The 55,999-nt window shown below is 64.0% G+C and carries 55 protein-coding genes and 3 tRNA genes (1 of these 58 cut by a window edge); 17 read left to right on the top strand and 41 right to left on the bottom strand.

What is annotated here, in order from left to right:
* Positions 1-977, bottom strand: the 5' portion of a protein-coding gene (gene leuA / locus ACYVB7_RS12135) for a 2-isopropylmalate synthase (RefSeq protein ID WP_460507935.1). 709 nt of this gene lie to the left of the window's left edge; only the first 977 of its 1,686 coding nucleotides appear in the window; it begins with the start codon at positions 975-977; its stop codon lies beyond the left edge, outside the window.
* Positions 978-1,274: 297 nt separating this feature from the next.
* Between leuA and ACYVB7_RS12130 the strand changes: the two genes are divergently transcribed.
* A complete protein-coding gene (locus ACYVB7_RS12130; protein WP_460507932.1) occupies positions 1,275-1,943 on the top strand; it encodes a hypothetical protein in 669 nt (222 codons plus the stop codon).
* Positions 1,944-1,945: 2 nt separating this feature from the next.
* Positions 1,946-2,572, top strand: coding sequence for an AAA family ATPase (locus tag ACYVB7_RS12125; protein WP_460507930.1), 627 nt, complete (start codon positions 1,946-1,948; stop codon positions 2,570-2,572).
* 36 nt (positions 2,573-2,608) lie between these two features.
* On the opposite strand, the gene ACYVB7_RS12120 is transcribed toward ACYVB7_RS12125, so the two are convergent.
* A complete protein-coding gene (locus ACYVB7_RS12120; protein WP_460507927.1) occupies positions 2,609-3,928 on the bottom strand; it encodes a magnesium transporter CorA family protein in 1,320 nt (439 codons plus the stop codon).
* A gap of 71 nt (positions 3,929-3,999) precedes the next feature.
* On the opposite strand from ACYVB7_RS12120, the gene yghU reads away from it, so the two are divergent.
* Both yghU and ACYVB7_RS12110 read left to right on the top strand, forming a co-directional pair.
* Positions 4,000-4,803 (top strand): thiol:disulfide oxidoreductase, encoded by an 804-nt coding sequence (gene yghU / locus ACYVB7_RS12115; RefSeq protein ID WP_460507925.1) that lies wholly within the window; start codon positions 4,000-4,002, stop codon positions 4,801-4,803.
* A complete protein-coding gene (locus ACYVB7_RS12110; protein WP_460507923.1) occupies positions 4,800-5,441 on the top strand; it encodes a glutathione S-transferase family protein in 642 nt (213 codons plus the stop codon). Before yghU ends, ACYVB7_RS12110 begins: the two co-directional genes overlap by 4 nt.
* Before the next feature lie 5 nt (positions 5,442-5,446).
* Here ACYVB7_RS12110 and ACYVB7_RS12105 read toward each other — a convergent pair whose 3' ends face one another.
* A complete protein-coding gene (locus ACYVB7_RS12105) occupies positions 5,447-5,938 on the bottom strand; it encodes a hypothetical protein (RefSeq protein WP_460507921.1) in 492 nt (163 codons plus the stop codon).
* 196 nt (positions 5,939-6,134) lie between these two features.
* Between ACYVB7_RS12105 and ACYVB7_RS12100 the strand changes: the two genes are divergently transcribed.
* The 4 genes from ACYVB7_RS12100 (at position 6,135) to ACYVB7_RS12085 (ending at position 8,078) form a co-directional block, all read left to right on the top strand.
* Positions 6,135-7,064: a DMT family transporter gene (locus tag ACYVB7_RS12100; RefSeq protein ID WP_460507919.1), complete on the top strand. Its 930-nt coding sequence runs from the start codon at positions 6,135-6,137 to the stop codon at positions 7,062-7,064.
* Between the two features lie 109 nt (positions 7,065-7,173).
* Positions 7,174-7,347 (top strand): hypothetical protein, encoded by a 174-nt coding sequence (locus ACYVB7_RS12095; protein WP_460507917.1) that lies wholly within the window; start codon positions 7,174-7,176, stop codon positions 7,345-7,347.
* A gap of 258 nt (positions 7,348-7,605) precedes the next feature.
* Complete coding sequence (locus ACYVB7_RS12090) at positions 7,606-7,788, top strand: hypothetical protein (protein WP_460507915.1); 183 nt, start codon at positions 7,606-7,608, stop codon at positions 7,786-7,788.
* 41 nt (positions 7,789-7,829) lie between these two features.
* Positions 7,830-8,078: an RNA recognition motif domain-containing protein gene (locus tag ACYVB7_RS12085; RefSeq protein WP_460507913.1), complete on the top strand. Its 249-nt coding sequence runs from the start codon at positions 7,830-7,832 to the stop codon at positions 8,076-8,078.
* Between the two features lie 30 nt (positions 8,079-8,108).
* Here the strand turns inward: ACYVB7_RS12085 and ACYVB7_RS12080 are convergent, their stop codons facing one another.
* Positions 8,109-9,332, bottom strand: coding sequence for a urate hydroxylase PuuD (locus ACYVB7_RS12080; RefSeq protein ID WP_460507911.1), 1,224 nt, complete (start codon positions 9,330-9,332; stop codon positions 8,109-8,111).
* A 126-nt stretch (positions 9,333-9,458) separates the two neighbouring features.
* Positions 9,459-10,265, bottom strand: a complete 807-nt coding sequence (xdhC, locus tag ACYVB7_RS12075) for a xanthine dehydrogenase accessory protein XdhC (RefSeq protein WP_460507908.1) — start codon at positions 10,263-10,265, stop codon at positions 9,459-9,461.
* Positions 10,266-10,387: 122 nt separating this feature from the next.
* Here xdhC and ACYVB7_RS12070 point away from each other — a divergent pair, with 122 nt between their 5' ends.
* Positions 10,388-11,023 carry a hypothetical protein gene (locus ACYVB7_RS12070; protein WP_460507906.1) on the top strand — a complete coding sequence of 212 codons (636 nt, stop codon included), beginning with the start codon at positions 10,388-10,390 and terminating at the stop codon, positions 11,021-11,023.
* 8 nt (positions 11,024-11,031) lie between these two features.
* Here the strand turns inward: ACYVB7_RS12070 and ACYVB7_RS12065 are convergent.
* From ACYVB7_RS12065 to ACYVB7_RS12040, 6 genes are all read right to left on the bottom strand, one after another.
* Positions 11,032-11,108: transfer RNA gene (locus ACYVB7_RS12065), tRNA-Arg, on the bottom strand.
* 66 nt (positions 11,109-11,174) lie between these two features.
* A tRNA-Pro gene (locus tag ACYVB7_RS12060) sits at positions 11,175-11,251 on the bottom strand.
* Positions 11,252-11,289: 38 nt separating this feature from the next.
* The gene (gene glmM, locus ACYVB7_RS12055) at positions 11,290-12,651 is read right to left on the bottom strand and encodes a phosphoglucosamine mutase (protein ID WP_460507904.1); all 1,362 of its coding nucleotides are present in this window, start codon (positions 12,649-12,651) and stop codon (positions 11,290-11,292) included.
* A complete protein-coding gene (gene folP, locus ACYVB7_RS12050; protein WP_460507901.1) occupies positions 12,648-13,541 on the bottom strand; it encodes a dihydropteroate synthase in 894 nt (297 codons plus the stop codon). Before folP ends, glmM begins: the two co-directional genes overlap by 4 nt.
* A gap of 85 nt (positions 13,542-13,626) precedes the next feature.
* Complete coding sequence (ftsH, locus tag ACYVB7_RS12045) at positions 13,627-15,549, bottom strand: ATP-dependent metallopeptidase FtsH/Yme1/Tma family protein (RefSeq protein WP_460507898.1); 1,923 nt, start codon at positions 15,547-15,549, stop codon at positions 13,627-13,629.
* A gap of 124 nt (positions 15,550-15,673) precedes the next feature.
* A complete protein-coding gene (locus tag ACYVB7_RS12040; RefSeq protein WP_460507895.1) occupies positions 15,674-16,345 on the bottom strand; it encodes an RlmE family RNA methyltransferase in 672 nt (223 codons plus the stop codon).
* Positions 16,346-16,400: 55 nt separating this feature from the next.
* On the opposite strand from ACYVB7_RS12040, the gene ACYVB7_RS12035 reads away from it, so the two are divergent.
* The 3 genes from ACYVB7_RS12035 to ACYVB7_RS12025 are packed head-to-tail and all read left to right on the top strand — an operon-like array spanning position 16,401 to position 19,702.
* Entirely contained in the window at positions 16,401-16,874 is a 474-nt protein-coding gene (locus ACYVB7_RS12035) for a YhbY family RNA-binding protein (protein ID WP_460507893.1), read from the top strand.
* Between the two features lie 49 nt (positions 16,875-16,923).
* On the top strand, positions 16,924-18,993 hold the full coding sequence (locus ACYVB7_RS12030; protein WP_460507890.1) for a M3 family metallopeptidase: 2,070 nt from the start codon (positions 16,924-16,926) through the stop codon (positions 18,991-18,993).
* 28 nt (positions 18,994-19,021) lie between these two features.
* The gene (locus ACYVB7_RS12025) at positions 19,022-19,702 is read left to right on the top strand and encodes a DUF4124 domain-containing protein (RefSeq protein WP_460507887.1); all 681 of its coding nucleotides are present in this window, start codon (positions 19,022-19,024) and stop codon (positions 19,700-19,702) included.
* Between the two features lie 66 nt (positions 19,703-19,768).
* Here the strand turns inward: ACYVB7_RS12025 and rpiA are convergent, their stop codons facing one another.
* The gene (rpiA, locus tag ACYVB7_RS12020) at positions 19,769-20,467 is read right to left on the bottom strand and encodes a ribose-5-phosphate isomerase RpiA (protein ID WP_460507884.1); all 699 of its coding nucleotides are present in this window, start codon (positions 20,465-20,467) and stop codon (positions 19,769-19,771) included.
* Positions 20,468-20,513: 46 nt separating this feature from the next.
* On the opposite strand from rpiA, the gene ACYVB7_RS12015 reads away from it, so the two are divergent.
* Positions 20,514-21,590 (top strand): dihydroorotate dehydrogenase, encoded by a 1,077-nt coding sequence (locus ACYVB7_RS12015; protein ID WP_460507881.1) that lies wholly within the window; start codon positions 20,514-20,516, stop codon positions 21,588-21,590.
* Positions 21,591-21,665: 75 nt separating this feature from the next.
* Here the strand turns inward: ACYVB7_RS12015 and ACYVB7_RS12010 are convergent, their stop codons facing one another.
* From ACYVB7_RS12010 to uvrB, 14 genes are all read right to left on the bottom strand, one after another.
* Positions 21,666-22,802 carry an NAD(P)/FAD-dependent oxidoreductase gene (locus ACYVB7_RS12010; RefSeq protein WP_460507878.1) on the bottom strand — a complete coding sequence of 379 codons (1,137 nt, stop codon included), beginning with the start codon at positions 22,800-22,802 and terminating at the stop codon, positions 21,666-21,668.
* Between the two features lie 318 nt (positions 22,803-23,120).
* On the bottom strand, positions 23,121-23,417 hold the full coding sequence (locus ACYVB7_RS12005) for a helix-turn-helix domain-containing protein (RefSeq protein WP_460507875.1): 297 nt from the start codon (positions 23,415-23,417) through the stop codon (positions 23,121-23,123).
* Between the two features lie 11 nt (positions 23,418-23,428).
* Entirely contained in the window at positions 23,429-23,893 is a 465-nt protein-coding gene (locus tag ACYVB7_RS12000) for an MEKHLA domain-containing protein (protein WP_460507872.1), read from the bottom strand.
* A 46-nt stretch (positions 23,894-23,939) separates the two neighbouring features.
* Positions 23,940-24,014, bottom strand: a tRNA-Val gene (locus ACYVB7_RS11995).
* 64 nt (positions 24,015-24,078) lie between these two features.
* Positions 24,079-24,810 carry a DNA polymerase III subunit epsilon gene (gene dnaQ, locus ACYVB7_RS11990; protein WP_460507870.1) on the bottom strand — a complete coding sequence of 244 codons (732 nt, stop codon included), beginning with the start codon at positions 24,808-24,810 and terminating at the stop codon, positions 24,079-24,081.
* A gap of 2 nt (positions 24,811-24,812) precedes the next feature.
* Complete coding sequence (gene fdx, locus ACYVB7_RS11985) at positions 24,813-25,151, bottom strand: 2Fe-2S iron-sulfur cluster-binding family protein (RefSeq protein WP_460507867.1); 339 nt, start codon at positions 25,149-25,151, stop codon at positions 24,813-24,815.
* A gap of 13 nt (positions 25,152-25,164) precedes the next feature.
* Complete coding sequence (hscA, locus tag ACYVB7_RS11980; RefSeq protein ID WP_460507864.1) at positions 25,165-27,063, bottom strand: molecular chaperone HscA; 1,899 nt, start codon at positions 27,061-27,063, stop codon at positions 25,165-25,167.
* Positions 27,064-27,083: 20 nt separating this feature from the next.
* A complete protein-coding gene (hscB, locus tag ACYVB7_RS11975; RefSeq protein ID WP_460508345.1) occupies positions 27,084-27,650 on the bottom strand; it encodes a Fe-S protein assembly co-chaperone HscB in 567 nt (188 codons plus the stop codon).
* A 75-nt stretch (positions 27,651-27,725) separates the two neighbouring features.
* Entirely contained in the window at positions 27,726-28,049 is a 324-nt protein-coding gene (iscA, locus tag ACYVB7_RS11970; protein ID WP_460507862.1) for a HesB/IscA family protein, read from the bottom strand.
* A 37-nt stretch (positions 28,050-28,086) separates the two neighbouring features.
* The gene (gene iscU, locus ACYVB7_RS11965) at positions 28,087-28,476 is read right to left on the bottom strand and encodes an iron-sulfur cluster assembly scaffold protein (RefSeq protein WP_460507859.1); all 390 of its coding nucleotides are present in this window, start codon (positions 28,474-28,476) and stop codon (positions 28,087-28,089) included.
* 32 nt (positions 28,477-28,508) lie between these two features.
* A complete protein-coding gene (locus tag ACYVB7_RS11960) occupies positions 28,509-29,726 on the bottom strand; it encodes an IscS subfamily cysteine desulfurase (RefSeq protein ID WP_460507856.1) in 1,218 nt (405 codons plus the stop codon).
* Between the two features lie 152 nt (positions 29,727-29,878).
* Positions 29,879-30,415: a Fe-S cluster assembly transcription factor gene (iscR, locus tag ACYVB7_RS11955; RefSeq protein WP_460507854.1), complete on the bottom strand. Its 537-nt coding sequence runs from the start codon at positions 30,413-30,415 to the stop codon at positions 29,879-29,881.
* 81 nt (positions 30,416-30,496) lie between these two features.
* On the bottom strand, positions 30,497-30,979 hold the full coding sequence (locus ACYVB7_RS11950; protein ID WP_460507851.1) for a low molecular weight protein-tyrosine-phosphatase: 483 nt from the start codon (positions 30,977-30,979) through the stop codon (positions 30,497-30,499).
* Positions 30,980-31,031: 52 nt separating this feature from the next.
* Entirely contained in the window at positions 31,032-33,146 is a 2,115-nt protein-coding gene (gene uvrB / locus ACYVB7_RS11945) for an excinuclease ABC subunit UvrB (RefSeq protein ID WP_460507848.1), read from the bottom strand.
* A 104-nt stretch (positions 33,147-33,250) separates the two neighbouring features.
* On the opposite strand from uvrB, the gene ACYVB7_RS11940 reads away from it, so the two are divergent.
* The 3 genes from ACYVB7_RS11940 to ACYVB7_RS11930 all read left to right on the top strand — a co-directional run bounded on the left by ACYVB7_RS11940 (position 33,251) and on the right by ACYVB7_RS11930 (position 37,006).
* A complete protein-coding gene (locus ACYVB7_RS11940) occupies positions 33,251-34,459 on the top strand; it encodes an amino acid aminotransferase (RefSeq protein ID WP_460507845.1) in 1,209 nt (402 codons plus the stop codon).
* 173 nt (positions 34,460-34,632) lie between these two features.
* Positions 34,633-36,327 carry a polyhydroxyalkanoate depolymerase gene (locus ACYVB7_RS11935; protein WP_460507842.1) on the top strand — a complete coding sequence of 565 codons (1,695 nt, stop codon included), beginning with the start codon at positions 34,633-34,635 and terminating at the stop codon, positions 36,325-36,327.
* A gap of 25 nt (positions 36,328-36,352) precedes the next feature.
* Positions 36,353-37,006: an electron transport complex subunit RsxB gene (locus tag ACYVB7_RS11930; RefSeq protein WP_460507839.1), complete on the top strand. Its 654-nt coding sequence runs from the start codon at positions 36,353-36,355 to the stop codon at positions 37,004-37,006.
* 40 nt (positions 37,007-37,046) lie between these two features.
* On the opposite strand, the gene ACYVB7_RS11925 is transcribed toward ACYVB7_RS11930, so the two are convergent.
* The 12 genes from ACYVB7_RS11925 to scpA form a co-directional block, all read right to left on the bottom strand.
* Complete coding sequence (locus ACYVB7_RS11925; RefSeq protein ID WP_460507836.1) at positions 37,047-38,093, bottom strand: GGDEF domain-containing protein; 1,047 nt, start codon at positions 38,091-38,093, stop codon at positions 37,047-37,049.
* A gap of 60 nt (positions 38,094-38,153) precedes the next feature.
* The gene (locus ACYVB7_RS11920; protein ID WP_460507833.1) at positions 38,154-40,130 is read right to left on the bottom strand and encodes a methyl-accepting chemotaxis protein; all 1,977 of its coding nucleotides are present in this window, start codon (positions 40,128-40,130) and stop codon (positions 38,154-38,156) included.
* Positions 40,131-40,411: 281 nt separating this feature from the next.
* Positions 40,412-41,647 carry a cytochrome P450 gene (locus ACYVB7_RS11915; RefSeq protein ID WP_460507831.1) on the bottom strand — a complete coding sequence of 412 codons (1,236 nt, stop codon included), beginning with the start codon at positions 41,645-41,647 and terminating at the stop codon, positions 40,412-40,414.
* Positions 41,648-41,656: 9 nt separating this feature from the next.
* The gene (gene bioD / locus ACYVB7_RS11910; protein WP_460507828.1) at positions 41,657-42,373 is read right to left on the bottom strand and encodes an ATP-dependent dethiobiotin synthetase BioD; all 717 of its coding nucleotides are present in this window, start codon (positions 42,371-42,373) and stop codon (positions 41,657-41,659) included.
* Complete coding sequence (bioF, locus tag ACYVB7_RS11905) at positions 42,370-43,572, bottom strand: 8-amino-7-oxononanoate synthase (protein WP_460507825.1); 1,203 nt, start codon at positions 43,570-43,572, stop codon at positions 42,370-42,372. The genes bioD and bioF overlap by 4 nt, the downstream gene beginning before the upstream one ends.
* Positions 43,538-44,905 (bottom strand): aspartate aminotransferase family protein, encoded by a 1,368-nt coding sequence (bioA, locus tag ACYVB7_RS11900; RefSeq protein WP_460507822.1) that lies wholly within the window; start codon positions 44,903-44,905, stop codon positions 43,538-43,540. The genes bioF and bioA overlap by 35 nt, the downstream gene beginning before the upstream one ends.
* 1 nt (position 44,906) lies before the next feature.
* Positions 44,907-45,368 carry a VOC family protein gene (locus ACYVB7_RS11895; RefSeq protein ID WP_460507819.1) on the bottom strand — a complete coding sequence of 154 codons (462 nt, stop codon included), beginning with the start codon at positions 45,366-45,368 and terminating at the stop codon, positions 44,907-44,909.
* Positions 45,369-45,384: 16 nt separating this feature from the next.
* Positions 45,385-45,681 carry a DUF167 domain-containing protein gene (locus tag ACYVB7_RS11890; RefSeq protein WP_460507816.1) on the bottom strand — a complete coding sequence of 99 codons (297 nt, stop codon included), beginning with the start codon at positions 45,679-45,681 and terminating at the stop codon, positions 45,385-45,387.
* A 10-nt stretch (positions 45,682-45,691) separates the two neighbouring features.
* The gene (locus ACYVB7_RS11885; RefSeq protein WP_460507813.1) at positions 45,692-47,770 is read right to left on the bottom strand and encodes an acetyl-CoA carboxylase biotin carboxylase subunit; all 2,079 of its coding nucleotides are present in this window, start codon (positions 47,768-47,770) and stop codon (positions 45,692-45,694) included.
* A 310-nt stretch (positions 47,771-48,080) separates the two neighbouring features.
* Positions 48,081-49,613: an acyl-CoA carboxylase subunit beta gene (locus ACYVB7_RS11880; RefSeq protein WP_460507810.1), complete on the bottom strand. Its 1,533-nt coding sequence runs from the start codon at positions 49,611-49,613 to the stop codon at positions 48,081-48,083.
* A 13-nt stretch (positions 49,614-49,626) separates the two neighbouring features.
* On the bottom strand, positions 49,627-50,595 hold the full coding sequence (meaB, locus tag ACYVB7_RS11875; protein ID WP_460508343.1) for a methylmalonyl Co-A mutase-associated GTPase MeaB: 969 nt from the start codon (positions 50,593-50,595) through the stop codon (positions 49,627-49,629).
* A gap of 77 nt (positions 50,596-50,672) precedes the next feature.
* The gene (gene scpA, locus ACYVB7_RS11870) at positions 50,673-52,823 is read right to left on the bottom strand and encodes a methylmalonyl-CoA mutase (protein WP_460507807.1); all 2,151 of its coding nucleotides are present in this window, start codon (positions 52,821-52,823) and stop codon (positions 50,673-50,675) included.
* A 103-nt stretch (positions 52,824-52,926) separates the two neighbouring features.
* On the opposite strand from scpA, the gene ACYVB7_RS11865 reads away from it, so the two are divergent.
* Positions 52,927-53,562, top strand: a complete 636-nt coding sequence (locus ACYVB7_RS11865; protein WP_460507804.1) for a GntR family transcriptional regulator — start codon at positions 52,927-52,929, stop codon at positions 53,560-53,562.
* 177 nt (positions 53,563-53,739) lie between these two features.
* Here ACYVB7_RS11865 and ACYVB7_RS11860 read toward each other — a convergent pair whose 3' ends face one another.
* From ACYVB7_RS11860 to ACYVB7_RS11850, 3 genes are all read right to left on the bottom strand, one after another.
* Positions 53,740-54,285, bottom strand: coding sequence for a hypothetical protein (locus ACYVB7_RS11860; RefSeq protein ID WP_460507801.1), 546 nt, complete (start codon positions 54,283-54,285; stop codon positions 53,740-53,742).
* A gap of 319 nt (positions 54,286-54,604) precedes the next feature.
* Positions 54,605-55,069: a hypothetical protein gene (locus ACYVB7_RS11855; protein ID WP_460507798.1), complete on the bottom strand. Its 465-nt coding sequence runs from the start codon at positions 55,067-55,069 to the stop codon at positions 54,605-54,607.
* Positions 55,066-55,818, bottom strand: a complete 753-nt coding sequence (locus ACYVB7_RS11850; RefSeq protein ID WP_460507795.1) for a hypothetical protein — start codon at positions 55,816-55,818, stop codon at positions 55,066-55,068. The genes ACYVB7_RS11855 and ACYVB7_RS11850 overlap by 4 nt, the downstream gene beginning before the upstream one ends.
* Positions 55,819-55,999: the final 181 nt, after the last annotated feature.

The raw sequence follows: 55,999 nt of genomic DNA, 5'->3' as shown, positions 1-55,999 counted from the left end.
TGGCGCGGGTGCAGGGGGATGGCGGTGCAGGCCTCGGCCACGCGGGCCACGGCGTTGATGTCGGAAAAGTCCAGCCCCGGGTGAATGCCCTGGGTGTAGAGGTTGAGGGCCAGGGTGACGATGTCCACATTGCCGCTGCGCTCGCCGTTGCCGAACAGGCAGCCTTCCACGCGGTCGGCCCCGGCCATTTGGGCCAGCTCGGCGGCGGCCACGCCGGTGCCCCGGTCGTTGTGCGGGTGCACGGACAGCACGATGTGTTCGCGCGGCACCAGGTGGCGATGCATCCACTCGATCTGGTCGGCAAACACGTTGGGCGTGGCGTTTTCGACGGTGGTGGGCAGGTTGATGATGACGGGCCGCCCCGGGCCCACGCCCCAGGCGGTCAGCGCGGTCTGGCAGGCCTGGAGCGACACCACCAGCTCGGTCATGCTGAAGGTTTCGGGCGAGTATTGCAGCGTCCATTGGGTGTCGGGCTGCTGGTCGGTGAGGCGCTTGAGGTAAGCCACGTGGTGGGCAATCAGGTGCATGACCTGCGGCACGTCCATGCCGAACACCACGCGCCGCCACACGGGCGCGGTGGCGTTGTACAGGTGCACGATGGCGCGGGGGGCACCGCGCAGCGCCTCGACGGTGCGGGCAATGAGGTCTTCGCGCGACTGGGTCATGACCATGAGCGTCACGTCGTCGGGCACCAGGTTCTCGTCGATGAGGCGGCGCACAAAGTCGAAGTCGGTTTGCGAGGCGGCGGGAAAACCCACCTCGATTTCCTTGAACCCGATTTGCACCAGCAACTGGAACAGGCGCATCTTGCGCTCGCCGTTCATGGGCTCGAACAGGGCTTGGTTGCCGTCGCGCAGGTCGGTGGACAGCCAGCGCGGGGCACGGTTGATCACCTTGCCGGGCCAGGTGCGGTCGGCCATGGCCGCGGGGTCAAAGAGGGAAAAAGGACGGTATTTGGAAGACGGTTGAGCAAGCATGGGGGCTCCACGAATCGGGGCAACAAGCGGGGAAAAACAAGCGCAACACCCCCTGCAGCCCTTCGCGCATGAGGCGAAGGCTGGTTCGTGGGCCGGGGTCAGGGAGGTGTTGGGTGTGCGCTGAGGCAATCAGGCACAAATGGCGAACGCAGGCAGACCCCGGCCAAGCACTAGGCTTAGCGACAGGGACAGGGCTTGCAGGCGTTGCATGGGCGAAGACTATACACGCCACCGGTGGCAGGCGCATAATTCGCCAAATACCGTACAAATGGTTTGTACGTTTTGTGGAGATGCCCCATGCCCCTGATTGACAACCCGCAGCCCCCTGCAACAGCTTCTGCGGCTGCCCCTGCAGCCAACGCATCCGCAGCACCAGCCACCACCCCGGCAGCCCCCAAGGCCCGCAAGCCCGCTGCACGCAAAGCCGCCCCCAAAGCCCTGGCCCCAGCCTCGGCTCCTGCCCCGGTGACCAAGGCCGCCCCGTCTGCCAAAGCTACGACAAAAGCAGTCGCGAAAACAGCCACCAAGGCAGCACCAAAGGCCCCCGCCAAAGCTGCGCCCAAAGCATCCCCCAAGGCGGTCTCCACGACCGTGGCCAAACCTGCCGCCAAGGTGGCGCCCAAAGCGGCAGCCAAGCCGGTGGCCAAGCCCGCCGCCAAACCACTGGCAAAGCCTGTGGTCAAGTCCGTGAAGGTGCCCAAGCCGCCCAAGGCCCCCAAACCCGTCAAGGTGGAAGACACCAAGCCCGCCAAGGTGAAGCTGGTGCGCGACACCTTCACCTTCCCCTCCACCGACTACGAGCAACTGGCCGCCCTGAAAAAGCGCGCCTTGGCGCTGGGCCAGGAGGTGAAAAAGGGTGAATTGGTGCGGGCCGGTCTGGCCCTGCTGTCGGCCTTGGGCGATGCGGCACTGAAGGCCAGCCTGGGCAAGGTGGAGCGCCTGAAAACGGGTCGCCCCAAGAAGTGACGATGAAGGCCATTGCCGTCGTCAACCCCAAAGGGGGTGCGGGCAAGTCCACCCTGGCCACCAACCTGGCGGGCCACCTGGCCCGGCAGGGGGCGGGGGTGATGCTGGGCGATGTGGATCGCCAGCAGTCCAGCCGCCACTGGCTGGCCGCCCGCGACGAAGGTCTGCCCCGCATTGAAACCTGGGAGATTGGCCCGGACGACATTGCCCGCCCGCCCAAGGGCCTGTGGCGGGCGGTGCTGGACACCCCCGCGGGCCTGAGCGGCAAGGCGCTGGAGAAGGTGGTGAAGGCCTCGTCCAAGCTGGTGGTGCCGGTGCTGCCCTCGCCTTTCGACCTGTGGGCCACCCAGGCTTTTCTGGACGAAGTGCTGGCCATCAAACGCGTGGCCAACGGCAAGGCCGATGTGGCCATTGTGGGCATGCGAGTGCAGCCCCACACCCGGGCGGCAGACGAGTTGCGGGCGTTTTTTGCCCGCCAAGGCATCCCCGCGGTGGCCACCCTCCGCGCCACCCAGCTCTACCCGCGGCTGGCCCTGCTGGGGCAATCCATTTTTGATGTGAACGAATCCCTGGCCCGGCGGGAGCTGGAAGACTGGCAACCCCTGCTGGACTGGCTGGCGCGGGATTGAGGGCGGCGCGGCAACTTGCCGCACCCTCCCCCCACGCTACGCGCCCATCTGGCGCTGCGCTTGGGCCACGCGGCGCTTTTCAAAGTAGGTGAGCGACAGGTAGGTCATCACCCCGATCAGGGCCGAGCCCACCGCAAACGCGCCATAGGCCACGGGCCACGGAATGCCCTGGGTCATCATCGAAAACTCCGACATGCCACCCATGCCCGCCAGGATGTTGACGGGCATGAACACCACGCTCAGCACGGTGAGCTGGCTCACGCGCTTGTTCTGGTTGATGTTGATGGCACCGATGGTGGCGTCCATCAGGAAGTTGATCTTGTCGAACAGGAACGAGGTGTGGCTGTTGAGCGACTCGATGTTGCGCAAAATTTGCCGCGCGTCCTCCAGCTGGGTGGGCGACAGCAGCCTGCCGCGGATGAGGAAGTTGAGCGCCCGCTGCGTGTCCAAAATGTTGCTGCGGATGCGACCATTCACATCCTCTTCATCACCAATCTGGGCCAGGATGTGGGCGGCCTGCTGGTCGCTGATGGCGCCGTTGAGCACGGTGCGGCCAATCTTGCCCAGCGTGGCGTAGATGTTTTCCAGGGTGTCGGCAGAGCCTTCCACGTCGGCACCGTACAGGTCTAGCAACACGTCCACCGCATCGTTCACGTAGTTGGGCTGGCTTTTGGCCAACCGCTTTTGCAGGCGGAACACGGGCAGTTCTTCGCTGCGCACGCTGAACAGAATGCCCTGGTGCAGGATGAAGGCCACGGCCACGCTGGGCGAGTCGCCGGTGCGGTCGCGCAGGAAGTTGGAGTGCAGGTGGATTTCGTCCTGCTCCTCGATGTGGAAGCGGGCACTCACCTCCAGCTCGGTGGCGTCCAGCGGGGCAGACAAGGTCACCTGGAAATGCTCGCCAATGAGGGCCATTTCGGCCTTGGAGGCATTGACCAAATCCACCCAAATGGGGCTGACGCCGTCCAGGTCCTGGCGGCAGGCCACGGTCACGGGTTGGAGGCGGCCATCCTCCAGCACATACACCCCCACCTTGGTGGCCGAGATGTCGGGCACGCGCCCGGGGGCCAGGGTTTCGCGCCGCTCGGGCGGGAGTTCCCACAACACGTCGTTGGTGAGCTCGGGCGACAGTTTGTGCCACAGGGCAAGGGCCGCGTCGTCGGGCAGCTCGTCCAGCACCTGGGCAATTTCAATGGCGCTGAGGCCTTTGAGGGCGTTTTGCAGTTCCACGTCGTGCTGTTTGTGCAGGAGGAACTCCACCACATCCTGGCGGGAGGCGTGCTGGTTTTTCACCATTTGATCGACCAGTTTTTGCTTGGTCAGCAGGTCCAGGAGTTTGTCGGCAAGCAGGGGCATGGGGCCATTGTCATCAGGGATGTGTCACTGTCTTGACACGGGCTTGTGCCTGGCTGCTTACACTGGTTTGCATGACACAGCCCACCGACTACACCCCGCCCCGCGTCTGGACCTGGCAGCCCGCCGACCCCGCCACCGGCGGTCGGTTTGCCAACATCAACCGCCCCATTGCCGGCCCCACCCACGACAAAGAGCTGCCGGTGGGCAAGCACCCCTTGCAGCTGTACTCGCTGGCCACGCCCAACGGCGTGAAGGTGGGGGTGATGCTGGAGGAGTTGCTGGCCCTGGGCCACCCAGGTGCCGAGTACGACGCCTGGCTGATCCGCATCCACGAGGGTGAGCAGTTCGGCAGCGGGTTTGTGGGCGTCAACCCCAACTCCAAAATCCCGGCCTTGCTGGACCGCAGTGGGCCGGAGCCGGTGCGGGTGTTCGAGTCCGGGGCCATCCTGCTGTACCTGGCCGAAAAGTTCGGGGCGCTGCTGCCCCAGGGCGCTCAGAAGGCCGAATGCCTGTCGTGGCTGTTCTGGCAAATGGGCAGTGCGCCGTACCTGGGTGGGGGGTTTGGCCATTTCTACGCCTACGCCCCCGCCAAGTGGGAGTACCCCATCAACCGCTTTGCCATGGAGGCCAAGCGGCAAATGGACGTGCTCAACCGCCGCCTGGCCGAAAGCCGCTACCTCGCAGGTAACGACTACACCGTGGCCGACATTGCCGTGTGGCCTTGGTACGGGCTGCTGGCCAAAGGTTTGCTGTACGAGGCCGGGGAGTTCTTGTCGGTGCACGAGTACACCCACGTCATCCGCTGGGCGGACGAGATTGCCCAACGCCCCGCCGTGCAGCGGGGCCGTTTGGTCACCAAGGTGCCCGCCGCATGAGCACCCTGACGCTGTACGACTGCGCCACCGCCCCCAGCCCGCGCCGGGCGCGCATTCTGCTGGCGGAGAAAGGCATTCCCCATCAAACGGTGCAGGTGGATTTGCGCAACGGCGAGCAACTGGGCGAGGCGTTTCGAGCCATCAACCCCCAATGCACCGTGCCCGCCCTGGTGCTGGACAACGGGCAGGTGCTGACCGACAACGCGGCCATCATCGCCTACGCCGAGGCGCACCAACCGCATCCGCCACTGCTGGGCACCACCCCGACCGAGAAGGCCCAAGTGGCCAGCTGGCAATGGCGTGCCGAGTTTGAAGGCCTGCTGGCCGTGGCCGAAGCCTTGCGCAACGGCTCCCCGGCCATGGCCAACCGGGCGCTGCCCGGGCCGGTGAACTACCCGCAAATCCCCGAACTGGCACAACGCGGGGTGGCCCGCATCCAGCAGTTTTTTGACACCTTGGACCAGCAGCTGGCCCAGCACCCGTTTGTGGCCGGGTCAAGCTTCAGCGTGGCCGACATCACCGCCGTGGTGGCGGTGGACTTTGCGCGGGTCGTCAAGCAGCGGCCCGATGAGCAGCGCCACCCTCACCTGCTGCGCTGGCGCGCGCTCATGGCGCAGCGGCCTTCCATGGCGCTGTGACAACCTCAGTGCTTGCCGTGTCCGTTGCCACCGCCATTGCCGCCACCGTGGCCATTGCTGCGGCCATGGCCTTTGCCAGGGTTGGCGGAATCGTCGCCAACGTTCGGCGCGGCACCGGTCAACTGGAACTCACCCCGCTTGAGGGCGTGGAACTCGGGTGATCCGGGTTTGATGCCCATCTCCTTGGCCACCACACCCCAGCCCTTGCCCTTGTTGGCTTTGTAGGTCCCCAGCACCCGGTCGTGGGGCTGGTGGGTCATTTGCCCCAACTGGAACACCATGTAGGCGTCCGCCGGGGTGGGCACCGACGACATGACCACCCGCACTTGCGCGTCGGGCACCCCGAACTGCGCACTGATGCGTGCCGAAAAACCATCCCGATCCGCACGGGCTTGCACGTTCAGGTTGGACAGAAACCCGTCCAAGCCCCCTGTGGCCGCCAAGGCCAAGGTGCTGCAACCCAAAAACAAGGCACTGGAGACGATGAATTTTTTCATGGTGAATGGCAAAAGAATGTTCAGAAAATGAACGAAAAATTCGAACGCCGCAATCCTATCGCCGTCGCAACACCCAACACCTGGCCCTTTACAACCCCTTACAACGTGCATCCTCGCGGCAGCATGGGTCAGAGGCTCGCCCGCCTTCACAGGGCGGCATGACAATAGCCCCGCGTTTCACTTCCGTTGACCCACCTTGAACACCCGCCACTCACTGGATGCCCGCGCCTTGGGCCTGATGGTCATGCTCTGCCTGTTGTGGAGCCTGCAGCAAATCACCCTCAAAGCCACCGCGGCCGACTTCTCGCCCATGCTGCACATTGGGGTGCGCTCTGGCTTGTCTGCGGCCCTGGTGGCGTTGTTGATGCTGTGGCGGGGCGAACGGCTGACCGTGGCCCAGGGCGTCTGGCGGCTGGGCATGCTGGCCGGCGCATTGTTTGCCGTGGAATACCTGTTGGTGGCCGAGGCGCTGCGGCTCACGTCTGCGGCCCATGTGGTCGTGTTCCTGTACACCTCCCCTCTGTTTGCGGCGCTGGGCTTGCACTGGAAACTGCCCGCAGAGCGGCTGGCCCCTTTGCAATGGCTGGGTATTGCTCTGGCGTTTGCGGGTGTGGCCGTGGCGTTCTTGCTGCGCACCCCGCACGCGCCCGGCCCGGAACAACACATGCTGCTGGGCGATGCGCTGGCGCTGTTGGGCGGCGCATCGTGGGGGGCCACCACGGTGGTGATCCGCACCACCCGCATCAACAGCCTGCCCGCCACCCAAAGCCTGCTGTACCAGTTGTTGATGGCGTTTGCGCTGCTGGTGCCCGTGGCGCTGTGGACCGGGCAGAACACCTTCCACCCCACCCCCGCGGTGCTGGCCAACCTGGCGTTTCAGGCGGTGATCGTCGCGTTCCTCAGCTTCTTGCTGTGGTTCTGGCTGCTGGGCAAGTACCTGGCCTCGCGGCTGGGTGTGCTGACGTTCATGACCCCCATGTTTGGGGTGGTGCTGGGCGCATGGTTGCTGAGTGAGCCGATTGAGGGCAGCTTCATGGCCGGTGCAGCCTTGGTGCTGAGCGGCGTGGGCTTGGTCAGTGGCCACGGCTGGTTGATGCAAATCATCAAAAAACGCAGCACTATATGACGCCATTAAAGCGCCAGAGGCATTTTTCATTCACAAAAATGGAGGCATGCCTTCAACCCCATGCGCGCTGTTAGCATGGATACACCCTTCCCCCAACCGAAAGCACCCTTTGGCAACACCGAACTACGGCTACGAAAAACGTCAACGCGAACTGGCCAAGAAGCGCAAAGCGGAAGAAAAACTCAAACTCAAAGAAGAGCGCAAGAAGAACCCGGCCCCTGAGTCCGGCACTGAAACCGACCCTGAGGCCAGTGACACCCCTCAAAATGAAAATCAGAAATAAAATTTGATTTTCAAAAAATATAAAGTCATAATACGTCACCAACGGCGGATCGGCACATCGCTCAGTCCGCCGTTTTCACAGGTCCTCCAGCACGCTGCGTGGACCTTGAAGGCGACACCTCTGTCGCCACTGGGCCTTGACCTGTGAGCTGCAGGTCTGGTCTTCATTTTCCCCAGCTCGTTGCAGCCAGCGCCAATTGCGCCACGCTGCATTTGCATTCCATTGATTCAAGAAATTTCCGTCCCCCTGGGCAAGTTTGTGGTTTCGCCCGCCACCCATCAGACCGAGTCCGGCACCTTCCGTGCCTCGGTCACCGTGTCCAGCGGACACGGCATGGCCACCCGACACCGGGTCTACCGTTTTGACACCCTGTTCGCCACACCCGAGGCCGCTCGGATGTACGCGCTCACCCAGGGCACGCTGCAAGTCCAGCCCGCGTGAACCCGCTTTTCATTTCTCCCTCTTTTCAGAAAGACATCACCATGAACAAAAAAATCTACGTTGGCAACCTGCCCTACTCCGTTGACGACCAAGCCCTTCAGCACAACTTTTCCGAGTACGGCACCGTGGCCTCTGCCCGGGTCATGACCGACCGTGAAAGCGGTCGCTCCAAGGGCTTTGGGTTTGTGGAAATGGGCTCGGCCGATCAGGCCGAGGCCGCCATCGCCGGGCTCAATGGCATGTCGGTGGGCGGTCGCTCCATCGTGGTCAACCTGTCGCGCCCCAAGTGACACCCCCGCGGCGGATGCACACGGTGGCAGTCACTGCACCGGTGCACCGCCCTGGTACCAGCGGGCCAACAGGGCCCGTTCGTCATCGGTGATGCCGGTGGCGTTGTTCATGGGCATTTGCCGGGTTACCACTGCTTGCTGGTACACCGCTTGCGCATTGACCTTGAGCGTTTCCGCCCGGTCAAGGCGGATGTTCTTCATCTGCGTGGTCTCGCCATGGCAGGTGTAACACCGCTGGGCAAACACCTCACGCACCTGGGCATAGGTCACCGCCTCTGCCTGGGCTGACCCCGCCCGAGCCGACGGGGCCTGGGGAGCAGGTGCCAAGGCCACCACCGTGGCCAGAATGAGCCCCCCCCCCACCACGGCATAACCCACCGGGTTGCCGTTGCGCCCCAACTTGTGGCCATGGCGCATGACAAAGTACTGCCGAATCAGCGCCCCCGCCAGCATCATCACCACCAAAATGGCCCAGTTCTGCCGGTGCGTGTACAAAAAACTGTAGTGGTTGCTCAGCATCGCAAACAGCACGGGCAACGTGAAGTAGGTGTTGTGCACGCTGCGCTGCTTGCCCCGTTTGCCATGAATGGCCAAAGACGCCGGGTCCACCGCCAGGCCCGAGGTCATGGCGGTCACCACCTTGCGTTGGCCTGGAATGATCCAGAAGAACACGTTCGCACTCATGGCGGTGGCGATCATGGCGCCCACCAGCAAAAACGCGGCGCGGCCTGCAAACAACTGGGTGGCCGCCCACGCCGCCAGCGCGATGACCAGGAACACCAGTCCCCCCACGATGGCGTCGCCCTTGTCCCGGAACCCAAACACCCGGCAAATGGTGTCGTAAATCAGCCAGAACGCCACCAGAAAACCCAAGGCCGCGGCAATGGCCGTGGCAGGTGCCCAGTCGTACACCGATTTGTCAATCAGGTAGGTGCCAGCGTTGAACAGGTACAGCACCGTGAACAGTGCAAACCCCGACAACCAGGTGGAGTAGCTCTCCCAATAAAACCAATGCAGGTGGGTGTGGATTTTCTTGGGCGCCACCATGTACTTCTGAGGGTTGTAAAACCCACCGCCATGCACCGCCCACATGGCCCCGTCCACGCCTTTTTCCAGCAAGTCGGGGGACGTGGGTTTGATCAGGTTGTTGTCCAGAAAGACAAAGTAGAACGACGACCCGATCCAGGCGATGGCAGTGATGACGTGCAGCCACCGCAACAGGAGGTTGGCCCAATCCAGCAGGTAAATGTCCAAAACGGTTCTCCGAACTGTTCACCACCGCGGGCGCTGTGAACAGGCAAGGGGGTCGCGCATCGCCAATGACAACATCAACGGGTGCACCGCTGCGACCAAATTCAAAAGTGTATACAGCTTACCGAATCACAACCCCAGCACTTGCAACAACTGTGCCGCGACCGACGCGGCGATGACCTCCGGCTGTTTGCCCCGGATGCCCGGCAGGCCGATGGGACAACACACACCGTCGCATTCCGCTTCGGAGAAACCCCGTGCTTGCAAACGGTGCCGGAAGCTGGCCCATTTGGTGCGGCTGCCGATCAAGCCCACCCAGGGCAGATCGTTGCGCAAGCGCTGGCGCATCAGGCACTCGGAGACGATGTCCAGGTCCTCCGCATGGCTGAAGCTCATGATCACCACGGCAGACCCCGCGGCCAGCCCATGAACCGCCCGATGCACCGGCTCCGAATGCTCGCACTGCACGGCGGAAGGCACATAGCGCGGGAAAATGCCTTCACGGCTGTCAATCCAAGTCAGTTGCACAGGCAAAGGCACCAGGGCTCGCACCAGCGCCTGTCCAACATGCCCCCCACCAAACAACACCACGGCGGCCAGCGGAGCCGCCAGGCGATCCATCAACGTTGGCGCATCCGCAGCCCCAAGCCGCTCGCACAAAACGTGAACCACCCCGCCGCAACACTGCCCCAAGGAAGGGCCCAATGCACACCGATGCCGGGTTTGCAGCGCCTCGGTCCCGGCCAGCACCGCCCGGGCGTGGGCCAACAGTTGCCACTCCAGCTGGCCACCACCGATGGTGCCCTGCTGGGCATCGGGGAACACCACCATCCATGCGCCAGGCTCCCGCGGTGCGGACCCTTCCACTTGCACCACGGTCACCCAAATTGCGTCTTCCCGCTGCAAGCGGTTTTGCACCGAACTGAGTTCCAACACCACGTCACCTTTGTTTCGGGAACCCGCATTCTGTAACAGGGGGCACCTCACGTGCATGTGGGGCCATCATTCCGCACAAAGTGCATCACAATGGCGCCCAAGATCATTTGGACTTCACAGGCATGCATCTCCAAACGCCCACCCCCAACAGCCCACGCCAATCGCTCTGGATGACCTTGGTCGCCTCTGCAGCGGCTTTCCTGGCCGGTTGCGCCGCGCCGCTGCCGCCACCGCCCGTCGAGCCGACGCCCGAAGTCGCCCCCCCGCCCGTGGTGGAAGCCCCCAAAGAAGTGCCCCCCGATCCGGGCTCGCTGTCGTATGCCAAATCGGCCCGCGAGTACCGCAAAGACGCAGCCTCCCACCTCTATGCAGGCAATGCCGAACGCATCTACAAAGGCCGCATGCCTCCCCTGCTGTACGCGGTGGGTGTGTTGCAAGTGGAGTTGGACCCTCGCGGCATGGTCAGCCGACTGAACTGGATGCGTGCGCCCAACCACGCGCCGGAAGTGATTGCAGAAATCGAGCGCACGGTTCGCAAGGCCCAGCCCTACCCGGTGGCTGTGAACTTGGGGCAAGTCACCTACACCGACACTTGGCTGTGGCACAAGAGTGGCCGCTTCCAGCTGGACACCTTGACGGAAGGTCAGGACGGGGTGGTGCCCAGCACCAAGGTTTCGGCCGCCAACAACAAAGCGGCGACGGCCAAAGTGGGCAAGCCCACCAAGCCCGGCAAACCCCTGCCCGTGGCCACCAACTAAGGGAAAACTGGCCTGCCCGGAGGGAATCGAACCCCCGACCCACGGCTTAGAAGGCCGTTGCTCTATCCAACTGAGCTACGGGCAGAGAAGCTGGTGCCAGGCGAAAAAAAAGCCAACTCATTCGGGTTGGCTTTTTGCCTTCAAAAAGACTTGGTCGGGGCGGCGGGATTCGAACTCGCGACCCTCTGCTCCCAAAGCAGATGCGCTACCAGACTGCGCTACGCCCCGACAAGCCTTACATTGTAACCTGTTCCGCAGGCAAAATTTCAGAAGTCTGAAGCAACGGCATCGGCCAAGCGTTGTGCGCAGCTGACCGCCAAGCCTTCATCACGGGCCTCCACCATCAGGCGCAGCAAGGGTTCGGTTCCGCTGGGTCTCACCAGCACCCGCCCTTCGTCGCCCAGCGAGGCTTTCACCTGCTCCACCTCGCTGGACAGCCGTTGGCTTCGCGTCCAGTCAAAACCCACCGGCAGACGCACGTTGACCATGTGCTGGGGGAACAGGTCCACCCCTGACAGCAACCCGGGCAGCGGTTGACCGATGCGGGCCATGGCCATCAGCACTTGCAAGGCCGACACCAGGCCATCGCCTGTGGTGTGCCGATCCAAGGTGAGCAAGTGGCCTGAACCTTCCCCTCCCAACACCCAGTTTCGCTTTTCCAGTTCTTCCAGCACGTACCGGTCGCCCACTTTGGCTCTGACAAACTCGAAACCCTGCCGACGAAGCGCCATTTCAACAGCCATGTTGGTCATCAGGGTCCCCACCACGCCGCCCAGCTCCGGCCCAGGCTGCATACCCCTAGACACCATGCGATGGCGCCGCTCCTGGGCCAGCACGTACAGCAACTCGTCGCCGTTGTAGACGCGCCCAGTGCCATCGACCAACAGCACACGGTCGGCGTCACCATCCAACGCCACCCCCAGGTCGGCACCGTGGGTCAGCACCGCCTGCACCAGTGCTTCGGGGTGGGTGGCCCCCACCCCTTTGTTGATGTTGAGCCCATCCGGGCTGCAACCAATGGACACGACCTCGGCCCCCAGCTCATGGAACACCTTGGGCGCTATCTGGTAGGCCGCGCCGTGGGCAGCGTCCACCACGATCTTCAGGCCCTTGAGCGTGAGGTCGTTGGGGTAGGTGCTTTTGCAAAACTCGATGTAGCGCCCGGCGGCATCGTCCAAGCGGCGCGCCTTGCCCAAGCGAGCTGAATCCACCCACACCGGCGGCTCTTCAAGCGCCTGTTCCACCGCCAGCTCCCAGGCATCGGGCAGCTTGGCCCCCTGGTCGTTGAAGAACTTGATGCCGTTGTCGGCAAACGGGTTGTGGCTGGCGCTGATGACCACCCCCAGACTGGCCCGCTGGGCCCGTGTGAGGTAGGCCACGGCCGGCGTGGGCACCGGGCCCAGCAGCATCACGTCCACGCCTGCCGAGTTGAAACCGGATTCCAACGCGCTTTCCAACATGTAGCCCGAAATGCGCGTGTCCTTGCCAATGAGCACCGTGGGGTGGCTTTCCGTGCGCTTGAGCACACGCCCCACGGCATGGGCCAGTTTCAACACAAAGTCGGGGGTGATGGGTGCTTGACCCACCGTGCCGCGAATGCCGTCGGTACCGAAAAATTGTCTGCTCATGTTTTGCTTTCTCTCTCCACGCCATGGACGGCCGACCACACGGCCAGCGCCTGGGCGGTCTCCTTCACATCATGCACCCGCACCACGCGGGCGCCCTGCTGCACCGCCAGCACGGCAGCGGTGACACTGGCCACCCGGCGCCCTTCGGCCACCGCGGGGCCGGAGGCTTGCGCCCCACCATCCCCCAGCACCCACCCCAGGGTGCTCTTGCGCGACCACCCGGCCAGCACCGGACAACCCAGCGCCAACAGCCGTTGCTGGTGGGCCAGCAAACTCAGGTTTTGGGGCGGGGTCTTGCCAAAACCGATGCCCGGGTCCACGGAGATCCGATCCAAAACAACCCCTGCCGCTTTCAACGCGGACACTCTTTGCTGCAAAAAATGCAGCACTTCATCCACCACGTCACCCGCCATGGGCTGAAGCTGCATGGTTTGAGGGTCGCGGTGCATGTGCATCAGGCAGACCCCACACGAGGGATGGGCTGCCACCACATCCAAGGCCGTGGGTGATCCGGCCTGCACAGGCGGATGCCGCAGCGCCCAAATGTCGTTGACGATGTCAGCCCCCACATCCAGGGCCGCACGCATCACCTCGGGCTTGTAGGTGTCGATGGACAGGGGCACCCCCAACTTGACCGCCTCGGTCAACACGGGCATCAACCGCGCCAGTTCCTCGTCCAACGGCACGGGCTGCGCACCGGGGCGGGTGGATTCTGCCCCCAGGTCCAAGATGTGCGCGCCGTCGGCCAGCAACTGCTCGCAACGGGCCAGCGCCTGCTGCGCCGATGCCGCCACCCCGCCATCGGAAAACGAATCCGGCGTGAGGTTGACGATGCCCATGACCAGTGGACGGGACAGGTCAAGCTTGAAGCGCGAAGTTTGCCAATGCATGGGTCAACCAGGAACAGGAGCCACCAACGAAAAACCGGAGCTGACAGCTCCGGTTGCGTGTGTGATGAGCGCGTCGGTCGCGATGTCAGGCCGCGTTGGGCGTGGTGGCCGTGTCGGCATGCACCGCAGGAGCGCCCCCGCTGCCGCTGCCACCCGACGAAGGTGTGCGTGGCGTGAAGTCCTTGGGGGGACGGGGAGGTTTGCCGCCCATGATGTCGTCAAGCTGATCGGCGTCGATGGTTTCCCATTCCAGCAGGGCCTTGGCCATGGCATGCATCTTGTCGGAATGTTCTTCGATCAGGTCACGCGCCAGCTTGTACTGCTGGTCGATGATGCGGCGCACCTCCGCATCCACCTTCTGCATGGTCTGTTCGCTCATGTTGGTGGTCTTGGTGACCGAACGCCCCAGGAACACCTCGCCCTCGTTTTCGGCATAGACCATGGGGCCCAGAGCGTCGGTCATGCCGTAGCGCATGACCATGTCGCGGGCGATGGAAGTGGCCCGCTCAAAGTCGTTGCTGGCACCGGTGGTCATCTGGTTCATGAACACTTCTTCGGCAATGCGGCCACCGAACAGCATGCTGATCTGGTTCAGCATGTAGTCTTTGTCGTAGCTGTAGCGGTCTTGCGCGGGCAGGCTCATGGTCACGCCCAGGGCGCGACCACGCGGGATGATGGTGACCTTGTGCACCGGGTCGCACTTGGGCAGCAGCTTGCCGATGAGGGCGTGACCGGCCTCGTGGTAGGCGGTGTTGCGACGCTCTTCCTCGGGCATGACCATGCTCTTGCGCTCGGGACCCATGAAGATCTTGTCCTTGGCCTTCTCGAAGTCCTGCATCTCCACCACGCGGGCGTTGCGGCGGGCGGCCATCAGCGCGGCCTCGTTGCACAGGTTGGCCAAGTCGGCACCACTCATGCCGGGCGTGCCACGGGCGATCACGCTGGCGTTGACATCGGTGCCCAGCGGCACCTTGCGCATGTGAACGTTGAGGATTTGTTCGCGGCCCCGGATGTCGGGCAGCGTGACGTACACCTGACGGTCGAAACGGCCAGGGCGCAGCAAAGCGGCATCGAGGATGTCAGGGCGGTTGGTGGCAGCCACCACGATCACACCCAGGTTGGTCTCGAAACCATCCATTTCGACCAGCATCTGGTTCAGCGTCTGCTCACGTTCGTCGTTGCCGCCGCCCAGACCGGCACCGCGCTGGCGACCGACCGCGTCGATTTCGTCGATGAAGATGATGCAGGGGGCGTTCTTCTTGGCGTTTTCGAACATGTCGCGCACACGGGCAGCACCCACGCCCACGAACATTTCCACAAAATCAGAGCCGGAAATGCTGAAGAACGGCACCTTGGCCTCCCCCGCAATGCCCTTGGCCAGCAGGGTCTTGCCGGTGCCTGGAGGGCCGACCAGCAGCAGGCCACGGGGAATGCGGCCACCCAGCTTCTGGAACTTTTGGGGATCTTTCAGGAAGTCGACCACTTCCTTCACTTCTTCCTTGGCCTCGTCACAACCCGCCACATCGGCAAAGGTGACGCTGTTGTTGTTCTCGTCGAGCATGCGGGCCTTGCTCTTGCCAAAGCTGAAGGCGCCACCCTTGCCGCCGCCTTGCATCTGTCGCATGAAATACACCCACACGCCAATCAGCAGCAGCATCGGACCCCAGCTCACCAGCAGGGTCATGAGCAGAGAACCTTCTTCGCGGGGTTTGACGTCGAACTTGACGTCGTTGGCGATCAGGTCACCCACCAAGCCACGGTCCAAGTAGGTGGCGTTGGTGCGGATGCGGCGATCGTCAATGGTGACGGCCTGAATTTCGGTGCCGCTGGGGCCTTCGGTGATGGTGGCACTTTTGATGCGCTGGGCCTTCACTTCCACCAGAAAGTCGGAATAACCCAGGTAGCCCGCACCCGCAGTGGAGCGCCCGTCGAATTGCTTGAACACGGTGAACAGCACCATGGCCACCACCATCCAGACGGCAATTTTCGAAAACCACTGATTGTTCAAGTCAAACTCCTGACGATTGCGGGGTCCCGCTCAACTGAGGGCCATTTTAGGGCTTTCAAGCCCTCCAGGACTTGACATTCCTCTAAACCCTGATTAGGCCAAGACTATCTTGGCGCTGACTGACTCACAGGCCCTTGAGACCGATGCCCACCAGAAAGGTTTCGGACGATTTGTCGCGTGAAGCCTTGGGTTTGAACGGCTTGACCACCTTGAAGTGCTCGCGAAACAGCTGCACCAACTCGTTGTACCCACTGCCGTGAAACACCTTGGCCACCAACGCCCCCCCGGGCTTGAGGTGCTGGGACGCAAAGTCCACCGCCAATTCGATGAGGTGAGCCACACGCGCCGCGTCCACCGTGCCAATGCCCGAAAGGTTGGGCGCCATGTCGGACACCACCACATCCACCTGCCGCCCGGTGGCCTTGGCCCCCAGGGCCGCTTGCAGGGCCAACAGCGTGGGCTCCTCGCGGAAGTCGCCCTGAATGAACACCACCCCTTCGATGGCTTCCATGGGCAGGATGTCCATGGCCACGATGGTGCCATCCAACTCGCCAGATGCCGCCCCGTGTGGAGCCAGGCGTCGGCGCACGTACTGGCTCCAGGCCCCCGGGGCCGACCCCAGGTCCACCACGCAATGCCCGGGACGGATGAGGCCAAAGGTCTCGTCAATCTCCTTGAGCTTGTAAGCCGCACGGGCGCGGTAGCCGTCTTTTTGGGCCTGCTTGACGTACGGGTCGTTGACGTGGTCATTGAGCCACGCCTTGTTGACCTTCTTGCTCTTGGTGTCGATCTTCATGGGGTGCACATGCCCGGCGCATGCCGGGCCAGGGGGGATGGCCTATCATTCTCCCATGCCCCAGATTCAATTGACCCCCTCCCAGCGCAAGGAACACCGCGCCCTGGCCCACCACCTCACCCCCGTGGTGTTCATCGGCAACGATGGGCTGACCGACGCCGTGGTGCGCGAAACCGACCAGGCCCTCAAGGCCCACAGCCTCATCAAGGTCCGCGTGTTCTCCGACGACCGCGTGGCCCGTGAAGCCATGCTGCAAACGCTGGCCGACCGCCTGGACGCCGCCCCCATCCAGCACATTGGCAAGCTGCTCGTGCTGTGGCGCCCTGCCCCCGAAAAAGAACGCACCGTGGACGAAGAACGGGGCGCAGCCCCGCGTGACGTGAAGGTGCTGAAGTTCAGCAGCCGGGGCGGACAAAAGCCCCAGGTCAAGGTGATGCGCGTGCTGGGCAACCAGCGCCTGACCGCAGGCGGCACGGTCAAGCGGGCCAAGGTCCTGAAGAAAAGCGTCAAGAAGAGCCAACTGGGTTGATGCCCACCCGAATGCCCCCAGATGAGGGGCATTGTTTTTTTGCATGACGATGAACACGAACGCCAACCCCCTGCTCAGCATCACCGACCACCCGGCTTTCGACGCCATTCGGCCCGAACACATCGCCCCAGCCCTCGACCAGCTGTTGAGCCAGGCCGACGAAGCGCTGACCACGGTCACCGCCCCCGGCTTTCCCGCCGACTGGACCGCCATGGCCCGCACGCTTGACGTGGCCACCGAGCGGTTGAGCCGTGCCTGGGGCGCCGTCAACCACCTCAACAGCGTGGCCGACACGCCCGAGCTGCGGGCCGCCTACAACGAGGCGCTGCCCAAGGTCACCGAGTTCTGGACGCGGCTGGGTGCCAGCGAAGCCCTGTACGCCCAGTACAAGGCCATGGACCCTGCCCTCCTCACCCCCGAACAACACCAGGCCCACCAGAACGCCCTGCGCGGTTTTGTGCTGGGCGGTGCTGAGTTGCAAGGCGCGGCCAAGGAACGGTTTGCCCAGATCCAGGAGCGCCAGGCCGAGCTGAGCCAGAAGTTTGGCGAACACGTGCTGGACGCCACCGACGGCTACACCCTGGTGGTGCCCGAGGCCGACCTGGCGGGCGTGCCCGATGACGTGGTGGCCGCCACCCGCCAAGCCGCCCAGGCCGATGGCGTGGAAGGCTGCAAGCTCACCCTCAAGCTGCCCTGCTACCTGCCGGTGATGCAGTTTGCCCACAAGGCCAGCCTGCGCGAAACCCTGTACCGCGCCTACACCACCCGTGCCAGCGACCAAGCCCCCGAAGGCCACCGCCAACACGACAACAGCGCCATCATGCAAGAGCTGCTGGCCCTGAAGGACGAAGAGGCCAAACTGCTGGGCCACCCCCACTTTGCCGCCGTGTCCCTGGTGCCCAAGATGGCCCAGTCGGCCGAGCAGGTGGTGGACTTCCTGCGCGACCTGGCCCGGCGCGCCCGCCCCTACGCCGAGCAGGACCTGGCCGACATGCGGGCCTTTGCCGCCCAGGAGCTGGGCCTGGCCGATCCCCAACCGTGGGACTGGCCCTACATTGGTGAAAAGCTCAAGGAAGCGCGTTACGCCTTCAGCGAGCAGGAGGTCAAGACCTACTTCACCGCGCCCAAGGTGTTGCAGGGTTTGTTCGGCATCGTCGAGACGCTGTTCGAAGTGGCCATCCGGCCCGACACCGCCCCGGTGTGGCACCCCAGCGTGCAGTTCTTCCGCATCGAACGCGGCAGCGAGCTGGTGGGCCAGTTCTACCTGGACCAAAGCGCCCGCACCGGCAAACGCGGCGGAGCCTGGATGGACGACGTGCGCACCCGCTGGCTGCGGCCTGACAACGGCCAGCTGCAAACCCCGGTGGCGCATTTGGTGTGCAACTTTGCCGACGGCGTCAACGGCAAACCCGCCTTGCTGACGCACGACGACGTCATCACCCTGTTCCACGAATTCGGTCATGGCCTGCACCACCTGCTCAGCCAGGTGAACGAGCGCGACGTGTCCGGCATCAGCGGTGTGGAATGGGATGCCGTGGAGCTGCCCAGCCAGTTCATGGAGAACTTCTGCTGGGAGTGGGACGTGCTCAAGCACATGACCGCCCACGTGGACACTGGCGAACCCCTGCCCCGCGCCCTGTACGACAAGATGCTGGCGGCCAAGAACTTCCAGAGCGGCCTGCAGACGCTGCGCCAGGTGGAGTTCTCGCTGTTCGACATGCTGCTGCACATGGGCCAGGCCCCGCAGAAGGACGGCCAGATCGACGTCAACGGCCTGCTGGCCGCCGTGCGGGCCGAGGTGGCCCTGCTCCAACCCCCGGCCTACAACCGCACGGCCCACACCTTCAGCCACATCTTTGCCGGGGGGTATTCGGCAGGCTACTACAGCTACAAATGGGCTGAGGTGCTGTCAGCCGACGCCTACGCGGCCTTCGAGGAAGCGGCCCAGGGCCAGTCCACCGTGCGTGTGGACGCCGGTCGGCGCTTTCGCCAGCACATCCTGGAGGTGGGCGGCAGCCGCCCCGCCATGGCGTCGTTCAAAGCCTTCAGGGGGCGCGAACCCACGCTGGATGCCCTGCTGCGCCACCAAGGCATGCAAGGCGCCCCAGCGGCGTCTTGACCCCGTTGTTCGTTCGGAGACACACACCATGAATGAAGCCCTTGTCCGCCGCGCACTTCCCCTGGCGCTGACCTTGCTGGCCGTGGGAGCCCAGGCCCAGCAGGTGTACCGCATCGTGGGCCCTGACGGCAAAGTGACGTTTTCTGATCAGCCGCCGCCTGCCAGCGCACCCGCCCAAAAGGTCACCACGGTGGGCAGCGCCCGTGGCGGCGATGCCGCCCTGGACGCCAGCACCGCCAACCTGCCCGCCACCCTCAAGACCGTGGTGAGCAAGTACCCGGTCACGCTGTACACCACGGCCTCGTGTGCGCCGTGTGACCAGGGCCGGGCCCTGCTGACGCAGCGCGGCGTACCGTTTGCCGAAAAGACCATCGCCACCAACGAAGACAAGCAGGCGTTTGAAAAGCTGGGCAGCAACGCCACGGTGCCGCTGCTGATGCTGGGCGGGCAAAAGGTCAACGGGTTCGAAACGGCAGAGTGGAACAACTACCTCGACGCCGCGGGTTACCCCAAGGCCTCGACCTTGCCCAACAGCTACCGCAACCCACCGGCCCAGCCCTTGGCGCCCCCCGCTGCGGTGGACCCCAATGCACCCGCTGCTGCACCCGCCGCCACCGCCGGGGCCACGGCCACCCCCAGCGCCCGAGCGCCCCGCCCTGCCCCCCGGCGCAACCCGGCGGAGGACAACCCGGCGGGCATCAAGTTCTGAGCGCTCAGAACTCCTGAATCAATAGCAGCCTACGCTTTCAAAAAAAGCGCTGGCTGCCGATTTTGATCAGTATTTCAGCGTCACCACGCCCTGGGCGGTGCCCATCAGGCACACCTGGGCCTTCTGGTGGGCGAACACCCCCACGGTCACCACGCCGGGCCATTGGTTCACTTCCGACTCGAAGGCCAGCGGATCGGTGATGCGCAGGCCCTTCACGTCCAGGATGTGCTGACCGTTGTCGGTGACCAGGGGCTGGCCGTCCTTCAGACGCAGTGTCGCCACCCCGCCCTTGGCCGCGAACTGGGCGGCAATGCGGTTGGCGGCCATGGGAATCACCTCCACCGGCAGCGGGAACTGGCCCAGCGCGTCCACGCGCTTGCTCTCGTCCACGATGCACACAAACTGCTTGGACTGCGCGGCCACGATTTTTTCGCGCGTGAGTGCGGCACCACCGCCCTTGACCATGTGGCCCTGGCCGTCGATCTCGTCGGCCCCGTCGATGTAGACGGCCAGCTCGGGCACGTCGTTGGAATCGAACACCGGAATGCCCAGCGCCTGCAAGCGCTGGGTGGACGCCACCGAGCTCGACACCGCCCCCTTGATCTGGTCTTTCATGTCGGCCAACGCGTCGATGAACTTGTTGACCGTGGAGCCCGTGCCCACACCCACGATGGTGCCCGGCTGCACATAGGCCAGTGCGGCGCGGCCCACCAGGGCCTTGAGTTCGTCTTGGGTCAGGGGGGCGGAAGGAGCAGCAGAGGACATGTCGGACAATCGGAGGTAAGAGAAAAAACGTCCCGGATTATCGCCAATGCCCCTGATTCCCTACGCCCTCACCCGCCCGGTCCTGTTCCGCATGGACCCCGAGCACGCCCACGAACTCACGCTCAACGCCCTGGCCATGGGCCAGAACACCCCGGCCCAATGGGCCTGGTGCAGCCCGCGGGTGGACGACCCGGTCACCGTGGCCGGGGTGCATTTCCCCAACCGCGTGGGCCTGGCCGCGGGGCTGGACAAGAACGCCCGCTGCATCGACGGGCTGGCCGCCATGGGCTTTGGTTTTGTGGAGGTGGGCACCGTCACCCCCAAGGGCCAACCGGGCAACCCCAAGCCCCGCATGTTCCGCCTGCCGCAGTCGCAAGCGCTCATCAACCGCCTGGGCTTCAACAACGAGGGGCTGGACGCCTTCATCGCCAACGTGCGCCAGGCCCAGTGCCGCCAGCCCGGGCGGCACCACCCCATGCGCCTGGGGCTGAACATCGGCAAGAACGCCGCCACCCCCATCGAGCAGGCCACCGACGACTACCTGACCTGCCTGGACGGCGTGTACCCGCATGCCGACTACGTGACCGTCAACATCTCCAGTCCCAACACCAAGAACCTGCGCGCCCTGCAAAGCGACGAGGCGCTGGACGCCTTGCTGGGCACGCTGACGCAGCGGGCCGAGCAACTGGCCGCACGGCACGGCAAGACCATTCCGCTGTTCGTGAAAATCGCCCCCGACCTGGACGACGCCCAGGTGGCCAGCATTGCCCTCACGCTCAAGCGCTACGGCACCGACGCCAGCGGCCAGCCCAACCAGCGCTGGGGCGTGATCGCCACCAACACCACGCTGGACCGACAGGCCGTGGCGGGTCAGCCCCATGCCGAGGAAGCCGGGGGCCTGTCGGGCCGCCCGGTGTTCGAGAAGAGCAACGCCGTCATCCGCCAGTTGCGGGCGGCGCTGGGCGCGGGCTTCCCCCTCATTGGCGTGGGCGGGGTGATGAGCGGGGACGACGCGCTGGCCAAAATCAAGGCGGGGGCCGACCTGGTGCAGATTTACACCGGCCTGATCTACAGCGGTCCCGGCTTGGTGAAAGAGGCCGCCCAGCGCATCCGCCAGGGTTGAACGGTGCCATTTCTCTAGAAAAATCGGCCTCTTGCGCTTTCAATGAAAGCGCAAGAAGCTACATAAATAATAGCATCAGACCTGCGCCAACGTCAGCACGTGTTCGGCAATGGCCAAGGCGCTGGTCAAGCCCGGTGACTCGATGCCCAGCAGGTTGACCACCCCGGGCACGCCGTGCTGAGCCGGGCCTTCGATGCGGAAGTCGGGCGCGGGTTCACCCGGGCCGTGGATCTTGGGGCGCACCCCACTGTAGCTGGGCTGCAAGGCGCCGTCGGGCAGCTCGGGCCAGTAGCGACGCACCTCGGCGTAAAAACCGTCGGCCCGGCGGGGGTCCACCCGGTAATCGATGGTGGCGGGGTCGGGGGTGTCCAGCCACTCCAGGTCGGGGCCGAACTTGGCTTGCCCACCCAGGTCCAGCGTGAGGTGCACGCCCAGCCAGGCGTCTTGCGGCGCGGGGTAGATGAGGCGGGAAAACGGTGCCTTGCCCGCCAAGCTGTAGTAGCTGCCCTTGGCGTAGCGGGCACGGGGCGCGTGTGGGGTTTCTTGCCCCTCCGGCACGCCCAACAGCCTCCCCGCCAGCTGGCAAGCCCCCAAGCCGGCGGCATTGACCACGGTGCGGGCCAGCACCTCGGTGCAATCCGCCTCGCCCCCGGCCTGCACGCGCAACACCACCCCGTGGGCCGACGCCGGAGCGCCCACCACCGCCGAGTCCAGCGCCACCACGCCCCCGGCGCGTTCCAGGTCGCCTTGCAAGGCCAGCATCAGGCCATGGCTGTCCACGATGCCGGTGGAGGGCGACCACAGGGCCGCCAGGCAGCTCAACGCCGGCTCCATGGCCCGGGCCTGGGCGGCATCGAGCCGCTGCACAGGCACACCGTTCTGGGTGGCCCTGCGGGCCAGAGCGTCCAGGCCCGGCAGTTGGCTGGGGTCGGTGGCCACCACCAGCTTGCCGCAGGCCCGGGCCTCAAAGGCGCGCTCGGCACTGTAGGCGTACAGCAGCTCCTTGCCCCGCACACACAGCCGGGCCTTCAGCGAGCCCGGCGTGTAGTACAGCCCGGCGTGGATGACTTCGCTGTTGCGGGAACTGACGCCCGTGCCCACCGCCTGGGCCAGCTCCAGCAGCACCACCTCCCGCCCGGCCTGCGCCAACGCGCGGGCCACGGCCAGCCCCACCACCCCGGCCCCGATGACAACGGCATCCACTGCGTCCATGGTTCAATGCTCTGACAGTTTGTTGGCTGAACGAGGTCGCAGTGTAGGCCGTCAGCCCCACCGGAGCCCCCCGCCATGGGCCGCTTGCGTCGCCGTCAGCTCCTCGTCGCCTCCCTGGCCCTGCCCACCGGATGCAGCCTGCAGCGGCTGGATGGTCTGAACACGCTGCGGTGGGAAACCCTGTGGGTCGCACCGAAGGTGGGCCGGTGGGTGGCGCGTCGCCACGACACCCCTTGTCGGCCTGGCGGCCCCTGGCATCGGTGTGCACGCGGTTCTCCTCGGCACCGGAAAGACAGATTGCGAAGGGTGCCCGGCGTCTCAGGTCTCCACTTCGCTGGTGCGAGCCCCTTTGGGGGTCAGTTCGAAGTCGGCATGCTGCCCCGTCATCAGCAGGAAAAGCGCAAACACCGCGGCGGGCATGTTGCGCTCGTCGCTGGGGCTTTCAAACGCCTGCCAAGTACGGGATTGCAGCCCCCCACGGCTGCCCGGCTGCAAGGGGTAGCCCATCAACGCCGCGGCCTCGTTCTGGGTCAGCCCGGCGGCCATCCGGGCCGCCTTCAGCTGCTCGGCGCTGGGGGTGGTGAGCGTCAGAGACACAGGGGGAGTCGGTTTCATGCGCCCTCCAGTCAAAGGGGGTGCCAGTCGGCAAAGGTGGCGGCCTGCCCGTGATTCACCCCTTGAGCGTCCAGCAGGTTCCAGACCACGGCGTTCTCGATCATGAAGCGCTGCCCGCTGGCGGAAATGCGCACGCCCCGGTAGTCGTCGATGAAACCCCGCTCGGTGACGGACTGCAACAAGCGTGCGCGCTCCGACTGGGCCAGGGGTTCGGCCGACAGGCGCGAGGGCAGGCGGGTGAAGGCGTCGAACTCCATGTCGAACAACGCCAGAGCGGCCCGGTTGCCATAAAAAAACACGGGGTCAGCCTGCGTGCCATGGGCCACGATGACCTGGGGCGCCGACCACAGGGCCTGCGCCAGGCCACACCCCGGCGCCACCGTCAGCAAGGGCCGACCCAACAGGCGCTGAAAACTGTCGGCCAGCAAGAACAACCGCGAATCGTTGGCCAATGGCCCTGAAACATCGTGTGTCATGGAGTGACCCAAAGCAAAAGGGCTCCCGAAGGAGCCCTTTTTTGTGTGGTGGGTGATACATGGATCGAACATGTGACCCCTGCCGTGTGAAGGCAGTGCTCTACCGCTGAGCTAATCACCCGAAGCCTTGAATTATACACACATTTTTTGGATTTGGAATAGATGTGTTTTCAAACACGCTTTTTTCAGGCGCTGGCAGCCACGGGCTCGTGTTTGCGCCACAGGGTTTTGCCCTTGCTGGCCTTGTCCAGGTCGGCCAGCACCGCGTCGTGGGCAGCCCGCTCGGCGTCATTGGCCTGCAGCACGGTCAGCTGATAGGTGCTGAGGTCGGCGACGGTGAGCGTGAGGCCTGGTGCTTGGTCGTCGTCAGCGGCGGCATGGTCGTCAATGCCCAGGGCGTTCTGCCCGCGGGTCATGTTGATGTAGACGTCAGCCAGCAGCTCGGCGTCCAGCAAGGCGCCGTGCAGCGTGCGGTCGGAGTTGTCCACCTCCAGGCGTGAACACAGGGCGTCCAGGCTGTTGCGCTTGCCCGGGAACAGCTCCTTGGCCATGACCAGGGTGTCGAGCACGCCGCTCACATGCTCGTCCATGCGGCCCAGGTTCAGGCGCTCCAGCTCCTTGTTGAGGAAGCCGATGTCGAACGGGGCGTTGTGGATGATGAGTTCGGCCCCGCGCAGGTAGTCCAGCAGCTCGGTGGCGATGGCGGCGAACTTGGGCTTGTCACGCAAAAACTCGTTGCTGATGCCGTGCACCTTCAACGCCTCGGGGTCGCTATCCCGCTCGGGGTTGATGTACTGGTGCAGGTTGTTGCCCGTCAACTTGCGGTTGATGAGCTCGACACAGCCGATTTCAATGATGCGGTCCCCGTTCTCGGGCGACAGGCCCGTGGTTTCGGTGTCCAGAACGATCTGGCGCATGGTCAGTGATTCTCTTTGGCGTGGTTGATGGTGTAGCGCGGGATCTCGATGGTGATGTCCTGCTGCGCCAGGATGGCCTGGCAGCTCAGGCGCGACTGCGGCTCCAGGCCCCAGGCGCGGTCCAGCAGGTCTTCCTCGGACTCGTCCAGTTCGTTCAGCGTTTCGAAGCCCTTGCGCACGATGACGTGGCAGGTGGTGCAGGCACAGCTCATGTCGCAGGCGTGTTCGATGTTGACCTGGTGGTCCAGCAAGGCTTCGCAGATGGAGGTGCCCGCTGGGGCCTGGATGTCGGTGCCCTGGGGGCAATATTCGGGATGGGGCAGGATGTGGATGGTGGGCATGGAATTGGACCCGTCAAAGGCTGTCGATCTGGGTGCCGGCCAGCGCACGGCTGATGCCACGGTTCATGCGCAGCGCGGCAAAGGCTTCCGTGCCCTTGGCCAGGGCTTGCGTGGCGGCCTCGATGTCGGCGGCTTGGCTGCCTTCTGCCTGCAGCACCTGGCGCAAGGTGTGCATCAGGGCGTCAATGGACTGGCGCTCGTCGTCGGTCAGCAGGTCGCCGTCGGCGCGCAGGGCGCTCAGCGTGGCTTCGAGCATGCGGTCGGCGTCCACGCGGGCTTCCACCAGGGCGCGGGTCTGCATGTCGGCCTGCGCGGTGGCAAAGCTGTCTTCCAGCATGCGGGCAATCTGCTCGTCGCTCAATCCGTAGGAGGGTTTGACGTCGATGCGGGCCTCAACACCGGTGGATTGCTCGCGGGCGGTGACGTTCAGCAGGCCGTCGGCGTCCACCGTGAAGGTGACGCGGATGCGGGCGGCCCCCGCCGCCATGGGCGGAATGCCCCTCAGCTCGAAGCGGGCCAGGCTGCGGCAGTCGACCACCAGGTCGCGCTCGCCCTGCACCACGTGCAGCGACAAGGCGGTCTGCCCGTCCTTGTACGTGGTGAAGTCCTGCGCCAATGCGGTGGGGATGGTGGTGTTGCGCGGCACGATGCGCTCCACCAACCCGCCCATGGTTTCCAGCCCCAAGGACAGGGGAATGACGTCCAGCAGCAGCAGCTCGCCGTCGGGGTTATTGCCGGCCAGTTGGTTGGCCTGGATGGCCGCCCCCAGGGCCACGACTTCGTCGGGGTTGAGGTTGGTGAGCGGCGGTTGGCCAAAAAAGGCCTCCACGGCCCGGCGCACCACAGGCATGCGGGTGGAGCCGCCCACCAGCACCACGCCCTTGACCTCGTCCTTGGCCAGGTGGGCATCGCGCAGGGCTTTGCGCACGGCGCTCAGGGTGCGGTCGGTCAGCGCACGCGTGGCCTGCTCAAAGCCAGAAAGATTGACATCAAAATGCAGTTTACCGCTTTCTGTATCTGCATTGAATGCTATACATTCAGCATCACTCGTGAAACCCGACAAGGTTTCCTTCACCTGCCGGGCCGTGTGCATCAGCTGCGCCCGCTCGGTGGGGCTGAACGCGGCTTCGCGGTCGGTCCAGCCCGCTTGGGCCAACACCCAGGTCAGCAGCGCCCGGTCGTAGTCGTCTCCGCCCAGAGCCGAATCGCCCCCGGTGGCCACCACTTCGAACACGCCTTGCGTGAGGCGCAGGATGGAAATGTCGAAGGTGCCACCGCCCAGGTCGTAGACGGCGTAAATGCCTTCGGACGCGTTGTCCAGCCCGTAGGCGATGGCGGCGGCCGTGGGCTCGTTGATGAGGCGCAGCACGTTCAGCCCGGCCAGTTGGGCCGCGTCCTTGGTGGCCTGGCGCTGGGCGTCGTCAAAGTAGGCGGGCACGGTGATGACGGCACCGAACAGGTCGGCATCGAATGTGTCTTCGGCCCGAAAGCGCAGCGTGGCCAGGATTTCCGCACTCACCTCCACAGGCGACTTTTCGCCCGCCACGGTCTGCACCATGGCCATGCCGGGGCGGTCCAGCACGGTGTAGGGCAGGCGTTCGGCGTGCGCCACATCGGCCTTCTGGCGGCCCATCAGGCGCTTGACCGAGGCGATGGTGTTGGCCGGGTCGACCACCTGTGCGGCCAGTGCGTCGTGGCCAATCTGCCGCCCTGCCCCACCCGCGGCGGGGTCGAGGTAGCGCACCACGCTGGGCAGCAGCACGCGACCCTGGTCGTCGGGCAGGCACTCGGCCACGCCGTGGCGCACGGCAGCCACCAGCGAGTGGGTGGTGCCCAGGTCAATGCCCACGGCCACGCGGCGTTGGTGCGGGTCGGGGGACTGACCGGGTTCGGAAATCTGGAGCAGGGCCATGAAACAACAACTTTGGGAAATCAGGCCGCCGAAGCACCGTCTGCGGCGTCGTCCAGCGCGTCGAGCCGCTGGTTCACGTCCTGCGCAAACCGCTCCACAAACATCAAAGCGCGCACCCCCTGGGCAGCGGCCTGGACGTGTTCAGCCGTGGGATGCTGGGCGGGCGGCACGGGGTCCAGCAGGCGGGCCAGTTCGGCCATGTGCTGGCGTTGGGTTTGGCGAACGTCGTCGGCCAGGGCATCCAGTGCATCGACCGTGCGGGCGTCGTCCAGGGCTTCACGCCATTCCATTTGCTGCATCAGGAAGGATGCGGGCATGGCGGTGTTGCGCTCGGCGTCCACGGTCACCCCAGCCAGTTCGCACAGGTAGGCGGCGCGGCGCACCGGGTGCTTGAGGCGCTGGTAGGCCTCGTTGACTCGAACCGACCACTGCATGGCCACGCGCTGCGCGGCGGCACCGTCGGCGGCAAAACGGTCGGGGTGCACCTCGCGCTGCAAGGCTTTCCAGCGGGCGTCCAGCTGGGCTGGGTCGATGGAAAAGCGCTGCGGCAGGCTCATCAGCGCAAAGTCGGAGGCCGACAGCCCCAGGGCGCTCAAGGGGTTGGAAGACGGGGACGCAGCAGCAGCCGTGCCGTGGGGATGGGGGTTCATGGCGTCAGCGTATCAAACCCGGAAGGATTCGCCGCAGCCGCATCGGTCCCGCTCGTTGGGGTTGCTGAACTTGAAACCTTCGTTCAGGCCTTCGCGCACGAAGTCGAGCTGGGTGCCGTCGAGGTAGGCCATGCTTTTGGGATCAACCAGCACCTTGACGCCGTTGCTCTCGAACACCACGTCTTCCGGGGCCACCTCGTCCGCGTACTCCAGCTTGTAGGCCAAGCCCGAGCAACCCGTGGTCTTGACCCCCAGGCGCACCCCCACGCCCTTGCCGCGGCGGCTGAGGTAGCGGGTGACGTGCCGGGCAGCGGCTTCGGTGAGGGTGACGGACATGACAGAACCAGGGTTACGACAGGAAACGGGGCGACGCTCAGTGCGCGGCGTGTTTTTGACGGTAATCGTCCACCGCCGCCTTGATGGCGTCTTCGGCCAGGATGGAGCAGTGGATTTTCACCGGAGGCAAGGCCAGTTCTTCGGCGATCTGGCTGTTTTTCAGCGCAGAGGCTTCGTCCAGCGTCTTGCCCTTGACCCATTCGGTCACCAGCGAGCTGGAGGCGATGGCCGAGCCACAGCCGTAGGTTTTGAAGCGAGCGTCTTCGATCACCCCCGTGGTGGGGTTGACCTTGATTTGCAGCTTCATCACGTCGCCGCAGGCGGGTGCGCCCACCATGCCGGTGCCCACGGTGTCGTCGCCCTTTTCAAAGCTGCCGACGTTGCGGGGGTTTTCATAGTGGTCAATGACTTTTTCAGAATAGGCCATGGTGTTTCTCCTTCAGACCAGGGGCTGGTCGCTCAATGCGCCGCCCACTGGATGGTGGACAGGTCAACGCCGTCCTTGTACATCTCCCACAGCGGAGAGAGTTCACGCAGCTTGGCGACGTTCTCGCGGATGGTGGCGATGGCGTAATCGATTTCTTCCTCGGTGGTCCAGCGGCCAATGGTCATGCGCAGGCTGCTGTGCGCCAGCTCGTCGCTGCGCCCCAGGGCGCGCAACACATAGCTGGGCTCCAGACTGGCGCTGGTGCAGGCCGAGCCACTGGACACCGCCAGCCCCTTGATGCCCATGATGAGCGACTCGCCTTCCACGTAGTTGAAGCTCATGTTCACGTTGTGGGGCACGCGTTGGGTTTCATGGCCGTTGATGAACACCTCTTCCATGTCCTTCAGGCCCGCCACCAAGCGGTCGTGCAGGGCACGGATGCGCTGGTTCTCGGCGTGCATCTCTTCCTTGGCAATGCGGTAGGCCTCGCCCATGCCCACACACTGGTGGGTGGGCAGCGTGCCCGAGCGCATGCCACGTTCGTGGCCGCCCCCGTGCATTTGCGCCTCGATGCGGATGCGGGGCTTGCGGCGCACAAACAGGGCACCAATGCCCTTGGGGCCGTAGGTCTTGTGGCTGGTGAGGCTCATCAGGTCCACCGGCAGCGTGGCCAGGTCAATGTCCACCCGGCCCGTGGCCTGCGCAGCGTCCACATGGAAGATCACACCCTTTTCGCGGCACAGGGTGCCGATGGCGGCGATGTCCTGGATGACGCCGATTTCGTTGTTGACGAACATGACGCTGGCCAGGATGGTGTCCGGGCGGATGGCGGCCTTGAAGGCCTCCAGGTCCAGCAGGCCATCGGGCTGCACATCGAGGTAGGTGACCTCAAAACCCTGGCGCTCCAGCTCGCGCATGGTGTCCAGCACGGCCTTGTGCTCGGTCTTGACGGTGATGAGGTGTTTGCCCTTGCCCTGGTAGAAGTGGGCTGCCCCTTTCAGGGCCAGGTTGTTGGACTCGGTGGCCCCGCTGGTCCAGACGATTTCACGCGGGTCGGCATTGATGAGGGCCGCCACCTGTTCGCGGGCGTTCTCCACGGCCTTTTCCGCCTCCCAGCCCCAGGCGTGGCTGCGGGACGCGGGGTTGCCGAAGTGCTCGCGCAGCCAGGGAATCATGGCGTCCACCACCCGCGGGTCGCAGGGGTTGGTGGCGCTGTAGTCCATGTAGATGGGGAAGTGCGGGGTGGACATGGTGTGCAACGGATTGGAAAACGTGACGACAGGCAAACAATTCAGAGGCAACGGGCCCGCGCTGGCTCGGCCAGACGCACCCGACGAAGGAAGCCGTCGCCGACTTCCTGGACAGTGGTCTGACCCGGGCAGCGCCGGTGCGGACCGCTCGTTCAGGCCTTGGCCAGTGAAGCGCCCAGGGCAAACACCGAATTGGGGGCGTTGACCTTGAGCGGCTTGACCACCGGCGCACTGGAAATGGCCCGTTTGATCAACGGCGCGTTCTCCACCACCAAGCCCTTGGCCAGCTGATCGTCCACCAGCTTTTGCAGGGTGATGGAATCCAGAAAGTCCACCATTTTGGCATTGAGGGTGGCCCACAACTCGTGGGTCATGCAGCGGTTGCCCTCGCCGTGGCAGTTCTCTTTGCCGGCACACTGGGTGGCATCGATGGGCTCGTCCACCGACACGATGATGTCGGCCACGGTGATTTCGGAGGCCTTGCGTCCCAGGGTGTAGCCACCACCCGGCCCGCGGGTGGACTCCACCAGCTCGTGGCGGCGCAACTTGCCAAACAACTGCTCCAGGTAGGACAGCGAAATCTGTTGCCGCTGGCTGATGGCTGCCAAGGTGACCGGCCCACTGCTTTGACGCAGCGCCAGATCGATCATGGCGGTGACCGCAAAACGGCCTTTGGTGGTGAGGCGCATGGCGTGCTCCTGTGTCCGACGTGGGTAACCTACTTTTTTGATCAAGTATAAATCAAACCCAACTGTTTTGCTCGGACTTGCTCATCCCAAGCCCTGAATCAGCGCATCGCTGGCCGCTTCGGCCATGTCCAGCACCTCTTCAAACCCGGCGTCGCCACCGTGGTAGGGGTCGGGCACCGCGCGGGCGAGGCCCGCATCGACCAGCGACATCAACAAGCACAACTTGTGCCGGTGTTGCGGCGGGCAGCGCTCCAGGGCCAAGGCCAGGTTGTCGTGGTCCATGGCCAGGATGAGGTCGGCTTGCTCAAAATGCCGTGGCGCGAGTTGTTGCGCCCGGTGTTGTGACAGGTCATACCCCCGGCGTGCGGCGTGCCGGGCGCTGCGGGCATCGGCCGGGCCACCCACGTGGTAGCTGTGCGTGCCCGCTGAACTGACCTGCACCCGCTGCGCCAACCCCGCCTGGGCCAGCTTGTGTTTCAGCACGGCTTCTGCCGTGGGGCTGCGGCAGATGTTGCCCATGCACAGCATGACCACGGAGTGCACATTTTTGATGTCAATATTCATGAACAAATTGGTGTCTAGCGCTTTATTAAAAACAACAGTTTGCTTCTGATTTTCAAGCACTTTTCTGCAAACCGCTGAGCGTCACGATGTTGTCGTGCCCCGGGCCGCCAAACGCCTGCTCGCGCAGGATGGCCAGTTGGTCGCGCACACGGGCCGCCTGTTCGAACTCCAGGTTGCGGGCGTGTTCCAGCATGAGTTTTTCCAGCCGCTTGATTTCCTTGGCCACATCTTTCTCGCTGAGGGTTTCAGCCTCCTGACGCTGGCGCTGGGCCTGCGCCAGTTTTTCGGCTTCCTGCCCCGCTTTTTCGCTGTAGACACCGTCGATCAGGTCCTTGATGCGCTTGGCCACCGTGCGCGGTGTGATGCCGTGCTCCAGGTTGTAGGCGATCTGTTTGGCCCGGCGGCGCTCGGTTTCGCCGATGGCGCGCTTCATCGAATCGGTGATGCGGTCGGCGTACAGAATGGCCTTGCCGCTGGCGTTGCGGGCCGCCCGGCCAATGGTCTGGATGAGGCTGCGCTCCGAGCGCAGAAAGCCTTCCTTGTCTGCGTCGAGGATGGCGATCAACGACACCTCGGGCAGGTCGATGCCCTCACGCAGCAGGTTGATGCCCACCAGCACGTCGAACGCCCCCAGGCGCAGGTCGCGCAGGATTTCCACCCGCTCCACCGTGTCCACGTCGCTGTGGATGTAGCGCACCTTGACGCCGTTTTCGGTCAGGTAGTCGGTGAGCTGCTCGGCCATGCGCTTGGTCAGCACGGTGATCAGCGTGCGCTCGTTCTTGTCCACGCGGATGCGGATTTCCTGCAGCACGTCGTCCACCTGGTGGGTGGCTGGGCGCACCTCCACCTCGGGGTCCACCAGGCCGGTGGGGCGCACCAGCTGCTCCACCACCTTGCCGGTGTGGGTTTTTTCGTACTCAGCCGGTGTGGCCGACACGAAGATGGTCTGCCGCATGCGCTGCTCGAACTCGGCCAGTTGCAGGGGCCGGTTGTCCAGCGCGCTGGGCAGGCGAAAGCCGTACTCCACCAGTGTGGTCTTGCGGGCGCGGTCGCCGTTGTACATGCCGCCCAGCTGGCCAATCATCACGTGGCTCTCGTCCAGGAACATGAGGGCGTCGCCCGGCAGGTAGTCGGTGAGCGTGGCGGGCGGCTCGCCCGGTGCGGCCCCGCTCAGGTGGCGGGTGTAGTTCTCAATGCCCTTGCAATGCCCCACTTCGGAGAGCATTTCCACGTCGAATCGGGTGCGTTGCTCCAGCCGCTGGGCTTCCACCAGCTTGCCCATGCCCACCAGTTGCTTGACGCGGTCGGACAACTCCACCTTGATGGTTTCCACCGCCGCCAGCACCTGTTCGCGCGGGGTCACGTAGTGGCTGCTGGGGTAGACGGTGAAGCGCGGGATCTTCTGGCGAATGCGCCCGGTGAGGGGGTCGAACAGCATCAGCGCCTCCACCTCGTCGTCGAACAGCTCGATGCGCACGGCCATTTCGGAGTGTTCCGCGGGAAACACGTCGATGGTGTCGCCCCGCACCCGGAACTTGCCGCGCGAAAAGTCCTGCTCGTTGCGCTGGTACTGCATGCGCACCAGCTGGGCGATGACGTCGCGCTGGCCCATGCGGTCGCCCACACGCAGGGTCATCACCATCTGGTGGTAGCTCTCGGGCTGGCCAATGCCGTAGATGGCCGACACCGTGGCCACAATGACCACGTCACGCCGCTCCATCAGGCTTTTGGTGCAGGACAGGCGCATCTGCTCGATGTGCTCGTTGATGGCGCTGTCCTTCTCGATGAACAGGTCACGCTGCGGCACGTAGGCCTCGGGCTGGTAGTAGTCGTAATAGCTGACGAAGTACTCCACGGCGTTCTTGGGAAAGAACTCGCGGAACTCGCTGTACAGCTGCGCCGCCAGGGTCTTGTTGGGCGCAAAAACAATGGCCGGTTTGCCCATGCGGGCGATGACGTTGGCCATGGTGAAGGTCTTGCCCGAACCGGTCACGCCCAGCAGGGTCTGGAACATCTCGCCGTCGTTCAGGCCCTCCACCAACTCGGCGATGGCCGTGGGCTGGTCTCCCGCAGGCGGATAGGGCTGGAACAGCTCGAACGGCGAACCGTCAAAGCGACAGAACTCGCCCTGAGGGGTTTCCGGTATGACTTCAACATCTATTGGCATGGTGCACAAAGCCGACACGAAGAGGGGCCGGATAAAATTGGGAAAACCAGCAAGGCTAACCCAGCCCCGGATTTCCCGCCACTGACCACTCCCAAAGGATCTTCATGTCTTTGTTCTCCGCCGTCGAAATGGCCCCCCGCGACCCCATCCTGGGTCTGAACGAGCAATTCGCCGCCGACACCAACCCCAACAAGGTCAACCTGGGCGTTGGCGTGTACTTCGACGACAACGGCAAGCTGCCCCTGCTGCAATGCGTCCAGGCCGCTGAAAAGGCCATGATGGAAAAACCCACGGCCCGTGGCTACCTGCCCATCGACGGCATTGCCGCCTATGACGCTGGCGTCAAGGCCCTGGTGTTCGGAGCCGACTCCGACGTGGTGAAAAGCGGCCGCGTGGCCACCGTGCAGGCCATTGGCGGCACCGGCGGCCTGAAGATCGGCGCCGACTTCCTGAAGAAAGTCAGCCCCAGCGCCAAGGTGCTGATTTCCGACCCCAGCTGGGAGAACCACCGCGCCCTGTTCACCAACGCGGGCTTTGTGGTGGAAACCTACCCCTACTTCGACCAAAGCGCCAACGGCGGCCTGGGCGGCATCAACTTCGAAGGCATGCTGGCCACGCTGAACGCGGCTGAAGCCGGCACCATCGTGCTGCTGCACGCCTGCTGCCACAACCCCACCGGCTACGACATCACCCCCGCCCAGTGGGACCAGGTCATTGCCGCCGTGAAAGCCCGCAACCTGACCGCCTTCCTCGACATGGCCTACCAGGGCTTTGGCCATGGCATTGCCGAAGACGGCGCCGTCATTGCCAAGTTCGTGGCCGCGGGCCTGAACATCTTCGTGTCCACCAGCTTCTCCAAGAGCTTCAGCCTCTACGGTGAGCGCGTGGGCGCCCTGAGCGTGGTGGGCAGCAGCAAGGAAGAAACCGACCGCGTGCTGAGCCAGCTGAAAATCGCCATCCGCACCAACTACTCCAACCCGCCCACCCACGGCGGTGCCATCGTGGCCGCGGTGCTGAACAACCCCGAGCTGCGCGCCCAGTGGGAAGGTGAACTGGCCGAAATGCGCGTGCGCATCAAGGCCATGCGCCAAAAGCTGGTCGACGGCCTCAAGGCGGCTGGCGTGACCAAGGACATGAGCTTCATCACCACCCAGATCGGCATGTTCAGCTACTCCGGCCTGAGCAAGGACCAGATGGTTCGCCTGCGCTCCGAGTTTGGTGTGTATGGCACCGACACCGGTCGCATGTGCGTGGCCGCGCTCAACAGCAAAAACATCGACTACGTCTGCCAGGCCATCGCCAAAGTGATGTGACCGAGCCCGCGCTCCCGCGTCAAGCCGACCGTCCCAGCCGACGGTCGGTTTTTTTTTGGGGAGCGCATTCGGCCTGCTTTGTCAGATTTGCCTGACACGACTGACGGCTGGATGACAGACAACGCCCCCTCTCGCCTGTTATATTGCACCGCAGCAATTTTTCGGAGTGCCCCTTGCTTTACCAGATCTACGACACCCAGCGCTCGCTCATGGAGCCTTTCGCCGACCTGGCGCAAACCGCGTCCAAGATCTTCAACAACCCGTTGCTGCCCTTCAGCCACATGCCGCTGGCACAACGGATTTCAGCAGGGTATGACTTGGTCTACCGCCTGGGCAAGGACTACGAAAAGCCCGAGTTCGGCCTGCGCTCGGTGGATGTGGACGGCGTGGAAGTGGCCATCCACGAACGGGTGGAAGTCAACAAGCCGTTCTGTGAGTTGCGCCGCTTCAAGCGCTTCTCGGACGACCCTGACACGCTCGGCAAACTGAAAGGTCAGCCTGCGGTGCTGATCGTTGCCCCTCTGTCCGGACACTACGCCACCCTGCTGCGCGACACGGTCAAGACCATGTTGAAAGACCACAAGGTCTACATCACCGACTGGAAAAACGCCCGCCTGGTCCCTCTGAGCGAAGGCGAGTTCCACCTGCACGACTATGTGAACTACGTCCAGGAGTTCATCCGCCACCTGCAAGCGCGCTATGGCAACTGCCACGTCATGAGTGTGTGCCAGCCCACCGTGCCGGTGCTGGCCGCCATCTCCCTGATGGCCACCCGCGGCGAAACCACGCCCTACTCCATGACCATGATGGGCGGCCCCATCGACGCGCGCAAATCGCCCACCGCGGTCAACAACCTGGCCACCCAGCGCAGCTACGAGTGGTTCGAGAACAACGTCATCTACCGCGTGCCCAGCACCTTCCCCGGTGCCGGTCGCCGCGTGTACCCCGGCTTTTTGCAGCACACCGGGTTTGTGGCCATGAACCCGGACCGCCACCTGGACAGCCATTACGACTACTTCCAGGACCTGATCAAGGGCGACAAGGACAGCGCCGAGGCCCACCGCAAGTTCTATGACGAGTACAACGCCGTGCTGGACATGGACGCCGACTACTACCTGGAAACCATCCAGACCGTTTTCCGCGAGTTCAAGCTGGTCAACGGCACCTGGGACGTGCAAAACCCCAAGGGCAAGCTGGAACGGGTGCGCCCACAGGACATCAAGACCACGGCCCTGCTGAGTGTGGAAGGTGAACTGGACGACATCTCCGGCTCGGGCCAGACCGCGGCAGCACAGGGCCTGTGCGCCGGCATTCCCAAGAACATGCGCCACCACTACGAGGTGAAGGGAGCCGGTCACTACGGCATCTTCAGCGGACGCCGCTGGCGTGAGATGGTGTACCCCGAGGTGAAGCAGTTCATCCTCCAGCACACCCCCGCCCCAACGGTTGAAAAACCGGCCTCGGTCGCCGTTCAGGCCGCACCCGTGCAGCCCACCGCCAAAAAGGCGGCTGTCCCTGCGAAGCCTGTGAAAGCGCCTGCCAAAGCCGCGGTCAAGCTGGCGCCAGCCGCCCCACCCAAGGCAACGGTGGCCAATAAGGCGACACCCGCCACCCAGGCAGCACCCAAGGTGACCCGCAAAGCCGCCCCAGTGGCCGCCAAAGCCCTGGCAGTCGCCCCGACGGAAGTGGCCCCCGTGGTGAAAGCCCCCGAAGTGAAAGCCACACCGGTGAAGGCGCCCCCTGTGAAAGCCGCGGCGGAGAGCGCTCCGGCCGAGGCAGCAGCGCCCTCAGCGGTGCCCACCGCCGTGGTGGCGGGCAACACCGAGGCGGTTGGCGCCCCCGTGGCCACCCCACCCGCTGTGGCCTGAACTTCTGAGCCCACTGTCGGAGCCAATGCTCAGCGAAATCCACGCCGCCCTGCCGCAGACGCAATGCACTCGTTGCGGCTACCCCGATTGCAAGGCCTATGCACAGGCCATCGTGGACGGTGCTGCCGACATCAACCAGTGTCCTCCCGGCGGACAGGAAGGCGTCAAACGCCTGGCAGCCATCACCGGGCGACCGGAACGCCCCCTCAGCCCCGAACACGGGACCGAAGGGGTCCGGTTGCGCATGTGGATCGACGAAGACTGGTGCATTGGCTGCACGCTGTGCATCAAGGCCTGCCCGACCGATGCCATTGTGGGCACCCACAAACGCATGCACACCGTCCTCGAACGGTGGTGCACCGGCTGCGAACTGTGCCTGCCGGTGTGTCCGGTGGACTGCATCCGCACGGAAAGCGCGAGCGGCACCCGTACCGGCTGGGCCGCATGGTCAGAAGACGATGCCCGTTCGGCCCTCGATCGGTATGAGTTTCGCAACACTCGACTCATCAGAGCCGAGCAGGAGCATCAGAAAAGGCTGGAAGCCCGCGCCGTTGAGAAGCTGGGCGACCTGGGCAAACACTCGCATCACACCGACCCGGTGGTGTTGGACAAGAAGCGCCAAATCATCGAAGCCGCCATTGCCCGGGCCAAGGCGCGACAGGCGGGCCAAACGCCCTGAAGCCTCCCGCGGGGCTCCAGGCAGGGGGCTCCCACCGCCGTCAGGCTGAAGCGATGGCGTGTGCCTTGTTGCTGTCCAATGCAATCACGGCACGGCGATACAGCTCGTCGGGAGTCAATGCCGAGTCATGCGCTGCAGTGGCCACGCCAAAGGCCAGTGACAACTGGATTCGATGCCCCCCGCGTGCCCCCAAGGCCACTGGCTGGCTGGAGATGGCCTGGACGTAACGCTCCGCGGCCAGTTGGGCCTGCTCGGTGGAACACGGGTACAGCACCGCCAGAAACTCGTCGCCCGCCATGCGCCCCACCATTTCGCTGCCCCGCGAACTGCCTGACAGGCGTGTGGCCACTTCGCGCAACACCCGATCCCCGACCTCGTCACCCAACGACTCGTTGATTTTCTTGAACTGGCGCACGTCCAGCAGCAGCAACGACAGGGGTTGGCCTTCACGACGGGCCAAGGCCAACGTCTTGTCAAGAAACTGCATCAGCGCCCGTCGGTTGGCCACCTGGGTCAGGGCGTCCTGCGACACGCTGTCCAGCAACCAGCCATGGGCCTGTTCCAACTCGTCATGCAGCTCCGACAGTTTGCGGGTCTGGGACAGCAACGCCATGTGGTCCATGGCCAAGCGGGCCATGGCGGTGAGGATGCGCGCCTCGTGGTCAGACAGTTCACGGGACTGGGGGGCCAGCAACATCAGCGCCCCCACGTTGTGGCCTTCCACGGTGGACAAGGCCACGGCAGCGCAAAACTGCGCCCGAGGCGCGCCGCACACCCAGGGGTGGCGGACCAGATCCGTCGTCTGGCTCGCATCGGACACCACCAGAAAGCCCTGATCAACGATGCGCTCAGCCCCCAAACCTACCGCGACCGCCAAGGCTTCGGCATCCAGACCGACATGCGCCTTGTGCGACGCGCCGTTGGGGCCATAGAGGGACAGCACCACCTGGGGCACGTTGAAAGTCCAGCTGGCCAGTTCCACCAGCTGATCCAAGGTGGCGTCAGGGGGCGCGTCCAGCCAACCCAGCTGTTGAAGGGCCTGCCACCGCTGTTCGGTGGCGTTGTCAGAAGAGGTCTGCACAGTCATGGCGGGGATTCTGGCACACCCCCAAGCCCCTCTGACGACGGACGCCAGCACCCCGCAAGCTCAAGCCACGCGGAAATCGGCAATGACCTCTTGAAGGTGGTCGGCCTGCGCCTTCAGTGCCAGGGCGGCCCCAGAGGTTTCCTCCACCAAGGCCGCGTTTTGCTGGGTGCTGCGATCAAGCTCCTGAATGGAGTGCCCCACCTGCTCCACACCCGCCGCCTGCTCCTTGGCCGACGTGGCAATTTCGTTCAGGAAGGTGTTGACCTGACGGGCGCTGCCCACCACCTCGGCCATGATGGCGCCGGCACTTTGCACCACACGCGTACCACCATCGATCTGGCTGACACTGGCGGAAATGAGGTCCTTGATTTCCTTGGCGGCACTGGCGCTGCGTTGGGCCAGGTTCCGCACCTCGCTGGCCACCACGGCAAACCCTCGGCCTTGCTCGCCCGCCCGTGCCGCCTCCACCGCGGCATTCAAGGCCAGGATGTTGGTCTGGAAGGCGATGCCGTCGATCACACCGATGATGTCGTTGATCTTGGCCGACGAGGCGTGAATGCCCTGCATGGTGCTCACCACCTGCTGGATGGTCTCCCCGGCCCGATCGGCCACCTCGGCATTGCGTCCCGAAGCGTTGGCCGCATCCTGTGCCGTGCCCGCCGTGTGGGCCACGGTGGCCCCGATTTGTTCCATGGCGCTGGCTTGCTGCTCCAGGGCGGACGCGGAGGCCGATGTGCGGTCGGACAAGTCGGACGCCGATGCTGCAATTTCGTTGCTGGCCGTGTGCAACTCACGCGCACCGTGGCGTACCTTGCGAATCAAGCCATGCAAGGCGTCGTAGGTCTGCGCAAGGTCGGTCAGCACCTGGGCGGTTTCGTCCTTGCTCCATGGCGACTGCGGCTTGTGGCGCAAGTCGCCTTGGGCCAACGCCCTCAAGTGCTGGGCCAACTGCTGCAACCCGCCATTGGCCACCCGGAAAAAGCAATAAAACGCGTAGGCCGCCACACACAGGCCCACCACCAGCACCACGGTGGTCAGGTGTTGCTCACCCTTCATGCCCGCCACTCGGATGGCCAACAAACGGTCCAGCTCGTCAAGCAAACGCATGCTCAAGGCCCGCTGGGATGCCAAGGCCTTGTCTGCCGCCGCCGTCAGGGCAGCTTGCGCCTCGGGAGAAAAATCGTTGCCGTTGACCACACGCTTGCGGGCCAAGGCCACAAAGGCCTCGGCATCGGCCACCGCATCCTGGTAGCGCAAGCGATTGGCCAGGTCCGGGTTGTAGGCCACCGATTTGGCCAAGCCTTCTTTCATGTTGCGCACCTGGAACTCGGCAATCGGGGCGGTGTTGTTCAGCAGCAGTTGCTGTTCGGCGGAGGCCTGCCCGGCCTTCATCACCGCCAACCCCACGCTCCACAAACGGGCCGTGGACTCCAGCACATCGGGCACCCGGAAAAACACGGCATCCATCACGTAATAGCTGTCGATGTCGGGGTCCAAGGTGAGGTTGGAACCATCGGTGGCCTGAAGCAACGCCCCCATCGCCGCGTCGATGACCGCTGATTGGGCGTCGTACAGGGCGTCGGGGCCGCTGGCACGGTCAACGGCGGACAGGCTGGTTTGGAGCGCCTCCACAGCCTTGGCGGTGCCCAACTCAGCGCCCAGGCTCTTGTCGGCCTGCACCAGTTGGCTCACGGCCTGCTGAACCTTGCCCTTGGCATCGGCAGCCAGCGCCGCGGCCCCCCCATCCCCCGCGGCCGCGGCCGACGAAGTGCGCCGCCACTGCTGGGCCTGTTCCAGCAGCGCAAACAGCGGGCGGTTGTAGGCGACCCCCTGCTGCTCCTTGGCCGAGAACTCAATGTTGCTGTGCTTGTTTTGGTAGAACGACAGGGCCAACCAGGTCAGGGGCACCAGAAAGGCCAGGCAGATGATGAGGGCCTTGAGCGGGAAGTTCACGCGCCCCATCAACTGCATGCCGGGGGCCCACAGGCCTTGGGGGTTCGAAACCGCGGGTGCGCCGCGCGATGGGTGCTGACTCATGGAAACCTCAAGTGGTGATCGTCTGAACGCGATCGGCACAAGCGTTTTCCCAACCCAACGTCACGGTGTACCGATCTCCACTGAAAGTAATTACAGCGGAATTACAACGATACCGCGGCACCGGGCTTGCGCAATCCCAATTCCCGACTCAATTCACAAACATTCATGAAGATCACAACACCTGCTTCTGGAAATGCACCATTCATGTGCAATCCGCCCTCAGGAATTCCCGAGTACACCACGTTGAACCTCCGGGTTTTCCTCAACCGGGCGTGGCAACCTCAACAGCCCCGTGTCCGCAGCGGCAGCGCGGTCAGGCCCCGATAAAGCGGATTGCGATTGCGCACCGGTGCGCCATCGAGAGCCAGCGTGGGTTGATGCACGGCCAGGGCCCGCAACACGGCACATGTTTCCATGTGGGTGAGCGCCGCCCCCAAACAAATGTGCACACCACTGCCAAACGAGAGCGCCCCTGGGTTGGGGCGCTCAATGCGCAGGGCATCGGGATCGTCATGGCGAGCCGGATCGCGGTTGGCCGAGCCGATGAGGGGCAGGATCAGGTCCCCCCGCTGGATGGACTGCCCGCACAGGGTCATGGCCCGGGTGGCTCGGCGACCGGTCCATTGCACCGGGCTGTCAAAGCGCAACAGTTCTCGCACGGCTTGGCCCGCCAGGTCGGGCTTTTGGCACAGCAGCGGCCATTGCTGAGGGTGTGAGAGCAACGCGGCTAACCCGTTGCCCAGGAGGTTGCGGGTGGTTTCGTACCCCGCGAACAGCAGCAAGGCACATTGGGCCAACAACTCCAGGCTGGATTCGATCTGCCCCTGCGCCTCGGCATGCAGCAAGCGACTCACCACGTCATCGCCCAGATGACGGCGACGCCAGGGCAACAGTTCGCGTTCGAAATAGGCCGTCATGTCCAGCAAACTGCGCTGGGCCTGAAGCACCTGGGCGTGTTCGGGACGGGCGGCACCGATGAACACGGCAATGTCATCACACCAGCGCATGAAGGTGGCGTCGAGCGCGGGGTCCACCTCCATGAGCCGACCGATGACACTTGCGGGCAAGGGTCGAGCCACCTGCGCCATGAAGTCGAACGACCCGCTGAGGGCGCGCACACGCTCGGTCACCGTGGCCTCCAGCCACGCCTGCAACGGGGCCAGGGCCTCGGGGCGAAAGGCAGGCATGAGCACTTGGCGCAAACGCCCATGGTCGGGGGCATCCAGGAACAACATGGCCCGGGCGAACAGGCTCTGAAACGGCCTCAGTTCCGAGCGGCCCTGTTGTGCAGCGGCCATGACCCACCCCCCGGTGCGCTGAGCGGAAAGGGCCGGATCGCGCAGCGCAGCCTCCACATCGGCATGGCGGGTGAGCAACCACGCTCCGCCAAAAAAGTCGTCGCTCCACAGCACAGGAGCGGTGTCCCGCCAAACGCCATAGGCGGGGTACGGGTCGTCGAGAAACAACTCATCCACCCGGGGGGTGAACAATGGCAAGACAGACATGGCAGCGGTCATGGCATCAACTCAGAAACACGGATGCGCCTGGCCAAACAAACGCTGCAGGCCAGCGGCAGAAAAGTGAGGGGCGACGGCGGCGGCATCGGGCCGCTCCAGGTGGGGCACGATGCCCAGGCAAGGGGCGTGAAACCGCCGCTGCAGTTCGTGGGTGAGCGTGTGGATGTTGTCGGGCAAATGCAGCATCGCGGGGTCCAGCGTGTTGCCCACCCAGCCCGCCAGGTGCAGATGGCGGGCCGCAATGGCCTCGGCGGTGAGCAGCGCATGGTTGATGCACCCCAACCGCAACCCGACGACCAGCACCACCGGCAAATTCAAGGCACACATGAGGTGCGAGCTGTCCCAATCCGGCCCCAAGGGCACACACAAACCACCCGCCCCTTCCACCACGATCAGGTCGGCACGCTCGGCGAGTTGCCGAGCGCCTTGCTCCAGCGCATGACGGTCAATGACCCGCCCCTCCGCCTGTGCAGCCAAATGGGGCGCACACGGTTGCCGCAGTTGACAGGGCCCCACCTCCTCGGGTTGCAGGTCGATGCTGCTGGCCGACCACAGGGCGTGAACGTCTTCGTTCACCCACTGGCCGTCGATGCAGTCCATGCCCGCCGCCACCGGCTTGTACCCGGCCACCCGCACGCCCGCTTGGGCAAAACGGTGCAGCAGCCCGGCGCTGACACGGGTTTTGCCCACCTCGGTGTCGGTGCCGGTGACAAAACAGCCTTTCATGCAGCGCCCTTGTCCAGGATGTCGGTCAGCGCGTTCAAGAGGCGATCCACATCGTCTGGCGTGTGGCTGGCGGACAGCGTCAGGCGCAGCCGGGCCGTGCCCACCGGCACGGTGGGCGGGCGAATGGCCGGTACGCGCAGGCCCCGCGCCTGCAGCGCGGCCTCCAAGGCCAAGGCCCGGGCGTTGTCACCCACGATGAGGGGCTGGATGGGGGTGGAGGACAACGGCAGTGTCAGCCCCGAATGGCGCGCCGCCAACACCTCCAGCCCGGTGCGCAACTGGGTCATCAACCCGTTCAGCCGCTCGCGCCGTGTGTTCCCCTCCTCGCCTTCGATCAACACCAAGGCTTGGTGCACGGCATGGGCCAAGGCGGGGGGCATGGCCGTGCTGTAGATGTAGGGGCGGGCGCGCTGCACCAGCCACTCAATGATGGTGGGGTGCGCAGCCACAAAGGCCCCGGCCACCCCGGCGGCCTTGCCCAAGGTGCCCATGCAGATCAGTCGCTCGCTGGAAAGCCCGAAATGCGCCACGCTGCCATGGCCACCCGCACCGAGCACACCAAAACCATGGGCATCGTCAATGACCAGCCAGGCATCGTGCCGCTCGGCCAGCTGCAACAACGCGGGCAGGTTGGCCACGTCCCCGTCCATGCTGAACACGGCGTCGGTGACGATGAGTTTGATGGGCGTGGCACAGGCGCTCAGCTGGCGCTCCAGCGCCTCCAGCTGCCCGTGGGGATAACGCTGCAACTTGGCCCGCGCCAGCAACGCCCCGTCGATGAGGGAGGCGTGATTGAGCTTGTCGGAAAACAGCGTGGCGTGCTCGTCCCCCAGGGTGGTCATCAAGGCCATGTTGGCCATGTAACCGCTGCAAAACAGCAGCGCCCGTGCGCCGGGGATGTGGGGGGCCATCCACTGCGCCAACAGGGACTCCACCGCGGCATGCGCAAGGCTGTGGCCGCTGACCAGGTGTGACGCCCCGCTGCCCACACCCCAGCGCTGCGCGCCTTCGGCCAAGGCATGGATCAGCGCGGGGTGGTTGGCCAGCCCGAGGTAGTCGTTGCTGCAAAAGGCGAGCATGTCGCCTTGGCCTTCCCATTGCTGCCGAGGGCTGCACGGCGACAAGCCCACGCGGCGGCGACGGCGCAGCGCCGCGGATTCGATGTCAAGCAGTTGACGGTTGAGGTGCTCGATCAGCATCAGGGGGAAGTTTCAACGTGTCATGCAGGGTGGCCTGCAAGCGCTCGGACAACCAGCGCGAGAGGTCCCCGTTGAGCACGTAGGGAGGCATGAGGTACACGGTGCGCCCGATGGGGCGAATCAGCAGTTCGTGGCGGCGGCCCGCCAGGTGAAACGCCTCGGCAAAACGGCCTTGGGCCAGCTCCGCCTTGACGTCGAAGGCCCAGATCATGCCACGGCGGCGCGGGTGCTCCACCCCGGGGTATGCCATCAGCGGCGCCAGGGCCTGGTCCAGCAACACCGCCTGCTGCGCGTTGCGTTCCAGCACGCTGTGGGTGTCAAACCGATCCAGCACGGCCAAGGCCGCGCGACACGCCAAGGCATTGCCGGTGTAGGAGTGCGAGTGCAGGAAGCCGCGTGCCACATCGTCCGACAGGAAAGCGCGGTAGATGGCGTCGCGGCACAGCACCAGCGACAGCGGCAAGAACCCACCCGTGATGCCTTTGGACAGGCACACAAAGTCGGGCCAGATGCCCGCCTGCTCGCAGGCAAAAAAGCTGCCCGTGCGGCCACACCCCACGGCGATTTCGTCGGCGATCAGGTGCACGCCGTAACGGTCACACAGCGCACGCACCCGTTGCAGGTACGACACGTGGTGCATGGCCATGCCCGCGGCGCATTGCACCAGCGGCTCCACGATGAGGGCGGCAATGTGCGCGTGGCGCTCGGCCAGCAGCGCTTCCAGGTCGGCGGCGGCGCGTTGGGCCACGGCTGGGGCGTCTTCGCCCACACCGGCTTGGCGGTCGTCGGGCGACGCCACTTGGTGCGCGCGCATCAGCAGCGGGTCGTAGGCGTCACGGAACACGGGGACGTCCGTCACCGCCAAGGCCCCCAGCGTTTCGCCGTGGTAGCCCTGGCGCACGCAGACGAACTCCCGTTTGCTCCCCTGCCCCACGTTGCGCCAGTGGTGAAAACTCATCTTGAGCGCGATTTCCACCGCCGAAGCACCGTCGCTGGCGTAGAAGGCGTGCCCCAGCACGCCCCCCGTGCGGGCCGACAGCCGCTCGGCCAGCTCGATGGCGGGCGCATGGGTGCACCCGGCCAGCATCACATGGGGCAGCGTGTCCAGTTGCTGCTTGAGCGCGGTGGCAATGCCCTCATCGGCATGCCCGAACAGGTTGACCCACCAACTGCTGTTGGCGTCGAAATAGCGCTGCCCTTCCTGGTCGTACAGCCACGGGCCTTGGGCGCGGGCCATGGGCAGGGGCGGCACCACGGCCGCCCGTTGCATCTGGGTGCAGGGGTGCCACACGCTGGCCAGGCTGCGTGCTTGCCAATCGGCGTTGTTCCCCATGTCAGCCCAGTGCCTGGATCACCTCGGGCGGTGCCTGCACCAGCTCGATCAGCACGCCCTCGCCCGCAATGGGGAACTCGTCGTTGGACTTGGGGTGCAGAAAGGTGATGTCGAACCCCGCGGCCCCCTTGCGGATGCCGCCCGGGGCAAAGCGCACGCCGTTGGCGGTGAGCCATTCCACGGCCTTGGGCAGGTCGTCGATCCACAGGCCCACATGGTTGAGCGGCGTGGTGTGCACGGCGGGCTTTTTCTCGGGGTCCAGCGGCTGCATCAGGTCCACCTCCACCTTGAAGGGGCCGGAGCCCATGGCGCAGATGTCTTCATCCACGTTTTCGCGTTCGCTTTTGAAGGTGCCGGTGACCTCCAGGCCCAGCATGTCCACCCACAGTTTTTGCAGGCGCTGCTTGTCGGGGCCACCAATGGCGATTTGCTGGATGCCCAGCACTTTGAAGGGACGGGTCATGGGATTTCCTGAAGGTTCAATCGGTGGGTTGCATCAGCTCGGCCAGCAGGGCCTGGGCGCGGGCCAAGGCCGCGGCGTCGGGGCAATGCAGCACAAAGCCCTTGCGCCGCTGGGTGAGGCCAGAAGTCTGCTCCACCGCGTTCAGCGGCAGGCCGAAGGTGTCGGCCAGAAACCGCTGCAACGCGGCATTGGCCTTGCCATCGACCGGTGGGGCGGAGATGCGGACCTTGAGCGCATCGCCATGCAGGCCCACGGCCTCGGTCTTCTTGGCCCCGGGCACCACATGGATGGTGACGCGCAAGTCGTGACTCACAGGGCCCGCCTCATTGCTCGAACTCGACGATGGGCTGGTCCACGCTCAAGGACTCGCCCTTGCCAGCCAGCACCTTGGCCACCACACCGTCGGCGGCAGCAAACAGCACGTTTTCCATTTTCATGGCTTCGATCACGGCCACTCGTTCGCCCGCCTGCACCTTCTGACCCACTTGAACGGCCACGTCCACCAGCAAGCCGGGCATGGGCGACAGCACGTACTTGCTCATGTCGGGCGGTGCCTTGAAGGGCATGAGCTTGTGTTTTTCGGCCACATGGGGGAACACCACCAGGGCTTCCACCTTGGTGCCGTTGTGCTGCACCACAAAGGCCAAGGGGTTCTTGGCCGTGCCCCGCTCCACCTGGGCGGTGAAGGGCACGCCGTTCACCTGGCCTTGGATGCGCACTTCGTTGAGGCGACTATCGCTCTCAATTTCATAGCTGTTACCGCTTATGTTGATTGCGGCAAAGCCCGAATGTCCTGTGAATTCCATCACGTCGGCGGTCAGGTACTGGTTCTGGCCTTCGGCCCCCAGCAGCACCACGGTGTAACGGCTGCCCAGCTTGACGCCGTAGCCCGGCAACTGCCCGCTCATGTTGGCGGCGCGCTCGCGGCTCTTGCAGCGCACAAAGGCGGCCAGCGCGGCCAGGAAGCCGGGGTCGTCGTGCGGCACGTCCTCGGCCTTGAAGCCTTGGCCGTAGTGCTCGGCAATGAAGCCGGTGTTGAACTGTCCGGTGACGAACTTGGGGTGGGCCAGCAGCGCCGCCTGGAAGGGGATGTTGCTTTGCACGCCGCGGATGACAAAGCCGTTGAGCGCCTCACGCATGCGGCGAATAGCGTCGTTGCGGTCTTTGCCGTGCACGATGAGCTTGGCGATCATCGAGTCGTAGAACATGGGGATTTCGCCGCCGTCCTGCACACCGGTGTCCACCCGCACACCGCCGTAGGCCTCGTCGGCATAGGAGGTGCCTTGCAGCGTTTCCTGCCCCTGGGCCAGGTTGGCCGTAGGCGGCTGGAAGCGCACCAGGCGACCCGTGCTGGGCAGGAAGTTGCGGAACGGGTCTTCAGCGTTGATGCGGCACTCGATGGCCCAGCCATCACGCTTGACCTGCTCTTGCGTGAGCGGCAGCTTTTCGCCCGCGGCCACGCGGATCATCAGCTCCACCAGGTCCAGCCCGGTGATGCACTCGGTGACCGGGTGCTCCACCTGCAGGCGGGTGTTCATTTCCAGGAAGTAGAAGTCCTGGTCCTTGCCCACCACAAACTCCACCGTGCCCGCGCTTTGGTACTTGACGGCCTTGGCCAGGGCCACGGCCTGCTCGCCCATGGCCTTGCGGGTGGCGTCGCTGATGAAGGGGCTGGGCGCCTCTTCAATCACCTTCTGGTGGCGGCGCTGGATGGAGCATTCACGCTCGTTCAGGTAGATCACGTTGCCGTGGCTGTCGCCCACCACCTGGATTTCGATGTGGCGGGGTTCCTGCACGTATTTCTCGATGAACACGCGGTCGTCGCCAAAGCTGTTGCGGGCTTCGTTGCGGCAGGAGGTGAAGCCTTCAAAGGCTTCCTTGTCGTTGAAGGCCACGCGCAGGCCCTTGCCACCGCCGCCGGCGCTGGCCTTGATCATCACCGGGTAGCCAATGCCCTTGGCAATGTCCACCGCGGCTTCAGCCGACTCGATGGCGTCGTTGTAGCCCGGGATGGTGTTGACCTTGGCCTCGTTGGCCAGCTTCTTGGAGGCGATCTTGTCGCCCATGGCCGCAATGCTGTAGTGCTTGGGGCCGATGAAGACGATGCCCTCTTCCTCGCAGCGGCGGGCAAAGTCCTCGTTCTCGCTCAGGAAGCCGTAGCCCGGGTGCAGCGCCTCGGCCCCGGTGGCCTTGCAGGCGGCAATGATCTTGTCGGCCACCAGGTAGCTCTCGCGGCTGGGCGCGGGGCCCAGCAGCACGGCCTCGTCGGCCAGCTTGACGTGGCGGGCTTCCTTGTCGGCTTCGGAGTACACGGCCACCGTCTTGATGCCCATCTTGCGGGCAGTGGCGATGACACGGCAGGCGATTTCGCCGCGGTTGGCAATCAGGATTTTGGTGAACATTTGCAGTCTCCTATTCGGAAATTCGGTTGTGGTGCTCAGGCTGTTGCTGGACCCGCAATGGGCACGGCATATCCGCCTCCGCTCATGTCCCCCGCCCTGCGGGCTCCTCCTTGACTTCGCTGCGGCGGACACACCGCCCCCATGGCTGCGAAGGAAGATTGGTGCTGAACGGTGGCATGCCAAGCCCCCGGGATCGGGTGGGCTGGGCGTTTTGTGCAGGTCAAGGAGGAGCGCGCAGCGCGGGGGACACGGAGCAAAACGCCCGGCCCACCCGATCCAGCGCCCACACAAGCCTGACCCATGGCAACACTCACAGCGGAATGTTCCCGTGCTTGCGCCAGGGGTTCTCGAGCTTTTTGTCCTTCAGCATGACCAGGCTGCGGCAGATGCGCTTGCGCGTTTCGTGCGGCAGGATCACGTCGTCAATGAAGCCCCGCGCACCGGCCACGAACGGGTTGGCAAAGCGGGCCTTGTATTCGGCTTCCTTGGCGGCCAGCTTGGCGGGGTCGCCCTTGTCTTCGCGGAAGATGATTTCCACCGCGCCCTTGGCGCCCATCACCGCAATCTCGGCGTTGGGCCAGGCCAGGTTCACGTCGCCGCGCAGGTGCTTGGAGGCCATCACGTCATACGCGCCGCCGTAGGCCTTGCGGGTGATGACGGTGATTTTGGGCACCGTACACTCGGCATACGCGTACAGCAGCTTGGCCCCGTGCTTGATGATGCCGCCGTACTCCTGGGCGGTGCCGGGCATGAAGCCGGGCACGTCCACAAACGTGACCACAGGGATGTTGAACGCATCACAAAAGCGCACAAAACGTGCGGCCTTGATGCTGCTCTTGATGTCCAGGCAACCGGCCAGCACCAACGGCTGGTTGGCCACGATGCCCACGGTCTGCCCGTCCATGCGGGCAAAGCCGATGAGGATGTTCTTGGCGTAGTCGGGTTGCAGCTCGAAGAAGTCGCCGTCGTCCACGGTTTTGACGATCAGCTCCTTCATGTCGTAGGGCTTGTTGGGGTTGTCGGGCACCAGCGTGTCCAGGCTCAGCTCGGCGCGGTCGATGGGGTCGCCGCTCTGGCGCACGGGGGCCTTTTCGCGGTTGTTGAGCGGCAGGTAGTTGTACATGCGGCGCAGCATCAGCAGCGCCTCCACGTCGTTCTCAAAGGCCATGTCGGCCACACCGCTCTTGGTGTTGTGGGTGACGGCGCCGCCCAGCTCCTCGGCAGTCACTTCCTCGTGCGTCACGGTCTTCACCACCTCGGGGCCGGTCACGAACATGTAGCTGCTGTCCTTCACCATGAAGATGAAGTCGGTCATGGCGGGCGAATACACCGCGCCCCCGGCGCAGGGGCCCATGATCATGCTGATCTGCGGGATCACCCCGCTGGCCATCACGTTGCGCTGGAACACGTCGGCATAACCGCCCAGGCTGGCCACACCTTCCTGAATGCGGGCGCCGCCCGAATCGTTCAGGCCAATGACCGGTGCGCCCACCTTCATGGCCTGGTCCATCACCTTGCAGATCTTCTCGGCGTGCGCTTCGGACAGCGCGCCCCCGAACACGGTGAAGTCCTGGCTGAACACAAACACCAGGCGACCGTTGATCATGCCGTAGCCGGTCACCACGCCGTCGCCGGGAATCTTCTGGTCCTGCATGCCGAAGTCGGTGCAGCGGTGCTCCACGAACATGTCCCACTCTTCGAACGTGCCCTCGTCCAGCAGCACCTCGATGCGCTCACGCGCCGTCAGCTTGCCCTTCTTGTGCTGGGCATCGATGCGTTTTTGCCCGCCACCCAGGCGGGCTGCGGCGCGTTTTTTCTCCAGTTGGTCCAGGATGTCTTGCATGGTTTGGCTCCGGTTAACTATTGATTTGATAGCTGCTTGCGCTTTTGGAATAAGCGCCAAGCAGGTTTCTGGCTGCTGAAGATGCAGCCAGCTTGCCCTGGGCAACGTCTTGGGTGATGCGCGGCAGCTGCGCCTGCACATCGGGGTGGTGGCGGAAGGCGGCCTTCAGCCCGGCGTCGATGCGCTCCCACATCCACGCCAGCGACTGCTGCTGGCGGCGCTGCGCCAGCTGGCCGTTGTCGGTCTGCTGGGCGCGGAAACGGCTCACTTCCGCCCAGAAGCGGTCCACGCCCTCGCCCAGCAAGGCGCTGAGCTGGATGACCGTGGGGCTCCAGGCCGGGTGGTCCGAATGTTCCGGGTGGTGGCCGTGCATGCCCAGCAGCCGCAGGCTGGAGGTGATCTGGGCCCGGGCGCGGGTGGCGGCGGCAGGGTCCAGGTCGGCCTTGTTGATCACCACCAGATCGGCCAGCTCCATCACACCCTTCTTGATGGCTTGCAGGTCGTCCCCGGCGTTGGGCAGTTGCAGCAGGCAGAACATGTCGGTCATGCCCTGCACCGCCGTTTCGCTCTGGCCCACGCCCACGGTTTCCACAATGACCACGTCGTACCCCGCGGCCTCGCACACCAGCATGGCCTCGCGGGTTTTTTCGGCCACGCCGCCCAGCGTGCCACTGCTGGGGCTGGGGCGGATGTAGGCGGCCTCGTGCACGCTCAGGCGCTCCATGCGGGTCTTGTCACCCAGGATGGAGCCGCCCGACACGCTGGACGACGGGTCCACCGCCAGCACCGCCACGCGGTGGCCTTTGCCAATGAGGTACAGGCCCAGCGACTCGATGAACGTGCTTTTGCCCACGCCCGGCACGCCCGACAGGCCCAGCCGGAACGCCCGGCCCGTGTGCGGCAGCAGCGCCGTCAGCAGCGCATCGGCCTGGGCGCGGTGGTCGGCCCGGGTGGACTCCATCAGCGTGATGGCCTTGGCCATGGCACGGCGTTGCACCGGGGCGCTGCCGTGCAGCACCCCGTCCAGCAAAGAAGACACAGCGCTCACGCAGTGCGCCTTCAGGCCACGGCCTTCTTGATCTGCTCCAGCACGTCCTTGGCGCTGGCGGGAATGGGGGTGCCGGGCCCGTAGACGCCCTTCACACCGGCCTCGTACAGCATGTCGTAGTCCTGGCGGGGAATCACACCGCCCACGAACACGATGATGTCGTCCGCGCCCTGGTCTTTCAGCGCCTGGATGATGGCGGGCACCAGCGTCTTGTGGCCGGCGGCCAGCGTGCTCACGCCCACGGCGTGCACGTCGTTCTCAATGGCCTGGCGGGCGCATTCCTCGGGCGTCTGGAACAGCGGGCCCATGTCCACGTCAAAGCCCAGGTCGGCAAAGGCGGTGGCCACCACCTTGGCACCGCGGTCGTGGCCGTCCTGGCCCAGCTTGGCGATCATCACGCGGGGGCGGCGGCCTTGTTCCTCGGCGAACTGGGCGATTTCGCCCTTGAGCTTGTCCCAGCCTTCGGCACTGTCGTAAGCGGCTGCGTACACACCGGTCACCTTTTGAGTATCCGCACGGTGGCGGCCGTAGACTTTTTCCAGCGCATCGCTCACCTCACCCACCGTGGCCCGCAGGCGAATGGCTTGGATGCTCAGGTCCAGCAGGTTGCCCTGGCCGCTTTCGGCGGCGGTGGTCAGCGCACTCAGGGCGGCCTGCACGGCGGCATTGTCGCGCTGGGCCTTGATGGCCTTCAAGCGGGCAATCTGGCTCTCGCGCACCTTGACGTTGTCCACGTCGAGGATGTCAATGGGGTCTTCATTCTTCAGCTTGTACTTGTTGACGCCCACGATCACGTCCTTGCCGCTGTCGATGCGTGCCTGCTTTTCAGCCGCGGCGGCCTCGATCTTCAGCTTGGCCCAGCCGCTGTCCACGGCCTTGGTCATGCCGCCCATGGCGTCCACTTCCTGGATGATCTTCCAGGCTTCGTCGGCCATCTGCTGCGTCAGCGTTTCCATCATGTAGCTGCCGGCCCAGGGGTCCACCACGCTGGTGATGTGGGTTTCTTCCTGGATGATGAGCTGGGTGTTGCGCGCAATGCGGGCGCTGAACTCGGTGGGCAGGGCAATGGCCTCGTCCAGCGAGTTGGTGTGCAGGCTTTGCGTGCCGCCAAACACCGCGGCCATGGCCTCGATGGTGGTGCGCACCACGTTGTTGTAGGGGTCCTGCTCGGTCAGGCTCCAGCCGCTGGTCTGGCTGTGCGTGCGCAGCATCAGGCTCTTGGGGTTTTGGGCGTTGAAGCCCTTCATGATGCGCGTCCACAGCAAGCGGGCGGCGCGCATCTTGGCAATTTCCAGGTAGAAGTTCATGCCCACCGCCCAGAAGAAGCTCAGGCGGCCTGCAAAGTCGTCCACGTCCATGCCCTTGGCAATGGCGGTCTTCACATACTCCTTGCCGTCGGCCAGGGTGAAGGCCATCTCCAGCGCCTGGTTGGCCCCGGCTTCCTGCATGTGGTAGCCGGAAATCGAGATCGAGTTGAACTTGGGCATGTGCTGCGCCGTGTACTCGATGATGTCGCCAATGATCTTCATCGACGGCTCGGGCGGGTAGATGTAGGTGTTGCGGACCATGAACTCCTTGAGGATGTCGTTCTGGATGGTTCCGCTCAACTGGTCCTGGCGCACGCCCTGCTCTTCCGCCGCCACCACATACCCGGCCAGCACGGGCAGCACCGCGCCGTTCATGGTCATGGACACGCTCACCTTGTCCAACGGAATCTCGTTGAACAGGATCTTCATGTCCTCCACGCTGTCAATGGCCACACCGGCCTTGCCCACGTCACCCGTCACCCGGGGGTGGTCGGAGTCGTAGCCGCGGTGGGTGGCCAGGTCAAAGGCCACGCTCACGCCCTGCCCGCCTGCGGCCAGGGCCTTCTTGTAAAAGGCGTTGGATTCTTCCGCCGTGGAAAAACCGGCGTACTGCCGGATGGTCCAGGGGCGCACCGCGTACATGGTGGCCTGCGGGCCGCGCAAGAAGGGCTCGAAACCCGGCAGCGTGTCGGTGTGGGGCAGGTTGGCCGTGTCGGCGGCGGTGTACAGCGGCTTGACGGTGATGCCGTCGGGCGTGACCCAGTTCAGGCTCTCCAGCGGCTTGTCCTTGAGGGACTTGGCGGCGGCCTTTTCCCAATCGGACAACGAGGCGGGTTTGAATTCAGAAGACGACATGGGCAGACCCTTGGCGGTGAAACAACAGCGGGATGAACCGACGATTTTACGTGATTCATAATTATTGATTCAAAAAATTGCCTCCCCCTTACAATACCGGCCCATGGCTGCCGTCACCCTCACCCCCCGCGCACTGTACGAAGAAGTGGCTGAACTGCTGCGCCAACGCATCTTCAACCGCGAGTTGGAGCCGGGCAGCTGGATCGACGAACTGCGCATTGCCGAAGAGCTGGGCATCAGCCGCACCCCGCTGCGCGAGGCGCTGAAGGTGCTGGCCGCCGAAGGGCTGGTGACCATGAAGGTGCGACGCGGCGCCTACGTGACCGAGGTGTCTGAACAAGACCTGCGCGACGTGTACCACCTGCTCAGCCTGCTGGAGAGCGACGCGGCAGGCGTGGTGGCCCGCACCGCCACCGACACCCAGCTGGCCGAGCTGCAAGCCCTGCACCAGGAGCTGACCGCCGCCGTGGCCGACACCGACCGCTTTTTTGCCCTCAACGAGCGGTTTCACATGCGCCTGCTGGAGCTGGCCAACAACCGCTGGCGCAACCAGATGGTGGCCGACCTGCGCAAGGTCATGAAGCTCAACCGCCACCACTCGCTGTTCAAACAGGGGCGGCTGCAAGAGTCACTGGCCGAACACACCGCCATCGTCACCGCCCTGGCCACCCGCGACGCCGACGCGGTGGTGCAGCGCATGCGCGAACACTTTGCGCACGGGCTGGAAGCGGCCAACTGAGCGGTGCACAACCCGCCAGCCACGGACCGCCAGTCACCACAAGCGCCCATCGCGCGGCGCATCGGGCCAATCGCCCGTGAATCGCACACAACGGGCCAACAGGAACGCGATCAGCACGGGCAGGCACACCGCGATGGAAAACATGCCGACTCCATGCACACAAAGGACATTCGGCAATCAACTCAACAGCATGAGTTGAAGTGTGCCCCCGATCAAAACAAGAAGAACACCCGAGGCGACAAGTGCCCACGCACTGGAAACAACTTCGCGCCCAATGCGGTTTTCTGCAAAAACCCCAAACAGGCCATCGTGATACGCCACTGAGATGGCTAAGACCTTCTTGGCGGCAGCCACCGCCGCACTTTCATCAAAGTAGCCATTGTCCAAATCAAAGGCGACGTAATTTCGACAATCGGATGAACCTGCCGCATCAAGACTGACCTTGATTCGAAACCTCGGAATCACGCCCGCGTAACCTGGTCGCTTGTACTTTTCGACCCACACCTTGCGAACAGTGGCCACCACAACTGCGGATCTTTTCACGCGGTATATCTTGAACGACCTGTGGGCACCACAACAAATCAACACCAGCCCAATGATAGCGATCAACCAACCACCATGCATCCTTCCGACAAGCAAAGCGGTCAGCGCAATTGCAACACCAATGAAAATACCGACTCCATCTTTGTACTCACAACCAACATCAATGACTTCAATTTCCATATTCAACCACTTTTACCCCATTTATCATGATTCGCTGATTGCGTGAGCCCGGCTTCAGCACTGCGCACCTAACTAAAAATCTTTCCACTGGGGCATGCGAGCCAGCGGCGACTGAGCACGGACTTCTCGAGTTCGAATTACAAAAAAAATGGCACACATCGCTTTATTTTAAAGCATGGACAGCCATCAAATTTAAAGCAAATCAGATACAGCTAGCAAGCGACAAAATCCATTCTTTTATCTCAATCAGAATTAATGGCAAATTCTACAAAAATGCCTCACCCAGCCAACAGACAGAATTCCAAGCAATCTCACAAAATCAGGACATATGAAACCGAAACAACAAAATATACATATTCCAAACCAACAAAATAGCACCAATCACAAACAAACACCTAACATACGCTGGAATTTCTAAATTTTTCAAATCAACCCAAAAGCCATTCCCCCCAAAAAACGAAAAATACGCAACAACTCCATAGACATACACAAAAGATAAATTCACAAAGTATTTCGACCATCTTGTAAAATAAAATAACAAAACACAAAATATATACGCAAACAATACAGAAGCCACAACACCAAAACCAGCATTGCGTAGCCGCCCAACAATAAAGACGGCAACAACCCCAAACAAAACACCCGAAACCTCCAAAATTATCCCAAGCGAATACGGCATACCTTTAAGAAAAAACTTGAACACGCACAGCTGAATGACAAATGGCGCGGAACAAGCAGCCAAAAACTCAAATCGATTCAGCTCATCTTGAAAAAATACACTCATATGCAGTCACCAATCGCTTGATTCATTCTCACAAAGTGAATCATCATTTCCAGTATTAGTATCAAACCCAGCATCACACCAAGCGTTGGGGCAAATGGTGGAGCAAAGGAAGTGTACTGCCCCAATACACCGAGCGCGGTAATTCCAGCCGCCAGAGCCGCACCTTGATCCTTAGTGAGACATAGTTTGTCAGGCGAATATGTCAAACCAAGAGCAGCCACGGAAGTCACATAACCAACCAAGCTACCAATCATCGAAGAAAGCGCGATGGCAAATGTTTGCGGAGACAAATATTTCAAAGAAACCCCCTGGACAAGCACACATCCTATCTGAAGCTCCAACACAAACTCATCCATATCCGTATAAAGAATCCCCCCATTCCCCCTCCCCTCAATCAAATACCCCCCACCCCCCGTATCCGGGTCCGTGACGATGTACCCATACCCCGAGAACCCATGCGCGTTGATCGCCCGCTCGTGCACCGTCACTTCTTTCCCGGCTTGAACCGCTGAGCGGATTTCATTCCCCACCGAGCCGCCCACGGGCAAATTCGGCAGTGCCGTGGCTGCATTCTCTGCGGTGATGGTGTAGATGCGTTGGCCTTCTGCCTGGGCAATGGCCAGGGCCTTCACGGCGCTCACGCCTTGGGCGCAGTCGGCCAGGGTGGGGTTCTGGATCTGGCCTGCTTCATCCACGTAGCGGCATTGGCTTTTGTCCACCCAGAATTGTTCGGGCACCGCGTGTTCCATGGCGCTGGCGTACTGGCCGCGCATCTTGTTGTACGCAATCCAGCGGTTTTGGGCGGCCGGTGTTTGTCAAGAAAGATGGCCGCTTAATTTTCAAGCAGTGGATGCAGAAGGTGACTGTTTGTGCTTTGGTGGATTGAGCCAGACCTCCTTGACTTCATCCCAGTCACGCGTGGCACGCGAG

The organism is Hydrogenophaga soli (genome assembly GCF_054777695.1).
The sequence above is the reverse complement of the archived record's forward strand: the minus strand, read 5'-3'. Positions and strand labels throughout refer to the sequence as shown.

Bases quoted from the DNA above. Each gene is read 5' to 3' on its own strand.
- ACYVB7_RS12130 (WP_460507932.1), top strand. From the start codon at position 1,275: ATGCCCCTGATTGACAACCCGCAGCCCCCTGCAACAGCTTCTGCGGCT.
- ACYVB7_RS12125 (WP_460507930.1), top strand. From the start codon at position 1,946: ATGAAGGCCATTGCCGTCGTCAACCCCAAAGGGGGTGCGGGCAAGTCC.
- ACYVB7_RS12120 (WP_460507927.1), bottom strand. From the start codon at position 3,928: ATGCCCCTGCTTGCCGACAAACTCCTGGACCTGCTGACCAAGCAAAAA.
- yghU (WP_460507925.1), top strand. From the start codon at position 4,000: ATGACACAGCCCACCGACTACACCCCGCCCCGCGTCTGGACCTGGCAG.
- ACYVB7_RS12110 (WP_460507923.1), top strand. From the start codon at position 4,800: ATGAGCACCCTGACGCTGTACGACTGCGCCACCGCCCCCAGCCCGCGC.
- ACYVB7_RS12105 (WP_460507921.1), bottom strand. From the start codon at position 5,938: ATGAAAAAATTCATCGTCTCCAGTGCCTTGTTTTTGGGTTGCAGCACC.
- ACYVB7_RS12085 (WP_460507913.1), top strand. From the start codon at position 7,830: ATGAACAAAAAAATCTACGTTGGCAACCTGCCCTACTCCGTTGACGAC.
- ACYVB7_RS12070 (WP_460507906.1), top strand. From the start codon at position 10,388: ATGCATCTCCAAACGCCCACCCCCAACAGCCCACGCCAATCGCTCTGG.
- glmM (WP_460507904.1), bottom strand. From the start codon at position 12,651: ATGAGCAGACAATTTTTCGGTACCGACGGCATTCGCGGCACGGTGGGT.
- folP (WP_460507901.1), bottom strand. From the start codon at position 13,541: ATGCATTGGCAAACTTCGCGCTTCAAGCTTGACCTGTCCCGTCCACTG.
- ACYVB7_RS12040 (WP_460507895.1), bottom strand. From the start codon at position 16,345: ATGAAGATCGACACCAAGAGCAAGAAGGTCAACAAGGCGTGGCTCAAT.
- ACYVB7_RS12035 (WP_460507893.1), top strand. From the start codon at position 16,401: ATGCCCCAGATTCAATTGACCCCCTCCCAGCGCAAGGAACACCGCGCC.
- ACYVB7_RS12030 (WP_460507890.1), top strand. From the start codon at position 16,924: ATGAACACGAACGCCAACCCCCTGCTCAGCATCACCGACCACCCGGCT.
- ACYVB7_RS12025 (WP_460507887.1), top strand. From the start codon at position 19,022: ATGAATGAAGCCCTTGTCCGCCGCGCACTTCCCCTGGCGCTGACCTTG.
- rpiA (WP_460507884.1), bottom strand. From the start codon at position 20,467: ATGTCCTCTGCTGCTCCTTCCGCCCCCCTGACCCAAGACGAACTCAAG.
- ACYVB7_RS12015 (WP_460507881.1), top strand. From the start codon at position 20,514: ATGCCCCTGATTCCCTACGCCCTCACCCGCCCGGTCCTGTTCCGCATG.
- ACYVB7_RS12010 (WP_460507878.1), bottom strand. From the start codon at position 22,802: ATGGACGCAGTGGATGCCGTTGTCATCGGGGCCGGGGTGGTGGGGCTG.
- ACYVB7_RS12005 (WP_460507875.1), bottom strand. From the start codon at position 23,417: ATGAAACCGACTCCCCCTGTGTCTCTGACGCTCACCACCCCCAGCGCC.
- ACYVB7_RS12000 (WP_460507872.1), bottom strand. From the start codon at position 23,893: ATGACACACGATGTTTCAGGGCCATTGGCCAACGATTCGCGGTTGTTC.
- dnaQ (WP_460507870.1), bottom strand. From the start codon at position 24,810: ATGCGCCAGATCGTTCTGGACACCGAAACCACGGGCCTGTCGCCCGAG.
- fdx (WP_460507867.1), bottom strand. From the start codon at position 25,151: ATGCCCACCATCCACATCCTGCCCCATCCCGAATATTGCCCCCAGGGC.
- hscA (WP_460507864.1), bottom strand. From the start codon at position 27,063: ATGGCCCTGCTCCAGATTTCCGAACCCGGTCAGTCCCCCGACCCGCAC.
- iscA (WP_460507862.1), bottom strand. From the start codon at position 28,049: ATGTCCGTCACCCTCACCGAAGCCGCTGCCCGGCACGTCACCCGCTAC.
- iscU (WP_460507859.1), bottom strand. From the start codon at position 28,476: ATGGCCTATTCTGAAAAAGTCATTGACCACTATGAAAACCCCCGCAAC.
- ACYVB7_RS11960 (WP_460507856.1), bottom strand. From the start codon at position 29,726: ATGTCCACCCCGCACTTCCCCATCTACATGGACTACAGCGCCACCAAC.
- iscR (WP_460507854.1), bottom strand. From the start codon at position 30,415: ATGCGCCTCACCACCAAAGGCCGTTTTGCGGTCACCGCCATGATCGAT.
- ACYVB7_RS11950 (WP_460507851.1), bottom strand. From the start codon at position 30,979: ATGAATATTGACATCAAAAATGTGCACTCCGTGGTCATGCTGTGCATG.
- uvrB (WP_460507848.1), bottom strand. From the start codon at position 33,146: ATGCCAATAGATGTTGAAGTCATACCGGAAACCCCTCAGGGCGAGTTC.
- ACYVB7_RS11940 (WP_460507845.1), top strand. From the start codon at position 33,251: ATGTCTTTGTTCTCCGCCGTCGAAATGGCCCCCCGCGACCCCATCCTG.
- ACYVB7_RS11930 (WP_460507839.1), top strand. From the start codon at position 36,353: ATGCTCAGCGAAATCCACGCCGCCCTGCCGCAGACGCAATGCACTCGT.
- ACYVB7_RS11925 (WP_460507836.1), bottom strand. From the start codon at position 38,093: ATGACTGTGCAGACCTCTTCTGACAACGCCACCGAACAGCGGTGGCAG.
- ACYVB7_RS11920 (WP_460507833.1), bottom strand. From the start codon at position 40,130: ATGAGTCAGCACCCATCGCGCGGCGCACCCGCGGTTTCGAACCCCCAA.
- ACYVB7_RS11915 (WP_460507831.1), bottom strand. From the start codon at position 41,647: ATGACCGCTGCCATGTCTGTCTTGCCATTGTTCACCCCCCGGGTGGAT.
- bioD (WP_460507828.1), bottom strand. From the start codon at position 42,373: ATGAAAGGCTGTTTTGTCACCGGCACCGACACCGAGGTGGGCAAAACC.
- bioF (WP_460507825.1), bottom strand. From the start codon at position 43,572: ATGCTGATCGAGCACCTCAACCGTCAACTGCTTGACATCGAATCCGCG.
- bioA (WP_460507822.1), bottom strand. From the start codon at position 44,905: ATGGGGAACAACGCCGATTGGCAAGCACGCAGCCTGGCCAGCGTGTGG.
- ACYVB7_RS11895 (WP_460507819.1), bottom strand. From the start codon at position 45,368: ATGACCCGTCCCTTCAAAGTGCTGGGCATCCAGCAAATCGCCATTGGT.
- ACYVB7_RS11885 (WP_460507813.1), bottom strand. From the start codon at position 47,770: ATGTTCACCAAAATCCTGATTGCCAACCGCGGCGAAATCGCCTGCCGT.
- ACYVB7_RS11880 (WP_460507810.1), bottom strand. From the start codon at position 49,613: ATGCAAGACATCCTGGACCAACTGGAGAAAAAACGCGCCGCAGCCCGC.
- meaB (WP_460508343.1), bottom strand. From the start codon at position 50,595: ATGGCCAAGGCCATCACGCTGATGGAGTCCACCCGGGCCGACCACCGC.
- scpA (WP_460507807.1), bottom strand. From the start codon at position 52,823: ATGTCGTCTTCTGAATTCAAACCCGCCTCGTTGTCCGATTGGGAAAAG.
- ACYVB7_RS11865 (WP_460507804.1), top strand. From the start codon at position 52,927: ATGGCTGCCGTCACCCTCACCCCCCGCGCACTGTACGAAGAAGTGGCT.
- ACYVB7_RS11860 (WP_460507801.1), bottom strand. From the start codon at position 54,285: ATGGAAATTGAAGTCATTGATGTTGGTTGTGAGTACAAAGATGGAGTC.
- ACYVB7_RS11855 (WP_460507798.1), bottom strand. From the start codon at position 55,069: ATGAGTGTATTTTTTCAAGATGAGCTGAATCGATTTGAGTTTTTGGCT.
- ACYVB7_RS11850 (WP_460507795.1), bottom strand. From the start codon at position 55,818: ATGGAACACGCGGTGCCCGAACAATTCTGGGTGGACAAAAGCCAATGC.